This window comes from Gemmatimonadota bacterium, from assembly GCA_009838845.1.
Classification (GTDB): Bacteria; Latescibacterota; UBA2968; order UBA2968; family UBA2968; genus VXRD01.
The window spans coordinates 90,635-132,071 of sequence record VXRD01000022.1 but is presented as its reverse complement, the minus strand read 5'-3'; the positions used below and the strand labels follow the sequence as shown (position 1 = coordinate 132,071).

At 49.3% G+C, this 41,437-nt stretch carries 37 protein-coding genes and 1 pseudogene (1 of these 38 only partly in view); 12 read left to right on the top strand and 26 right to left on the bottom strand.

Annotated elements, in window-relative coordinates:
- The 7 genes from F4Y39_03560 to F4Y39_03530 form a co-directional block, all read right to left on the bottom strand.
- Positions 1-640, bottom strand: a 640-nt coding sequence (locus F4Y39_03560; protein ID MYC12780.1) for a response regulator, incomplete at its 3' end; no start/stop codon positions are given.
- 934 nt (positions 641-1,574) lie between these two features.
- Positions 1,575-2,204: a PorT family protein gene (locus tag F4Y39_03555; GenBank protein ID MYC12779.1), complete on the bottom strand. Its 630-nt coding sequence runs from the start codon at positions 2,202-2,204 to the stop codon at positions 1,575-1,577.
- Positions 2,205-2,483: 279 nt separating this feature from the next.
- Entirely contained in the window at positions 2,484-3,104 is a 621-nt protein-coding gene (locus tag F4Y39_03550; protein MYC12778.1) for a response regulator transcription factor, read from the bottom strand.
- Positions 3,101-4,246: a GAF domain-containing sensor histidine kinase gene (locus tag F4Y39_03545; protein MYC12777.1), complete on the bottom strand. Its 1,146-nt coding sequence runs from the start codon at positions 4,244-4,246 to the stop codon at positions 3,101-3,103. Before F4Y39_03545 ends, F4Y39_03550 begins: the two co-directional genes overlap by 4 nt.
- Before the next feature lie 159 nt (positions 4,247-4,405).
- Complete coding sequence (locus F4Y39_03540; GenBank protein MYC12776.1) at positions 4,406-5,674, bottom strand: mechanosensitive ion channel; 1,269 nt, start codon at positions 5,672-5,674, stop codon at positions 4,406-4,408.
- Between the two features lie 23 nt (positions 5,675-5,697).
- Positions 5,698-7,770: a M3 family metallopeptidase gene (locus F4Y39_03535; protein MYC12775.1), complete on the bottom strand. Its 2,073-nt coding sequence runs from the start codon at positions 7,768-7,770 to the stop codon at positions 5,698-5,700.
- Positions 7,771-7,808: 38 nt separating this feature from the next.
- Complete coding sequence (locus tag F4Y39_03530; protein ID MYC12774.1) at positions 7,809-8,447, bottom strand: HAD family phosphatase; 639 nt, start codon at positions 8,445-8,447, stop codon at positions 7,809-7,811.
- 79 nt (positions 8,448-8,526) lie between these two features.
- Here F4Y39_03530 and F4Y39_03525 point away from each other — a divergent pair, with 79 nt between their 5' ends.
- Together F4Y39_03525 and F4Y39_03520 are read left to right on the top strand one after the other, a co-directional pair.
- Positions 8,527-10,146 carry a DUF2357 domain-containing protein gene (locus F4Y39_03525; GenBank protein MYC12773.1) on the top strand — a complete coding sequence of 540 codons (1,620 nt, stop codon included), beginning with the start codon at positions 8,527-8,529 and terminating at the stop codon, positions 10,144-10,146.
- A gap of 103 nt (positions 10,147-10,249) precedes the next feature.
- Complete coding sequence (locus tag F4Y39_03520) at positions 10,250-10,516, top strand: hypothetical protein (GenBank protein ID MYC12772.1); 267 nt, start codon at positions 10,250-10,252, stop codon at positions 10,514-10,516.
- Positions 10,517-10,604: 88 nt separating this feature from the next.
- Here the strand turns inward: F4Y39_03520 and F4Y39_03515 are convergent, their stop codons facing one another.
- Together F4Y39_03515 and F4Y39_03510 are read right to left on the bottom strand one after the other, a co-directional pair.
- Positions 10,605-11,564 carry a class I mannose-6-phosphate isomerase gene (locus tag F4Y39_03515; protein MYC12771.1) on the bottom strand — a complete coding sequence of 320 codons (960 nt, stop codon included), beginning with the start codon at positions 11,562-11,564 and terminating at the stop codon, positions 10,605-10,607.
- Between the two features lie 137 nt (positions 11,565-11,701).
- Entirely contained in the window at positions 11,702-12,250 is a 549-nt protein-coding gene (locus F4Y39_03510) for a Uma2 family endonuclease (GenBank protein ID MYC12770.1), read from the bottom strand.
- A gap of 303 nt (positions 12,251-12,553) precedes the next feature.
- On the opposite strand from F4Y39_03510, the gene F4Y39_03505 reads away from it, so the two are divergent.
- Both F4Y39_03505 and F4Y39_03500 read left to right on the top strand, forming a co-directional pair.
- The gene (locus F4Y39_03505) at positions 12,554-12,781 is read left to right on the top strand and encodes a hypothetical protein (protein MYC12769.1); all 228 of its coding nucleotides are present in this window, start codon (positions 12,554-12,556) and stop codon (positions 12,779-12,781) included.
- A 114-nt stretch (positions 12,782-12,895) separates the two neighbouring features.
- Complete coding sequence (locus F4Y39_03500; GenBank protein ID MYC12768.1) at positions 12,896-13,201, top strand: hypothetical protein; 306 nt, start codon at positions 12,896-12,898, stop codon at positions 13,199-13,201.
- A gap of 233 nt (positions 13,202-13,434) precedes the next feature.
- Here F4Y39_03500 and F4Y39_03495 read toward each other — a convergent pair whose 3' ends face one another.
- Positions 13,435-14,442: a hypothetical protein gene (locus F4Y39_03495; protein MYC12767.1), complete on the bottom strand. Its 1,008-nt coding sequence runs from the start codon at positions 14,440-14,442 to the stop codon at positions 13,435-13,437.
- A 322-nt stretch (positions 14,443-14,764) separates the two neighbouring features.
- On the opposite strand from F4Y39_03495, the gene F4Y39_03490 reads away from it, so the two are divergent.
- Positions 14,765-15,172 (top strand): hypothetical protein, encoded by a 408-nt coding sequence (locus F4Y39_03490; GenBank protein ID MYC12766.1) that lies wholly within the window; start codon positions 14,765-14,767, stop codon positions 15,170-15,172.
- A gap of 86 nt (positions 15,173-15,258) precedes the next feature.
- Here the strand turns inward: F4Y39_03490 and F4Y39_03485 are convergent, their stop codons facing one another.
- The 6 genes and pseudogenes from F4Y39_03485 to F4Y39_03460 form a co-directional block, all read right to left on the bottom strand.
- On the bottom strand, positions 15,259-15,432 hold the full coding sequence (locus F4Y39_03485; protein ID MYC12765.1) for a type II toxin-antitoxin system HicB family antitoxin: 174 nt from the start codon (positions 15,430-15,432) through the stop codon (positions 15,259-15,261).
- Between the two features lie 43 nt (positions 15,433-15,475).
- Positions 15,476-15,622, bottom strand: a pseudogene (locus tag F4Y39_03480) (transcriptional regulator).
- A 199-nt stretch (positions 15,623-15,821) separates the two neighbouring features.
- Positions 15,822-16,115, bottom strand: coding sequence for a helix-turn-helix domain-containing protein (locus F4Y39_03475; GenBank protein ID MYC12764.1), 294 nt, complete (start codon positions 16,113-16,115; stop codon positions 15,822-15,824).
- Positions 16,108-16,446: an addiction module toxin RelE gene (locus F4Y39_03470; protein ID MYC12763.1), complete on the bottom strand. Its 339-nt coding sequence runs from the start codon at positions 16,444-16,446 to the stop codon at positions 16,108-16,110. The genes F4Y39_03475 and F4Y39_03470 overlap by 8 nt, the downstream gene beginning before the upstream one ends.
- Positions 16,447-16,466: 20 nt before the next feature.
- Positions 16,467-17,354, bottom strand: a complete 888-nt coding sequence (locus F4Y39_03465; GenBank protein MYC12762.1) for an ImmA/IrrE family metallo-endopeptidase — start codon at positions 17,352-17,354, stop codon at positions 16,467-16,469.
- A complete protein-coding gene (locus F4Y39_03460) occupies positions 17,351-17,722 on the bottom strand; it encodes a helix-turn-helix transcriptional regulator (GenBank protein MYC12761.1) in 372 nt (123 codons plus the stop codon). Before F4Y39_03460 ends, F4Y39_03465 begins: the two co-directional genes overlap by 4 nt.
- A gap of 149 nt (positions 17,723-17,871) precedes the next feature.
- On the opposite strand from F4Y39_03460, the gene F4Y39_03455 reads away from it, so the two are divergent.
- Genes F4Y39_03455 through F4Y39_03445 form a run of 3 tightly spaced genes read left to right on the top strand, consistent with a single transcriptional unit; the run spans position 17,872 to position 20,833 of the window.
- Entirely contained in the window at positions 17,872-18,846 is a 975-nt protein-coding gene (locus F4Y39_03455; GenBank protein MYC12760.1) for a patatin-like phospholipase family protein, read from the top strand.
- Between the two features lies 1 nt (position 18,847).
- Positions 18,848-20,080, top strand: coding sequence for a nucleotidyltransferase (locus F4Y39_03450; protein ID MYC12759.1), 1,233 nt, complete (start codon positions 18,848-18,850; stop codon positions 20,078-20,080).
- 6 nt (positions 20,081-20,086) lie between these two features.
- Entirely contained in the window at positions 20,087-20,833 is a 747-nt protein-coding gene (locus F4Y39_03445; GenBank protein MYC12758.1) for a hypothetical protein, read from the top strand.
- Positions 20,834-20,901: 68 nt separating this feature from the next.
- Here the strand turns inward: F4Y39_03445 and F4Y39_03440 are convergent, their stop codons facing one another.
- The 9 genes from F4Y39_03440 to F4Y39_03400 form a co-directional block, all read right to left on the bottom strand.
- Positions 20,902-22,635 carry a restriction endonuclease subunit S gene (locus F4Y39_03440; protein MYC12757.1) on the bottom strand — a complete coding sequence of 578 codons (1,734 nt, stop codon included), beginning with the start codon at positions 22,633-22,635 and terminating at the stop codon, positions 20,902-20,904.
- The gene (locus F4Y39_03435) at positions 22,632-24,134 is read right to left on the bottom strand and encodes an N-6 DNA methylase (protein MYC12756.1); all 1,503 of its coding nucleotides are present in this window, start codon (positions 24,132-24,134) and stop codon (positions 22,632-22,634) included. Before F4Y39_03435 ends, F4Y39_03440 begins: the two co-directional genes overlap by 4 nt.
- 68 nt (positions 24,135-24,202) lie before the next feature.
- Positions 24,203-26,533, bottom strand: a complete 2,331-nt coding sequence (locus tag F4Y39_03430; protein ID MYC12755.1) for a DEAD/DEAH box helicase — start codon at positions 26,531-26,533, stop codon at positions 24,203-24,205.
- A 69-nt stretch (positions 26,534-26,602) separates the two neighbouring features.
- Positions 26,603-27,217, bottom strand: coding sequence for a hypothetical protein (locus F4Y39_03425; GenBank protein MYC12754.1), 615 nt, complete (start codon positions 27,215-27,217; stop codon positions 26,603-26,605).
- Between the two features lie 24 nt (positions 27,218-27,241).
- On the bottom strand, positions 27,242-30,277 hold the full coding sequence (locus F4Y39_03420; GenBank protein MYC12753.1) for a TonB-dependent receptor: 3,036 nt from the start codon (positions 30,275-30,277) through the stop codon (positions 27,242-27,244).
- A 56-nt stretch (positions 30,278-30,333) separates the two neighbouring features.
- On the bottom strand, positions 30,334-31,041 hold the full coding sequence (locus F4Y39_03415) for a phytanoyl-CoA dioxygenase family protein (GenBank protein ID MYC12752.1): 708 nt from the start codon (positions 31,039-31,041) through the stop codon (positions 30,334-30,336).
- A 4-nt stretch (positions 31,042-31,045) separates the two neighbouring features.
- Positions 31,046-32,353 (bottom strand): alpha-L-fucosidase, encoded by a 1,308-nt coding sequence (locus F4Y39_03410; protein MYC12751.1) that lies wholly within the window; start codon positions 32,351-32,353, stop codon positions 31,046-31,048.
- A 12-nt stretch (positions 32,354-32,365) separates the two neighbouring features.
- Entirely contained in the window at positions 32,366-33,364 is a 999-nt protein-coding gene (locus F4Y39_03405; GenBank protein ID MYC12750.1) for a Gfo/Idh/MocA family oxidoreductase, read from the bottom strand.
- A 16-nt stretch (positions 33,365-33,380) separates the two neighbouring features.
- Complete coding sequence (locus tag F4Y39_03400) at positions 33,381-34,298, bottom strand: TIM barrel protein (protein ID MYC12749.1); 918 nt, start codon at positions 34,296-34,298, stop codon at positions 33,381-33,383.
- A gap of 115 nt (positions 34,299-34,413) precedes the next feature.
- On the opposite strand from F4Y39_03400, the gene msrA reads away from it, so the two are divergent.
- The 4 genes from msrA (at position 34,414) to F4Y39_03380 (ending at position 38,757) form a co-directional block, all read left to right on the top strand.
- Complete coding sequence (msrA, locus tag F4Y39_03395) at positions 34,414-34,950, top strand: peptide-methionine (S)-S-oxide reductase MsrA (GenBank protein ID MYC12748.1); 537 nt, start codon at positions 34,414-34,416, stop codon at positions 34,948-34,950.
- Positions 34,947-35,972 carry a Gfo/Idh/MocA family oxidoreductase gene (locus F4Y39_03390; protein ID MYC12747.1) on the top strand — a complete coding sequence of 342 codons (1,026 nt, stop codon included), beginning with the start codon at positions 34,947-34,949 and terminating at the stop codon, positions 35,970-35,972. The genes msrA and F4Y39_03390 overlap by 4 nt, the downstream gene beginning before the upstream one ends.
- 9 nt (positions 35,973-35,981) lie before the next feature.
- Positions 35,982-37,304 (top strand): insulinase family protein, encoded by a 1,323-nt coding sequence (locus F4Y39_03385; protein MYC12746.1) that lies wholly within the window; start codon positions 35,982-35,984, stop codon positions 37,302-37,304.
- Positions 37,305-37,431: 127 nt separating this feature from the next.
- Positions 37,432-38,757, top strand: a complete 1,326-nt coding sequence (locus F4Y39_03380) for an insulinase family protein (GenBank protein ID MYC12745.1) — start codon at positions 37,432-37,434, stop codon at positions 38,755-38,757.
- Positions 38,758-38,860: 103 nt separating this feature from the next.
- Here the strand turns inward: F4Y39_03380 and F4Y39_03375 are convergent, their stop codons facing one another.
- Positions 38,861-41,437 carry the 3' portion of an efflux RND transporter permease subunit gene (locus F4Y39_03375; GenBank protein ID MYC12744.1) on the bottom strand. The gene runs 600 nt beyond the window's last position, so only the last 2,577 of its 3,177 coding nucleotides appear in the window; its start codon lies beyond the right edge, outside the window — the gene reads right to left on this strand; its stop codon occupies positions 38,861-38,863.

Genomic DNA, 41,437 nt, shown 5'->3' with positions numbered 1-41,437 from the left:
ACGCTTCTTCAGCCTTTGTTAGGCGCACATTCCGCAGGCACATCCTGAATGATTCGCCAAAATATTTTTTGAACAATTCATATCCATAGGTCTTAGAAAACTTGAAATAGTACATGATGTCTTCAAATTTCAGGTCTGGATTGCTGTAATTATCTTCCAAAAATGATTCCAACCGGTCTTTCCATATATACTGTGATGGCATATATCTTTTTACTTTGGTCAAAAATCTATCTCGCGCTATGGGTTTATCAAGTACACTCACGGCACCGGCCTTGATCAGTTGCTCGCCCAATTCTGCGGATCCCAAACTCGTCATGATCAGTATAGCTGTCTGAATTTTCTCTGCCTGCACATGCGTCAGCAGTGTTATCCCATCCATATCCTCTACCTGTGCCTCAACCACAGCGAGGTCAATTTTCTCCTTGTGCAAAATTTCAAGGCTTTTGTGCCCATTTTCCGCAGTAAATATTTCATACGATTTGTCTCTCAGGAATCTTTCAAGTGCTGAGATTACGAGTGGCTCCTGATCTACAATCAGAATTTTCTGCTTGTCCATATATCCCCCGCATTGTTGAATTTGGCTATGAAAGAGACCGGGCATTGGGCAATACATCGCCTGCATCAGATCCTTTGCAAACACTCTGAGTTACATCAGGGCGTATTTCATATCGATTGCCGTCATTCCCTTGCTTAAAGCATGCAAGGGCAGGCTCTGCGGAGTCAGTAGTCCAGTTAGGTTCACCTGTGGATTACTTCGCAATGACGATAGCAAAATCGATATGCGCTTCTTGCCACGATGCACTGAGTTACATCGGATTCAATACACGCAGAAATACCGCTGATATACCGCATAGACCTGTCCCGTGTAGAGTCATCACGAGACAAGTCCATGTGGTACATGCCTGGAATATCTATGCGGAAAATCTGAAGGAAAACAGCGTGATTGGGAGGTACATCGAGAGAGGATACTGCACGATCGCTTTCAGAACTATCCAGAGAAGGGGAACAACTGCTGGTCTGGGAGGAAAGCGACCACGGGTAAAACGAGGATATCCGGCTCAGCAGACTGGTGAAGCCGAGCGCGAAGGGAAAGAATTTGAAAGAAAGTGCCATGACCAACCGTGTGAACAGTTTTGCAAATTGGATTTGTAAGGATTTGTTTTAATGACTTACAAACCTCGATCTATTTGCATAAATATTTGTTTGCCAACAGCTTAAAAAAGACCGTTCACATTATTGATCGTGGCAATTCCCTCCCGAAAGGATACGAAAAAAGCGACAACGCTGCTGATATGGTAGGAAAGGCGCGATAGGGTTTGTCTGCCAACTTTGCCATCTGCCTCTGTTCCGTTTCTCACGCTTTGTCCCGTATAAAGTTTCAAAAAAATTGACAATTCTATAAATCGTATTATAGAGACTTATGATTTTTGCAGGTCGGAAATTTATCAATAAAGTGTCCGATTTTGAAGTTAATATCTACGGTGAATTGTGGCGCGCCTGAGTGATTGATATTTACAAAAAGGCGATCCAAATCCATTGCATAATGGATCGCCTTTTTTAAATTTTGCCTGTCACTATTTTCCGATAGGAAAACCGACACCGATCTGGAGAGCAATGGCTCGGTTCTTAACATCCTCTCCTTCGGCAATCGATAGGATCCCCAAAGTGTACAGTAACTCGACTGAGAATGTCATTCCTTCGGACATCGCCATCTCAGTACCGATCCCTCCTGTAATACCAAGGTCCGTGGTCTTTGGTCCATCTCCATCATCACCGCAATCCTCACCTGCGGCTTCGCACTTGACATTGATCCCCATCGCCGGTCCGGCAAGCACATACACAGAAGCTGCGCTCTCGGGCGGCGTGAGGTTGACGACACCCAGGCCCGAAAGCTCGATGTAATCCAAACTTACATCTGCACTGATACTAAGACCCTCTAAATTTGCACTAAGACCGTAACCCTTCTGCACATAGTCGCCACCGAGTCGAAGGCTGAATTTGTCCTGTATTGGGATAGTCGCAGAAGCACCGAGTTTGATGCCGGTTCGCGCATCCACATCTGCGCCATCAAAGTTCCCACTTGCAGACGCCCGACTCATGCCACCCCGAATGCCGATTGTGGTCTGGCCGAAAATAGAGGTGGGGAAGTTCATAGCTACCAGAGCTATGATGCCTATAACGATAGATCTACGCAGGTGTTTCATAGCTGCAACTCCTTTGAAAAATGGTTGTGTTGAGAGCGATCTCAACAGGTGTATGTCCTGCACACGGTTTGAACTACCGCGTCCTTATAGACGATATATCGTTCTAAAAAATAGGCCCTATTCGCCCTTATATGTCAACCTCGTAAGTTTGTCCTGAAGTTCAAAATTTGTCCCAGTTTCCATTTTTTTGCGATATTGGGATAGAATCCCAAAAATAAAAGCCCTGCTTAAGCAAGCAGGGCTTGAAAAAATATAAATGGAATCCAACTCTTTTCAGTTCTATATCAATCCCCTCTGCATCGCAATTGCGGCGGCTTCTGTGCGGTTGCCCGCGCCGAGTTTGCCCAGGATTTCGCTGACGTGAAATTTTACCGTGCGTTCGGAAATGTTGAGTTGATCGGCGATTTCTTTGTTCAACAGTCCCGTTGCCAACAGGTGTAGCACTTCTTTTTGCCGTGCGGTCAATGCATCGGGATTGTTCACGCTGTCCAATAGTTTGGAAGCGATGAGGGGTTCGAGTAGGGATCCGCCTTCGTTCACCACGCGCACGGCGCGAAACACATCATCTCGGGGCGCGCCTTTGAGCAGATAGCCTTTTGCGCCAGCCCGCATTGCCGATACGATGCGCTCGTCCGTATCAAAGACTGTAAATACGATTACCCGCACGCTGCTTCCCTGTTCTCCCAGTTGCTGGAGTGTCTCAATACCATCTACACGCGGCATCTCCAAATCGAGCAATAGCACATCGGGGGTGCGTTCGGCGACCAGGTGCAATGCTTCTGCGCCATCGCCAGCTTCTCCTATGACCTCAAAATCGGGTTGGGTCTGTAGCATGGCAATCAGGCCATCGCGCACAACGGGATGATCGTCTGCAACGACAATGCGAATGGGTTTGCTCATATCTCGCGCTCCAGTGGGATGTGGATTTCCAAACGCGTGCCGCGGTCAGGCGTGCTTTCAATTGCAAATGAACCGCCCAGCAAATGCGCCCGCTCATTCAGGCCAATGAGACCGTATTGATCTTCCCGCACGTTTTCGGGATCAAATCCGCGACCGTCGTCTTCGACTACGAATTGGACGTATTGAGGCGTTGATGTCAGTTCGATGAGGACTTTTTTTGCCTCTGCATGCTGCGCGATGTTGTTCAACGCCTCTTGTGCCATGCGATACAAGCTCGCTTCTATTCTAATGGATAGGGGATGTTCGCCAATACTTTTTACGCGTACACTCGCTGCGCCACCGATATTTTGTCCCAGAGTTTTCAATGCTTCAATCAACGTGCGATTTTCAAGTGGGGCAGCGCGCAAATCCAGCACTGCCCGCCGCGCATCTTCCAAATTATCGCGCGCCAGAGCTATGGCATCGCGCACGGTTTCGGACAGGATTTTGCGATCTGTATTGCCGTCGAGCAAGGCATCCAGAGTTTCCAGACGCATTAAGATCGCCACCAGATTCTGACCCAGGGTGTCGTGTAATTCCCGCGCGAGTCTGAAACGCTCATCCACTGCGCCAATTTCAACACTTTTTTCGTATAGACGCGCGCGTTCAATTGCAATGCTCATCAAGTCGCCCACTGTATTGAGCAAGCGCAGGTCTTCTTCCGAGAGTTCACGCCATTCTGCACTGCCCACATTTAATACGCCCACTTTTTTTTCCTGCGCGTATAGCGGGATACTCGCGTGATACTGCAATCCATCTGTGCCTTCTACAAGTCCTTTCAGGCGGCTACAGGCCACGACATTTACATTTGCCGCACCCTTCAAGTCGCCTTTCTCATAGGTGTCCAGACAATAGCACCAGCCGCCCATTTTACCCGGATTGTCGCGCAGTACAGGGGGCAAGTTTTGCGCGGCAGCCAGATAGGGCTGGTGTGTGTCTTCGTGCATGAGCCAGATCCAACCCGTGCTCAAGCCGAGCAATGCAGCTACTTTTTCAAGTGCTGTTTCGAGGGCTTGATCGAGATTGACGGATTGGTTGAGCGCATGGGCAATCGCGTTGAGGATTGAGAGTTCGCGATTGCGTTGTTTGAGTTGGTCTGACATAAATCAAAAGCAACCACAGATGAACACGGATAAACACAGATAAAAGGTGCCTCTGTGCCCGTCATTGTAGCATAAAAAACAAAGGATTCAATGTTTGCGAATTGAGTTTTCAGTCTCTTCGGCTTGCTTTAGCTTGTGACACAACGCCCTCCCTTATTTTCAATTTTTTGCAGCGAGGTGCTTAAAATCATGTCCTGTTGGTGCCTGGAATACGCTGAGGTCAAACTCGGGCACTACGGATAGGATGTGGTCGAAAATATCCGCCTGAATCGCCTCGTAGTTCGCCCATACCGTATCGTTGCAGAAGACGTAAATTTCTATTGGTAAGCCATGTTCCTGCGGCGGCAGTTGTCGCACCAAAAATGTCATTTCCAGGTTGACTTTTGGATGATTTCTCAAATACGCGACGATGTATGCCCGAAATGTGCCCACGTTGGTCATGCGCCGCCCATTTACCAGACTCGACTCATCTATCTCTTGCGTCTGATTGAATTTTGCGAGTTCGTCTTTCTTGTGTTCGATATAGGCAGCGATGTATTTGATTTTTGAAAATCGCGCCAGCATCTCTTCGTCGCAAAATTTGATTGTTTGGATATTGATTAAAATTGATCGCTTGATTCGACGCCCACCCGATTCCTGCATGCCGCGCCAGTTCTTGAACGATTCACTGATCAATGAATAGGAAGGGATTGAGGTAATTGTTTTGTCCCAATTTTGCACCTTTACGGTGGTCAATGCCACTTCAATGACATCTCCATCTGCGCCGTATTTCGGCATCTCAATCCAATCTCCAACGGCGACCATTTTATTCGCGCTCAGTTGTACGCCCGCAACCAATCCCAGGATGGCATCTTTAAATACCAGCAAAAGCACGGCCATCAATGCACCCAATCCGCTCAGGAAATATACGGGATTTCGATCTAACAAAATTGACAAAATCAAAATGCCGCCTACAAAATACGCCAGTATTTTCAAGACCTGCACAAAACCCTTGCCGGGGATTTCGCGGGAGATCTCAAATGTCTGATAAACAGATAGCGCGGCATTGAGAAATGCCGCAACCACCCAGATGCTGATGATTACGACAAAAATTTGTACGGCATCCCGAACAATCGCTACGCAATAATCCCGGTCTGCTTCTGTCATTCCCGCAAATGGCAAGTCGGCCAAAAGGTAGATGACCACTGCGGGAGCCAGATGCGCCAACCGGTCCAGAACCCGATGCTCTACAAATGCATCGTCCCAGGGTGTTGTCGTTTTTTCAATCACGTACTTTAGCGTTCGCAGAGCTATGCGCTTTACGATAAAATCGGCAATCACACTGAGCACCAAAATGCACAGGCCCACCAATAGTGGTGCAGTCCAATTTTGAGCCATCTCTGGTTCGACACCCAGGCTGAGTAACCAGTTATAGAAGAACTCCAGCATAATGATTTCCTTCGTTTTTAACTTTACAACAGGTCATTGTGCCGCAGCAATGCCTCTGTGCTCGGTTCGCGCCCGCGAAATTCTCGGTACACATCCATGGGGTGTTTGCTGCCGCCCAGTGCGAGGATTGTATCGCGGAATTTGCACCCGGTTGCTTTTACGGCTTCTTCATCGTCCAGTCCGGCCTCTTCAAAAGCGCCGAATGCATCTGCGCTCAATACCTCTGACCATTTGTAGCTGTAATACCCGGCGGCATAGCCTCCGGCAAAAATATGGGAAAATGAGCACAAGAAGCGACTTTCTGGCAGGGGGGGCAATACGGACATTTCTTCGGTTACCCTGCGCTCTACATCAAAAGCCGTTTCTTCGCCATCTGGATCGTAGGTGGAATGCAGCAGTATGTCTGTTTTTCCAAAGGACAACTGGCGCATCATCAAAGACCCCGCCTGAAATGTGCGCGCGGCGACGATTTTCTCAAACAGGTCATCTGGCAAGGGTTCATCCGTTTCTACGTGTGCGGTCATTCCAATTAGTGTGGGTTTTTGATAACACCAGTTTTCCATGAACTGGCTGGCAATTTCCACGGCATCCCATTCCACACCGTGCAATCCCGCCACATCGGCATAATCAACGGTCGTCAACATGCCCTGCAATCCGTGTCCAAACTCGTGAAACAGGGTTTCCACTTCTGAAAAACTCATCAGCGATGGCGTGTCACCCACGGGCGGCGTGCCATTGCACACGAGATGTACTACGGGCAAGCGAAGTTCGCCGTTGAGCCATCGCCGTCCCAGACAGTCGTTCATCCACGCGCCACCACGCTTTTCTGCTGGACGAGAATAGGGGTCCAGATAAAACGACGCGATGCGCTCGTCATCGCGGAGCACTTTGAAGAATTGCACATCTTCATGCCATTTGTGCGCGTTTTCATCATCTGCCCGCGCGATCTCAATATCAAAAAGGCGTTCTGCCAATGCAAACATGCCATCGAGTACTTTGGGTAGCGGGAAATAAGGGCGCAACTGGTCGTCGGTATAATCGAATTTTTGCTCGCGCAACCGCTCTGACCAGAAGGACGTATCCCAGTGCATGACTGGCTCTTCCTGACCACTTGCCTTTGCCAGTGCTTCCAGCGCGCCAAAATCATTTTCGCTATGGGGCTGCGAAGCCGCTTGCAATTCGCCGATCATGCGCTCGACAGATGCTACATCGGGGGCCATTTTGACATTCAGGCTCCTGTCAGCATAGGTCTCAAAACCCAGGAGTGCAGATTGCTCTTTGCGCAATTTTAAGGTGCGTGCTATCAATTTGCTGTTGTCCCATTCGCCAGAGGATGCGCGCTGGATGTATGCTTTGTAAACTTGCTCGCGGTGGTCGCGCACGCGGTGGTGTTGCATAAAGGGATAAAAGCTCGGGAAATCCAGTGTAATGCGCCAGGGACCATTTTCCGGTGTGGCTTCGCTGCCTTCATTGGCCTGTGCATAAGATTGTGCGGCTACTTGTCGCAAACTGTTCGGCCAGTCTTCTGTATCTTTTTTATTTTCAATAATTAGTTCATAGGCTTTGGTCGCATCCAGTACATGATTGGAAAAATCTGTACTAATTTGCGACAATTCTTTGGCGATTTCATTAAAGCGTTCTTTTGCTGTGCCTTCTAATCCCACTCCGGCGTGTTCGGCTGCGCGAATTTTCAGATCGATACATCGCTTTTGAGCCTCATCTATCTTTGCCCATTCCTCGCCGTCTCGAATTGCCACCAGGCCTTCGTAAATGGGACGGCTTTGCTGCACGCGCAGACCAAATGCCACGACGTCTTGCAGGACTACCTCGTGTGCTTCGCGCAAGTCATCGGAATTTTTTACGCTGAGCAAATGGCCCACTGGTCCCCAGGCATAAGAAAAGGGCACGTCGAGTTCTTCGAGCGGGACGAGCAACCCATTCCACGATGGGGTCATGTTTTGCTCCAATGCCGCAATCTGTTTCTCTGCTTCTGATAGCATATGTTTTACGCCCGGTACAACGTGCTTTGGCTCAATTTCGTCGTACCTCGGCAATCCCTCTTTGACCAGCAGGGGATTGTTTTTTAATTCACTCATCACACACACCTCATTTTGTTAAGAGCTTAAAAATATATTCAACCTAACTTCTCTATCTCCTCTACGACATCTCGCACCGAGTTCAGTATTTTATACGCAGATGAAAAATCTCCGTATTTCGATAAGGCATTTGGCACGGCGAGTACGCGCAAACCAGCCGCTGCTGCCGCGACACATCCGCGTTCAGAATCTTCCACAACTACACAGTCATCGGGTTGTAGTCCGTGCAATCGCATGGCCTTCAAATACGCATCTGGATGTGGTTTTGCTTCTTCGTAATCTTCTCTTGCCAGCACAAAATCGAAGAATGGGAGTAAATCCGTCTTTGCGTGAACAATGTCAAAGTGATCTCTGCGAGAACCCGTTACAATGCCCATTTGTACGCGGCCATGGAATGTTTCGAGTGTTTCGACCACGCCATCCACGACCTGCACGCCTTCGGCTAATAATGCGCTGTACCGCGCATTGCGTTCCAAGCGCAACTGCTCTATCAATTCGGCATTTTGATCGGGCAGAAAATCGAATACGCTCAGCCCCTTTTGTAGCGATTGTTCGGCAAAATCCCTATGCGTTAGTTCAACGCCTTGTGTTGCCAATACTTCATATCCCGCCTGAAAGTACAGACCTTCGGTATCTACCAGCACACCATCATTATCCCATAAGATTGCACGAATCACAACTCCTCCTTATATTCACTACTGCAGGCGACCTCCGTAAAATGGTTGAAGACAAACCCTTTTGAAATCTACGCGAACAATGGACTCAGGTCAACACATCCGCGCTTCCTTTTCGAAAACATCCGATGGTCTTGTTGCGGAAAATGATTATGCCCGCATTTTGCTCTCTCCCGTGCAGGGGCAGGTGTTTTCCGATCATCTGGTAGAAGCCACCGAATGCAACTGCCTCATTCGTCCGCTCAATGAGAAAGATATTTCGGTCTATATCGACGATCAACCCGTCGAGACCCTTGGTTTTCTCCGCGACGGGCACGCGCTGTGGGGGCGGCTCGCTACGGGCGATCATCCGGGGCATATCCGTTTTTGTATTCGCTCAGATAATGTCGATCTGCTCTATGCCGAACTCGATGTGCGTCCCTCGTATCTCGACTACGAAACCGATTATCAAATCATGCGCGCCGATCTCGAGCGCATTAGCCGCGAACTCGTTTACCTTTTGCCCGATCAAACTCGTATCTCAACGCGTCTGACAGATGATAAGGGTAACAATTTAGACTTTCATCAAGTGCTGGATCGTCTTTTGAATCAACTCGTCCGCACTTTGCATGCGATACTCAAACGTCCGCATCGCCATCTCAAAACCGTTCAACGCATCCGCGCGGTTGATCGCGCACAGGGCCGCGACCCCGATGCGATTGTCGATATGATTCGCTCGCCACAATTCTGGACGCATAGCGAGACTGATCTCCCGCATTTGCCTATAGCGGACGATGTCGTCTGTACGCATTTGCGCGAGACCCATCGCCATTCCGATATTGATACATCGCTCAATCGCCATCTCGTTGCACGCTTAAAGCGTCTGTCACTGCGCGCGAGATCTATTGCACATACCGATCTGGGACATCGTTTGAAAATATACGTGGATCACTGCCTACGGTTGCTCCCTTTGCCACCTGCGCGACGCGATGACGCTTTGCCCGTTCATGTCGATGTGCGTTACCAGACGGCTTTTGCGCTTATCCGAGATCTCAACTGCGCGCTCGCGCCCTGTAAGGGTGGCCCATTTGATCTGTCCTTTCGCGATACACACGCGCTTTACGAATACTGGGTCTATTTTACGCTCGTTCATACGCTGTGTGATATCGGCTTTGTTCCGACCCGTGACGATAACCTTTTTCACCTGACCAATCGCGGTCTGAGCGTTTCTCCCGCGCAGGGCGAACCCTCTGCGATATATCTTCAGCGCGGCGAGTACCGCATCCGTTGTCTCTACAATATGACCTATACCACCTCGTCGGGACGTGCGCTCACCCATGATCTGAGGCCCGATATGATTATCGAGATCAACAACTCGAATGCATGTGCTGGAATGTCTAAATCCAGTAGGGAACGCGCTATTTATGCATTTGACGCCAAATATCGCCGCGAAGATTACAATGGGACGTGGATTCCCATGCGCGAAGATATTGATAAGATGCACGCTTATCGGGACGCTATTGGGCAGGTGATAGATACAGATTTTCAACGCATTCTCAAAAGTGCCGTTGTCCTGTTTCCCGCTCAGGTGGATTCCGCGTACCAGACCCACGCTTTTTATACCAGTCTGTCTTATGGAATCGGTGGCCTCCCGCTCTTGCCGGGGGATGCAAATACGTTATCTGCCCTGAAAGAATATATCAAAGAGCATATTCTTTCATAAAAACTGGACCGACCTTCGCCGATCCGGTTGTGCATTTTTTTTATTTCGCTATATTTGCAAATATCAGATGTGACTTGCCTCCAGTTTCTTTCCCAATTTTTATATGATGACAGATTCCCAACTTCTGCAAGAGTTTGAAGCCCTTGCCCATCGTCTGAATATTCCCTTATCCCGCGAAGACCTCATGGGAGGTACTGGTGGCCTGTGTGTCGTGCGCGGCGAACAGCGCCTGATTCTCGATTACCGCCTCGATGTGCCCACGCAGGTCGATATTCTCGCACACGCTTTTTCCAAACTTCCCCTCGATGATGTTTTCATCAAGCCTTCCCTCCGCGCACGCATTGACCTCTACGGCGAAGCACAGGTTTAAGAATCGACGAATCAACGAATCAACGAATAGACGAACCCCACCCTACTACCCAAAATCAGTGCAAATCCCGATTCGCTGATTCATTTTTCTACCCACAGGATGAGATTAAATATTCCACCTGTTCTTTTGGTGAGACGGTGACGGTGCGATTGGCCGGGATGAAGAAGGTATCGCCTGTTTGAGCGGTGAAGGTTTTGTTTAATTGGGCTTGACCGGCGAGGACGGTGAGTGCCGCGAATGTGGGATAGGCGTGCTGGACGATGCCAGCAGGGGCGAAGCGTTCGAGACGGAAGTATTCGGTGTCTTCTGCTCCGATGAGTGTGGCGTTTGCCTCGTGACGTGAGTTCCGCGGTTCTGGCGCGGGTGCGTCAAAGGCGATGACGTCGAGGGCGCGGTCAATGTGCAGTTCGCGCGGCTTGCCGTCGGTGCCGGGGCGATTGTAGTCGTAGATGCGAAAGGTGAGGTCGCTGGATTGTTGTACTTCGTAGATCATGACGTTCTGGCACAGGGCGTGTACTGTGCCGGGGGGTACGAAGATTACATCGCCTTCCTGTACATCGAAGAATTGCACGGTGTCCTGTACGCGGTTTTCGCGGATGGATAATTTCAAGCTGTGTTTATCTACGCCGTCTTTCAGGCCACAAGCCACGCGCCCCTGGTCTGATTTGAGTATGTACCACGCTTCTGTTTTGCCATACGTGCCCAGGTTTTCTGTACGGGCGTAAGTATCGTCGGGGTGTACCTGAATGGAGAGGTCGTCGCGTGCATCGAGGAGTTTGATGAGCAATGGGAATTCGGTGCCGTAACGCTGGATAACGCGCTGTCCGAGAAGGTCGGCACCGTAAATTGCGACGAGGTCTGCGAGGTTTTGTCCGGCAAGGGGACCGACTGAGACAATGCTTTCCATCCCTTTGTATGCCGAGACTTCCCACGATTCGCCAATGGGCACACTCGGGGGGAGTGCTTTGTTGTAGTGTGTCCCCAGGCTGCGCCCTCCCCAGACGGTTTCGCGGAGGTAGGGTTTTAGGGGTAAGAGGTCGGGTATCATTAAGATGAGAAGGGAAATTGGGAAGATGCGACAAAGGATTCAAGAGTGCGGGTAATATACATTTGGGGTAGAAAAAAGCGGCTATTTTGCAGTGGGATTGCAAAATAGCCGAACTTTTTAATGTTGTCAAGGCTGTCTTAAAATATGTCGTCGAGGCTCAAAGTGAATCCTTGCAATGTGGGTGAAGTCAATATTTCCCCTTCGCCGTAGGTATCGACAACCTCGAATTCGCGCTCGCCGAGGCGCAGGATTGTTATGGTTTTTTCGGTGAGATCGACCATCCAGTACTCGGTTATGCCGTGCTTGGCATACAGGCTGCGCTTGAAGGTCTTATCGCGTGCGGCTGTGGAAGGAGATAGGATTTCGACAACGAGGTCTGGTGCGCCTTGAATATTTGCGGGAGTGATGATAGCAGCGCGCTCATTGGAGACGAAGATCAAGTCGGGTTGCACCACATCCATGTTCGACAGCACCACGTCGAAGGGCGCGTGATAGACCCGCCCCATGCGATTCTCAACCGCGAACTGAGTCAATTTCCATCCGAGCATGGCGGACACGTTTTGATGACTTTCTCCCGGTGCAGGGGGCATAACCAACTCTCCGTCCAAAAGTTCGTAACGCTTGTCGTCCGGCGTGTTCAGATAATCTTCGTAGGTAAATTTGATGGTGGGATTTGGAATAGCCATGGTTATAGTCCCCTCTGATGGTGCGTTGCTTACATGGCCTGCCTCGTGTTCAATCACTTCTGTTTGATACTCGCAAAATGGCTCATATTTTTGGCTCAAGCGATTGATTACATCCATCTAAGAAATAGCCGATTTTTAACTTTTGTCAAGGTATTTGATTTCAATGAGCACTTAAAATAGTTCGTTGAGGTTCAAAGCGAATCCTTGCAATGTGGATATCGGAGCAATACATTACAACCGACAGAAAATTACATTCGTGCGGTTTTGACGCATGACGAGTCCGATAAAGGGAAAGAGTAGATTATGGTATCGGAAATACGAACTGCTCAGGATGTATGGCCCGTGCTAACTCCTGTTGTGTTCGTTCCTCATGATGAGAGCGAATATCAACGGCTTGTGGCTATACTGGATGATTTGATTGATGTGATAGGCGAGAATGAAGATCACCCCCTCGCCTCAATGATGGAAGTTATTGGTGTGCTGATTGAGAGATATGAGGAAGAGCACATTCCCGAATTGACCGCGGTGTAGATGCGAGTTATTTGACAAAATAATCCGTCTGCTTATGCTTTCAAAAGTCCCAAATGCTGTCTGTCTCTGAACCCTGGATAAACTACTGCTATTGAAAATATTTTAGGAAATAAGATGCCGAAGCTCAATTACACCGCAAAAGGATTTTCCCCCGATTTAGGGGAGTGCCTCAATGGCTCTCATTCGATAGACGTTACGTGGGCCGAGTTGATCTGGGCTGGTATTACTGTAGGACGTAAAAGTTGGGAGGATGTAATTCGACATGGTTATCACTCGTTTTTAGAGATAATCTACCGGACCGCTATACTCAAGGCTAATTTAGGTTTATCCCCTCAAGGAGAATTCATCAAAACGGACGCTTATAAGAGCCTTGATCCCTCTGAAAACGGACGTAAGCCCCTTCTTTTTTTCTGTATGTAACCAAAAAATAAAGGGTTACGATTTGCTATAAGATAACATCGTAACCCCTGAAATGCAAGCGTTTTTACTGCGCATTTGGGCATTATTTTAATCAGTCGAATCTCTTTCATCTTCTGGCTTAGGCATCGGAGGCCGGGGCGGATCAGGCACAAGAAAGGGTGCTGGCCGAAGTGTGGATTTGAGTTCGTTTCGTGGTGATGGCATTTCATTTAACGGGGTAGGATGTTGGGCATTCATGTTTTACTCCTCACAGTTTTAGATGGCTTTTTGGGTGTCTTGGCGGTTTTTTTGGCTTTTTTGGTATTTGAAATTTTGTTATTGTTTTGTGGTTCTTCTTTCTTTGTAAATTGTCCCACTAAATTTATTCCACCATTTAGGTATGGAATTAGCTCTGTAAAAATTTCGCTTAACTTTGGCGATGCCATCTTTACTTTTAAGTTGAGTCCATCAGCTTCTCGGTAATCAATAGCAAACTCGTGTTCAGCGTATCTTTGTACCAAAAACCGTGCGATAGCCCTTGCATTGTCGAAAGAGTGTTTCTGGCCTAATATTAGTAAACGAATAGCGTAATCTTCTGCTACACGTAAAACTCGCGCCATTTGTGTATAATGAACAGCATCAACGTTTTCAAGCAAAGGCCGGACAAAATTAGCTGAATATTCGAGTGCATGAGGCAGGACAAACTCTGTTTTTTTTCTGGTCGCTTCTAACAGTTGGTTCAATGTGTCGATACAGATTGAGAGTGCATTATTATTTAATTGTTCGAGAGCGTGAACCTCATCAAGTGCCGAAATAATACCTTCTCTGTCAACGTCAGGTAATTGGGCGTCTAATGGCCCCAATTCGGCATCTTTACCCATATAAATATATTCAGATCCAAGCGACAAAAGTGTAGATGCACTTTTTGCGTAACGCGGTATAATTGCAATAAAACCTGCACGCCGATTGAAAAGACGAGAAATCCTATATGCTACACGAGAATATCCGCCAGGTGAATCTATCAACAGTAATGCTGGGTTTTTAGAAGATATTTGGCTGCTTTTGTTTAAGAATTGGTCAAATAAATCGTCAGAAAGCCAGTCTAAATTATTGGCATCCTTATCTAAAATGTCTGACTGCAAAATCAACCACAAGGGAGAACCGTCGAATAAATCTTGTAGTTGAGATAACAGAGAAGCAACTGGCTCGTCTATTGCCTTTTCTTCACCAGGATATATGTCAGCAATGTACACAGAGCTAATTCCTCCAGAGAAAGAAACACATTTAGTCCTACGTTTTCAAGAAACGCAGGGCAATTTCTGTGTCAGGAGGGAAAGGAAAGAGCAACATCTTACCCTCTCTGTTTCTCAAAAATCAAGAAAATGTCCTCACTTCATCTTCTTGCATTGGGCTTTTTTGTCGGGATATGCGATTAATCTAAATGATGAAATCCATCTGATCAAGCACTTTTTTTAGACAAAAGTACAAGTTTCTGAGTACACGTCTAAAGTACAGACGACTCAGTACAGATGAAAGTTTCGGATTATTCGGTACATCTCATAGTCACTATCCTCCATAAGCCCCATGTTCACTTCAATACATAATACCCACCTGGAAGGTTCAGGCGAGATTGATTCAACAGACACCGATTTTGAAATTTCAAGCGGAAAAGATCAATTTCTGGAATCCTATTATCAACCTTTTGTTTCCCTTATGAAAAACAGTACGGCAACAATCCGAGAAACAGATGATGTGAGGGTGAGAGAGAGAAATTTTGTTAATCTTGAGGAAGTAGATTTGGCCGTGGGATTAGATTCTCAGGTGCAAGAGATTCTAACATCAGATTCTCGAGCGAAAAATGTCTTGAAAATTGTAGATTATCTCTGTTCCCAAGACGCTGAAGAGTTCGTCCAAGCTCACTCAGGCAACAACGATACCACATTTATAGGAAGGGATGGGATTTTTGTTCGCCCCGGGCCATCGTGGATATAGAAGAGATTGGCAATTGACCTTGGCGATGATGCTGTGTTGAACGCAGGATGCGAATGAGTATAATGTCGGGCATTTATGATACATTGTTAGGAATCTATCCTCTGCGTTGTTTCTGCCATCATTAGATCATAAGCGTCTTTGATGTTTATTTTTAATTCTTCCAGGTTTGCACCCTGACTGAATACACCGGAAACCTCACGTAGTTTCCCAACATACCAACTATCGTCTATCCAAAAATCCAATGTGAAACTTCTAATCATAATCGCCTCTTTTTGTTTGTCGGGGTCTCCTGGAGTTACCCAGTCTCGAGCGATTAATTACATCCATTGCATGGGCTATAAAAGCGGGGTCATCACCAGCTTCTTCAAGGCACGCTTCCAGGTACAACTGCACATCTTCTTCAGTTTTGAGGTACTCGGCTGAATCCCAGTGAGTCGTATTGATAGTCATAATAGCTATAGGGCTTTGGAACAGTAATTCTATTGGATTGAATCGTCTTTCCCCTCCCACGTTTTCCCCTTTTCTGCCTCCCACGTTACGCCGATCGGTTCAATGATGTCGCCGAGGATGCGAATTTTGTCCCGGTCCCTGCCAAACATGCTTGGTTTCGCCTCGTGATAGGTAACGAGACGCGATGCTGGTCGGTCGTTCAACGCACTTTCTCCAACGCCTGCAAAACCGCTTGAGGTTCGTGGGCTACCAAATGTAGCAACATCCGTGCAGGTCCCTGAGGGGTGCGCTCACCGCGCTCCCAGCGACGTAGCGTACTGAGGCTAACGCCAAACGTAGTTGCAAAGGCCGTTTGCGTCATCCCGACTTGCTCCCGTATGGATTTTACATCAGGGGTGCGTGGGAAATGCACAACCGCCTCACTTTCCTTGCCTGCCGCATGCTCAATTGCTTCTGTTAATCCTTGTTTGATGCTTTCAAAAACGCTACTCATGGGGCCTCTCCGTTTCGATTAAGGTTTGGACTAATTCTCGCAATGCACGACGCTCAGAGGAGGTGAGATCGTCTTTCACTCCTTTGCTATACAATGTCAAGAGATAGATCGGTATCTGTTCATTATGGTAGTAGTAGATAACCCGTACACCACCGCGCTTACCCGTTCCCGTGCGTGACCAACGAAGCTTTCTGATTCCTCCTGTACCGCGCATGATAATCCCAGCTTGGGGGTACTCTGCCAGATAATTGATTAGCTCTTGACCATCGTTCTCCGATAGCAGCCGTTTTGCCTGACGCATGTATTCAGGTAATTCCACTACAGTATGCATGGATATAGCCTAACGGTTGCTTAACGCCGAAACCGAGGTGTCCAACTCTCCTCCAATGCCTCGTCAGAGACCTCGTCTATATAGTCATTATCAATTAGATCATGACAAGTCAGAACAGTTAGTACTCGACCATAGCTTCCGAGTCCGATTACTTCCTCCCCTGCTGCAACTGACCTGCGGCCACCAAACCAAGCCGTGATATCGATCTCACCTTCGGCATAAGCCTCGCGCTGCTCTTCTTCCGATTTGTTCCAAGTAGACTCTGTAATGGTGTCTGAGGGGACCAGCGTATTCTTATGTAACCAATCTATTCCCTCTAATGACTTCATAGTCCCGGACATAAAACAATAATCGACGATTCCATTGCTACTGACAATGATGGCCACAGCCTCGTCTGTCATTCCAACATAGCGGATAGCTGCGGCCGTGAGAGAGGCATTCGTTTCCTCCTGAACAGCTTGGATGCCGCCAAGACCGCTGGGAGACCTGTGAATAATCCTGCGAACGGGTGTAATCGGCATCAAGAGACCGGCGGCGAAGTGGTCAGCTTCGCGTTCGTAATAATTATTGGAGACGAAATCTGCCCGTGAACGATGCACATTATCATCGAATGGAATTTGGTCTAGATGACCGTCAATAAAGTAGTGACCGAGTTCGTGGGCGATACTGAATCGCTGAAATCCTATGTTCGGAATTTGAGTAGAATATAGGATCCCAAATGTGTCACCATGGCGCAGGAGCATGCCCGATACTCCCTCCTCGTCTGCCTCCATCTCCCGAATTAATATTCCGCGGGTCTGGGACAGAGCCTCAAGGTCAACAGGCAACTCCAAAAGGTTTTCGTCCTGGAGTAACCGTTCAGCTCTTCGCACCAGCGACTTCTGACGATGGCTGGATACTTTCCTCATTGATGATCGCCCTCGCGTTGCCTCCGGTCTTGTTCAGCGAGAAAACGGAGAAAGTCCTCGGCGGTTCGGCGGTTCTGGTCTGTGAGATTCGCAACGTGCCGATAGATCGGATCGGCCGACGCGGTGGTGTTTGGATCATCCGCTCGACCAACGAGATAATCGGTCGTCACGTTTAGCGCGTTGGCTATCTTGTGCAGATTATCAAACGAGGGCTTTCTATTACCACTCTCGAAATGAGCAATGGAACTTGGCGGCAGACCGATTGCTCTAGCGAGATCAACCTGGGTCATTTGACGGAGATTCTCACGCGCCGATCGTAGGCGATCCTTGAAGACCTCAGATGGTTTAGCTAATTTTTTTCTTTCCATGTTGTCGATTTCGGAAATAAAGAGTTGACGGAAATATTTAAATCCTGTATTTTCTATAATACATACAAAGATAACACAACAAAGGCTTTAACCGCAAGTGGTTAATCGGCTAACATTATGATGCGATAGTAGAGGAGGAAACGGAATTTATGAGTACACCATTCTATATTTTATCTTTCGATGGCGGTGGATTCCGAGGAATTTTTGCAGCCCATATTCTAAAAAGAATGGAAGAGGAGTGGCAGATTGATTGGCAAAAACAATTTGGAATACTGGCAGGCGCCAGCACAGGTGCAATTCTGGCCGCTGGCTTAGCCTGTAATCTGACCGCAGCGCAGCTAACCAAGTTTTACGAGACCCATGGCAGAGCGATCTTCACCTCTCGTCTTCGATCACGTTTCGATCCATTTAAATTATTTACCAGTCGCTATTCGAGTCGGAAGCTCAAGGAACTCCTTGAGAAAGAACTGGGTGATACGCTCTTGGGGCAAGTTGAGATTCCCCTCATCCTGCCTACTGTTGACATTGGAAACGGATGTGTACATGTCCTTAAATCCAAGTATAACAATACATTTACGAGAGATTGTAAGGTACGCGTGTCGGATGCTGTTTTGGCATCCTGCTCTGCACCGACCTACTTCGATCCTGTAGTAATTGACGACAAATACCGACTTGTTGATGGGGGCCTCTGGGCCAACAATCCTTCTCTGGTGGCAGCTATTGACGCTAACTATCGACTTAAAATTCCACTCGAAGATATTAGAGTGCTCTCCATCGGCACCGGCAAAAGCAAAGTGTTCTATCCCCGGAGCGAAGACAAATTCAGAGACTGTTTACTTCGTAGCTGGCAAGGCTGGGGCTTTGTGACCCGCTGGAAACGAAGTAAGTTCATTGATCTGATCCTCAATCTCCAGTCAGAAAACGCCCACAACATGCTCTGTCTTTTGTTTGGTGAGAGTCCGCTTGATTCGAAGCAAGTTCTTCGTTTGAATTTTGAATCAGATCAGCCGTTGCCCTTGGACTCGGTGAGCAAGCGAGACGACTGGATTTCAGTTGCTGACCATACCTTCACCCACCACTCACCCAAAATTGCCCAATTCTTATCAATTAAAGGAGCAAATTGACATGAACAATCTATCTCGTCACCAGCAATTGAGTCAAATTTTTGAAGATCTCGCCAATGAGATCGCGGTACCGCCGTCTCGGTACCAGGAGGCCAAAGATCGCTATGACGCTGTCGGAGCATGGTTAGACGCGGATGGCTCTGAATTAGCCCCTTACAAACCCATCATTTACCCACAGGGATCATTTGCATTAGGCACCGCAGTACGACCTATCGGTAGTGATGAGTACGACGTAGATGCCGTGTGCCAACTACAACTCTCCGCCGTCCAGGTGACCCAGAAGCAGCTAAAGAATCTCGTGGGGGACCGTCTCAAGCATCCGCAGAGTCGTTACAAGGACATGATCGACCCCAAAGAAGGTGGGCGCCGCTGTTGGACGATTCATTACGCGGAAAGCACCAAGTTTCATCTCGATGTGCTCCCAGCCATCCCAGACGATTATCGCTGGCTTCTTGAATTAGGGGTTCCGCCGGAATGGGCAGAGAGTGCCATCTGCATAACTGATAGTAAGACTTGGGATGTTGACCCAAATTGGCCTCGGAGCAATCCAAAAGGCTATGTAGCGTGGTTCAAGAGTCGAATGGAGACGCGCCTCTACGAAGCCAAGTACGCCCATGTAAAGGCACTACGCAGAGACCTCGACGAGGCTAAGTACGCTCACAAAATGGAAATACGCGCAGCGGTAGAGGAAATTGAAGATTTCGAAGTACGAACTCCTCTTCAGGAACTCATCCAAATTCTCAAGCGTCACCGCGATATGCGCTACAATGGTGACGACGACAAACCCATCTCAATCATCATTACCACACTCGCGGCACAGGCTTATAATAACGAGGCCAGCATAGGGGAAGCGATACTGAATGTCGTTCCATGTATGCGTAGTCACATTGAGTATCGCAATGGTGTCTTTTGGGTGCCCAACCCGGTAAATCCACAGGAGAACTTCGCCGACAAGTGGGCTGAAAAGCCTCGGAAAGCCCAACTATTCTTCCAATGGCTGAATAATCTTGAACAGGAGTACCGGGAGCTTCTCACTGATGCAGGCTTCGAAAAAGTTGGAGGTTATTTGGTCGAAGCATTTGGTCAGCGAGATGGCAGGGCTACAATGGCGAAATTCGCATCACGGGCATCTCAGGGAGCTGCAGCGGTCGTGCTCACGCCGAGCAAATCCCAGCAGCCAACGAAACCGAGAATTGAGGTACCATCGATTCCAAGCAGACCTTGGGGAGTTTGATTTTATATGCAAGAGGAAACGGTACAACTGGTAATGAAACAAATGGTGGAGATCCAGGCTCAACATCCGAGTCTGGAACTCGTACTAACTTCGGGCAAATTGAAGATTTGCGGCATGATCGGATTCTGTATGTGCCACAACTCTCGCACTGTTGAAGATACATATCAGATTGCGCTTCACATACCGGACGACTATCCAGAGTCACCGCCAACCGCGTTTGAGACCGGAAATAAGATCGATAAGAGTTTTGAACATCTCATGTCGGATGGGAGCCTTTGTTTAGGAGCTCCACTTGAGATTCGCAAGAACTTCTTACCACACAAGAGTCTCCTTCGTTTCATCAACGACCAACTTATCAGTTATCTGTTTTTTTATAGTTACAAGCGCGACTATGGTGAGATACCGTTCGGTGAGCTTGCTCACGGATGGATGGGAATAAGGCAATACTACCAAGACCTGTTCAATGTAGATGACCATTTAGCCGTGCTCGGTCTTCTGAAGGTGTTGGCCGACGATAGCTACCGAGGACATCATCCTTGTCCATGCGGTAGAGGACCTATCCTGCGTCGATGTCATGGCCAGCAGTTGCGCGAACTATCTTCCGTTCAGTCGTGCGAACAGTTCTCATGGGATGTAGTGCAGATCTTTGGAAGTCTTTCCGAAAATGACCGTAAAACAGTCTTTGTCAGAAATCTTTTGCCGAAGAGAGTATTACCGTATATTCAAATCCTAACTGCCTGGAGCAAAGAGTAACTACCAATATGATTACGGGGCAAAGGATATTGTGTAGGAATTGATCGATATATTGAGGTCCAAGCACGTCACTTACTTACAATTGACGCTCCAAAAGAGATGTCCGACGCTTGATGCAGCATTTTTTCGTCTTGAGTATTTATATAATTGACAGCAGCAGATATAAAGGTCGCGTTATGTTTCTCGCTGACGCTAAGGTGTTGCTCTAGCTGGTCAATCAGCCCCATTAGTTCATTGACCTTCGCGACGATACGGTGCTGTTCGGCGAGAGGCGGAATTGGCACGCGAGCACCTGAGATACGCTTCAGGGCCAGTTTTGGTTGGGCCATCTGCTTTATCTTTTCTTGAAACTGTTCTTGCACATCACCCGAGCGGAGAACCAATAGAAGAAACTTCTTGTCCACTTCACGGAATACGATCTTTGCCGCATTCTCCGTCAGATTCTGACCGTGAAAATGTCTCGGAACCTCGCCGACATCTCCAATAGTTCCAGCGATCGTGATGTATAGGTCCTCTCTATCAATAGTGTACTTGGCAATTCGATCTCGCACATCATCCGAGATGTATTGGAGATTTTCAGTCGAAATTGATCCGTCTTTCATATCTGTAACGCGGATGTAGATGTTGCCGGTATTCTCAGTGGAAAAAGACGCACCAGCCGGTAATCGTTTTCCGCCAAGTACTAGAGCGAAATCATAGAGGTGTGTCCAAACCCAGTGGGTTGGAGAACTGACTTCCCCCGCCGATTCCGACAATTCAGGCTCGCTATTCCTGCGAATCTTGCGCTCAATTATCTCCCGGCTCTTTGATGTCTTAGCGCGTCTCAGCAAATTCGCCGCCGGTTCCTCACCCGGATCCTGCGGGACCAATCGCCCCCGCACTGCAAGCTGAAGTACGGCTTCGCGTAGTGGCGTCAAATCATCAGGTGTAGTGAACAAGTCTTCTACCTGCTCGGCAATGCGTGTCCATGCAGCCTCGACTTCTGCGGGCGTAGCGGCATTGCATAGCGCGGCGAGAGCTGAGTTCCGGGCTGCGGTGCGGACGGCCTCTCGGCTACATCGGGAATTCTCCAGCCGGTCAATCAACCCCATCAATTCATTGATCTTGGCTACGATGCGGTGTTGTTCAGCGAGAGGTGGAAGTGGAACAACCAACTGTTCCATTTTCTCCTTTGTCAAGTGGACCATTGAAATACCATGGCCTGCATTCTTGATGTCCTGAGTCTTCTGGAGAAGAACATTGTATAGATACTGCTTCCTCAGATCGATTTCACTAAAAAGCGACAGTTTCCAGATATGATAGTGATAAATTACTTTAGGCCCACGCCAAATAAACGGCCCAAATGATGCGGACCACGCATAGATTAAATCGCCTTCTTCGCAATATTTGTCTTTATCGAGATCAAGGTCCGAGTAATACCATTGATTTGATGTGAAAAGGTTGCCAACACGCAGGACAGGCGTTCCTTCCAGAAGAAGTTCACTTTTTTTATAGGCTCGTCCGTTGAGTACTTGGGTAAGATCCGAAAGATGTGCTGAGGCCCAGCCACTTGGTAAATGATAATTCAGCCTTGTTAACGCAGGGTCCACAACCTTTCGTACCTTAACTCGGCCCTTTCTTGATGTTCGCGCTTTGGCCGCCGCAATCCGTTTTAACAATTTCGACGCCGGTTCGTCATTCGGATCTTGCGGCACAAGCTTCCCTTGCACGGCAAGCTGAAGTACCAACTCTCGCAATTGATCAATACCCCCCGGGGCTTCTGTAATCGTATCAAAAACCTCAATGAACTCCTTCGTCGTCATGCTGTTCTCTCCAATGCCTCGGCCAACGCCTGCTTTAGTTGATCTCTTACTTTGGTCGCCGCTACTCGTTCCTTTTCGTACAATGCCAGCAGTTCATCAGGATCACCGTGACTGCTTTCAACTGTGTTGGGGTTGGCGATGTCGAGGTTAAAGTCACGCTCGCGTATCTCGTCAATGCCGACTTTCCATGCGAACTCGTTTTCAACCCGATTGTCCCACCACGCCTTTTCAGGCTCAAACTCTTCAATCCGCATTGGTTTGGTCTTGGAGTAGGATTTGTAGCCTTCCGGGTAGGGATGCTCGTAGTACCAAACCTCAGTGGTCGGTCTCCCTTTTTCGAAAAACAGCAGGTTGGTTTTGATGCTGGTGTACGGTGCGAATACTCCGTTGGGCAGACGCACGATGGTGTGCAGCTCGCATTCGGTGAGCAGGCGTTTTTTCAAGCGGGTCTTCACGCCCTCACCGAATAGAGTACCGTCCGGCAGGACCACTGCGGCCCGGCCACCAGGCTTGAGCAACTCCACGATCAATATCAGGAACAGGTCTGCGGTCTCACGGGTGCGGAACTGGGCTGGAAAGTTGCCCTCAATGCCGTCCTCCTCCATGCCGCCAAATGGCGGATTGGTAAGCACGACATCGACCCGGTCACTCATGCCGATATCGTGTAGTGGCCGGGACAGAGAGTTTTTGTGCTGAATGCCAGTTGGTACGTCAATGCCATGCACAATCATGTTGGTGGTACAAAGCAAATGCGGTAAGGGCTTCTTCTCTATGCCCTGAATACTTTCTTGTAGTTGCATTTCTTGTTCGGGTGTCTTTACATCTTGTCGGCGAATGTGCTCAATGGCACACGACAAAAAACCACCAGTTCCACAGGCCGGGTCTAAAATGGATTCGCCGAGGCGGGGATTGATCATATCCACCGCGAATTGGGTCACTGCCCTCGGCGTGTAATATTCACCAGCGTTCCCGGCTCCTTGGAGGTCTTTGAGGAGTTGCTCGTAGATATTTCCGAATAAGTGCCGATTCGTGGCGTCGTTGAAGTCGATGTCGGATTGGATTTTGTTGATGACCTGTCGCAGCAGGGTGCCGGATTTCATGTACTGATAAGCATCCTCAAAAACGCCGCGCACCAGGCGGCGGCGAAGCACCCGCGTATCCTTTGCGAGCGATCCGACCTCCATGCCCTTGAGCGCGGGAAATAGCGTATCGTTGACAAAGGTGAGCAGTTTATCGCCAGTGTCACCTTCCGGATCAGCGGCCCAGGCACTCCAGCGCAAGTCCGCAGCAGTGCGGGTCTCGCCTTCCTCCACCCAGGTTACGTCGATCAAAGGAGACCTGAAATGGTCTTCGAGCATCTCTAATTCCTGCTCTCGATCATCCCATATTTTGAGAAATAACAGCCAGACAAGTTGACCAATGCGCTGAGCGTCGCCATCGACGCCCACATCCTTACGCATGATGTCTTGGATGGATTTGATAGTGGTGGATAGGGCCATAGTTCAGGCTCTCCTTTGTTCAGTTTGGTGGATAGTATAGTATTACGCATTGATCAAGCGTCTGTGCCTTATGCCACTTGGTCGTAGAGGGCTTCGGCAAGTGCCTGCACAGCGGCAATGTATTCGTCTTTACCTCCGAAATGCCGGACTAATTCTACTGGGGTGCCGAGGTCGGATAGAGGTTGTACACGCAGGATGCCGAGGTCTTCAACCGCAGTTAGCCCCTCGTCCGTGTACTTGTCAATTAGGGCGTTAAGGACAGCGCGGGCTTGTGTGCCGTAGCGAGTGAAGACGTCTCGCTCCTTGACCTTATTAGCTCGCTGGCGTCGGGTAAGCATAGGCTGATCGTACACTATGTGGCATATCAAGTCGAAAGCGTCGAATTCTCTGCCGACCTGCGCCCGTAACTCTTCAAATAGGACGCCATGATTGCCCAACTCTTCAATAATAGCCGCCTTCCGATCAGCCTCGTTCCATTGCTGGAGAAAATCGTCGAAGGTAGCATATTCCTGCTGAACGGTCTTTCGTGTGTAGTCGGTCAAGGACTCGGTGATGAGCTTGCCGTTCCGGTCCATGTAATGGACGCGCTCGGCTAAGACTTGCACTTCAACGTCGCTGACTACGTATCGAGTCGCACCTTCTATCGGTAGAGCTTCATTGTCTCCATTTTTCTCGTTATCATCTGACAGAATGGGATAGTCCCTGTGAGGCCCGTAGATGACCATTGGGGTTCCATCGAAATCTGGATCGGCAAACTGCTCAGTCGCCTTTCTGAAATCCATAATAGTGAACCAGAGCTTGCCCATATCTTCGTGGATACGGGTTCCTCGTCCAATGATCTGCTTGAACTCAATCAACGACTCTATGCGCTGGTCTATCACAATGAGTTTGCAGGTCCTGACATCCACGCCTGTTGTCAACAGCTTTGAGGTAGTGGCAATGACCGGATAGCGATGTTCGGGATGGATGAAGTCATCAAGCGCGAGCCGTCCCTCGTCGCTATCGCCGGTAATGCGGACTACAAATTTCGAAGTATTACCGGCCTCCTCTGGCAGATGTTTAGCGACCTCGTTGACCAGTGCTGAACGCATTCTTTCGGCATGGTCAATATTTTCACAAAAGACAATAGTTTTGCCGTAAGGGTCAGTGGCTAACATATACTCAACGATCTTTTCAGCGACGCGCCGAGTGCGTTCATTCAGGATCAGTACCCGGTCCATATCGAGCTGGTTGTAGATCCGGTCTTCAATCTCTTGTCCGAGGTCGTCGGTCATGCCCGCTGATGGTCGCCAGCCCTGTAAGTCCCTATCGAGGTCAATACGCATGACCTTAAACGGTGCGAGAAAGCCGTCTTCAATGCCTTGCTTAAGGCTGTAGCTGTAAATGGGTTCCCCAAAGTAAGTAAGCGTACTGACCTTCGTAGTCTCCTTTGGTGTTGCCGTAAGACCGAGCTGGATGGCAGGTTCAAAGTAATCGAGGATTTCCCGCCACGCGCTGTCCTCCCGGGCACTGCCCCGGTGACACTCATCAATGACCACAAGGTCAAAAAAACCTCGACTGAACTGACGATAGACGTTTTTCTCCTCCTCGCTACCACTGACGGCCTGGTAGAGTGCGACATAGACCTCATAGCTTGGGTCCATATTGCGATTTCCGACCTTGGTCATTACTGGGCCAAAGGGTTTGAAGTCGTTGGTGACGGCTTGATACGCGAGAATGTTCCGGTCCACAAGAAATAGTACCCGCTTGACCTTCTCTGCTTTCCACAGTCTCCATATAATTTGAAATACAGTGAATGTCTTGCCCGTACCAGTAGCCATGACCAACAGCACTCGACGCTGCCCTTGTGCGATGGCTTCAACTGCCCGCTGAATAGCGACGCGCTGATAGTAGCGAAGATTTTTACCTTCAAAGTCTTCGTGGTAGGGCTGGCGAGCGAGCTTATCGGATTCTTCGTCCAGTCCCTTCCATATTCGATATTGCCGCCACAAATCATCTGGGGATGGAAACTCATCCAGACTAAGTTGCTTTTCTATGGGGGAGGACTGGCCGGTACGGTCGTGGAACAGGAAGGCGTCGCCGTTCGATGAAAACACAAACGGCACATCAAGGGCTTCGGCATAACCGAGTGCCTGCTGCATCCCGATTCCAACCGAATTGCGATTATTTTTAGCCTCAACTACGGCCAGCGGAAGATTTGATTGGTAGAACAGCACATAGTCAGCCTTATTTTTTGTTTTTTCGTCACGCGAGGCCAGATTGCCCTGGAGGCGAACCTGACCAGCGGTGAATATATATTCACGGCGGATTTGAGTGTACTGATCCCAACCGGCTCTGCTGATCGCTGGGGTAATGAAGAGGTCGCATATTTCTGTTTCGTTCAGGATCTTTTTATTCATTGTGAATCTTCTTTTAGTGTTGAAGCCTTTTTAAGCGAGCAAAAAATGTAGCGCACGAGTTTCATGTTGTCATATGTTTTTCCGTCCATCACCGTACGCTTCCAGAACGGCGTTGCGGATTTGGTCATACCCCAGTGCCACGGCCCCCAGCTCTTTTAGACGCGAGAGCGAGACGGTCTTCTGGTTTCCAAGAGAGGTATCAAGCGTGCTCGTTGGTAGAATATAAAACTCCCACTGCGTCAGTTCAAGGGGATTGACGGTTCGACCATCCTTAGGAGTGAGAAGGCAAAAGACATACACATCGGCGTTGCGAACTCGCGTTTCTCCGTACTGGTTTGTTTCTGGATCCCAGGGACGTTTCTTTGCGATATTGAATGAGATTGCAGATGGTTTTTTCTGAGGCCATGACTGAAGGTAAGCGGCTGATTTGACTTCGATTTTAACTCCCTTCGGAGTCTTTATATCGACGGAATCCCACTCAACTCTGACCGGCGCACATGCCCCGGTGGCTTGACTTACGATGTATTCTGCGACCATGCCACGCAGGATATTGTTCAAGACATCGGAAGCCATCCAGATCCAGAAGTCCAGTACAGAAAAGGAGGCTGGCTCGCCCTTGTGAGTAAAGAAGGTATCAGGTCGAAGTGGCTCCGGCTTGCGTTGCACTGACTGAAACTCACTCATTTTCCATCTCCTTTCTCACAGCAATCAAAAAACATAGCGCATGCCGATTTGCACTTCGCGTGGGTCGCCGAGGCCCGATTGAACGGTGCCGTCAAAGTTGAAGAGCAGGCCCGCGGTGGAGGGATCGCGGAAGTTGTCTGTGTTGAGCAGGTTGAAGATTTCGACGATGGCTTCCAGATGGCTGTTGCCCAATGGGATGGGGCGGGACAGGCGCGTGTCCCAGGAGAAAAACGCATTGTCTTTGCGAAGGGTGTTGCGCTGGATAATGCTGCCGTCGGCGCATATACGATCAGAGATAGCACCCCAGGGATTGGTCGTGGGCTTGCCCGTGCAGGATGCGGAGGTGGGTTGTGCTGAATAGTAGCTTATGCGATTGTTGAGGAATATATCGCCGGGCAATCTGGTCAGGGTCCACAGATTGAAGCGGTGGCGCTGGTCGCGGTCTGAATAGCCCCATTCTCGGTCTAATTGCGTTGCATCGACGTAGCGGAAGGTGAAGGGATCGCGCTCGTTGTCGTCGTCGGATTTGTCCCAGGACAGGGTATAGTTCATCTGGAATTGGAATTTGTCTTGCACCATCTGGCGCAGCCCAAAGCTGAGGCCGTGGTAGCGCGATTTGGCCGTGCTTTCGACGACGGTTAAGTCGCCGATGCCGTTGCTGCCATTGGGACCCAAACCCGTTGACCAGGGAGAACCGAAGACCGCGTCGTTGCGGTTGACAAAGCGCGTGAGATTGTCGGTGTGGGAGTATGTATAGCCGAAGGTACCGACTACCCCCTTTGCAGGCAATTCGCGTTCGAGGCCGACATGTGTGCTGATGGTGCGGGGGTTTTTAAAATTTTTGTCGAAGACAAAGATATTGGGGCGGAAGGGATCGCCTGTGGGGGAGGGCAATAACTCGCCATAGGGTGGAGGCGGACCCAAAATGGGCGTCAGGGCGCTGGAGCGGAAGATGGATTGCCCGCGCGAGCCATTGGTCGAGCGGGTGCCCGCCAGGTTCAAGCCGGGGATGCGGGCGTAATAGATCCCCGCGCTGCCCCGCAACAGGGTCTTGTTGTCGCCGTGTACATCGTAAGCTATGCCCAACCGCGGCTGGAACATATCCCAGGTAGAGGGGATTTTGCCGTTGGAGGGGAATGTATATGTGCCCGTCTGATTGGTGACAGTTTTGCCAATGAAATCTGCGAAAAAGACCTCGTCCGGATCGGTGATTACATCGGGCTGGATCTGCGCTTCCCAGCGCAAGCCGTAATTGAGTGTGAGTTTGTTCGAGGGTTGCCAACTGTCCTGTACAAACAGAGCCAGTTCGTGCTGGGGGATCTTCTGTGTGCCTGCTTCTTCCACGCTCAGGCCGCCGACGCCGGACTGCTGCAAGTAGATGAGGACAGGCCCGGTAATTTCCGTTCCGTCGGGACAGGTCCCGGTGGTGCTAGTGCTGCCGTCGGAGCATTCGACATAGGTATTGCCCTGCTGGACGAAGTTGAGAAAGCCATCTACGGAATTGAAGATGTAGCGTCCATTGGCAAAACCGATAAAGGTTTGTACGGATTCGACGCGGTTCCATTCGATCCCGGCTTTGATCAGGTGATTGTCCTTGCTTATGGAGATATTGTCGAGCAACTGGATGCGAGAGTCGTAGTATTCGATGGGGATGAAGAAAGGCATGCCAAAGCGATAGCCGTGTACAAAGTCCATGCCCGTATCGGGAAAGGGCCGCCCGGTATTGGGATTGTGAGGTCCACCGTAGGGACGGGGACGGTCTTCGCGGGCGATTTGGAAGCGGAATTCGTTGATCGTGCTGGTGGATAGAAGTGATACCAGACTGCCGTTAAAGGCGTGTGACCAGTCCCTTTCTATGGCATTGGCGCTGCGCGCCCAGGAGTCAACATCAAAGGTGCCGTTTTCCTGTTCGGACCAGGTGTAATTGTATTTGAAGGTGGCGGAGTGTTCCTCCGACAGGTGGTAATCGACTTTGAGGAGAAAAGCGCGGGCATCGTTGGTGCGGTCAATGGCGCCGTAGTCGTCGGATAGGTTGAATTCGGAGGCCATGAAGTGGCGCAGGCGGGCATCCCCGCGCCCGATATTGTTCTGTCTGGTATCTCTGAAAATCTGCTGGTCATACGCGGCAAAGAAAAATGCTCTGTCCTTTTTTAGAGGGCCACCCAGGGTGAAGCCGAATTGCCCCTGTTTGAAATTGGGCGTGCGTTCCATCCCGTTGTGCCTAACTGTGCTGGACAGGGCGTCGTGTTTGCCAAAAAAATGCACGGAGCCGTGGAATTGGTTGGTGCCCGATTTGGTGATGACATTGACAAAGCCGCCGCTGGAACGTCCAAATTCGGCATTGGCTCCCTGGGGTATGACTACCATTTCCGCTACTGCATTTAAATTAAAGGTGAAGGCGGGGCGCTGTCCGCCGCGCTGTTCGCCGAAGAAGGGGTTGTTGAAATCCGCACCATCTACCGAGATGTTGTTGTGTATGCCGCGCTGACCGGCAATGGTCAATTCATCGCCGTCAGGGCCTTGCACAATGCTCACTCCTGGAGTCAACAGCGTGAGGTTGAGGAAGTTGCGCCCGTTGTTGGGCAGGTCCTGCACGGCTGCTTCGGGCAGGCGCGTGGCTGTTTCGCTCTGGGTGATGTCAACGGCGGGTCTCTTTGCTTCGATGAGGACTTCGTCCATTTGCAATGCCATTTTGAAGACGAGTTCCACTGTCTCGCCAACCCGCACCTGCACCCCTGTTTGACGCACTTCTGCTTGTCCTTCCGCCTGTACTGTGATGTCGTAAAAACCCAGGGGTAACAGGGTCGCGGTGAATATCCCCAGATCGGATGATGTGAGGGTGCGCCGGTAATTGGTGCTGGTTTCTTTGAGGGCGATGGTGGCATTGCCAATGGGGTTGCCGAACTGATCCCAGACAAAGCCGCGGATAACGCCGGTGGTTGCCTGAGATTGCGCCCATGTGGGTGCGTGCAATAGGGTAGCGCACAAGAAAAGGAAGGGTAAGACGCGGATGGGGGGGAGAAGCGAGAAAACCTTTAGTTTTGGGATTTTATATTTCATACAAGGTGAAAGTCGAGCGGGAACAACAGATCCCAAACGCCTGTTCTACCATCTCCTTATACGGATCTCAGAATTTTATACTGATCGCCATTGCCACGGGGCACAGTGGCCTCTTGATACGAGACAATAAATGCCCGCCGTATATGGTCTGTCTGGTTGCCTTTGGAATGATGCCACAAACAGGCGTGGAATAAAAGGATATCCCCGGCTTTTACAGGACAGGGGATCGCATCATCGAACATAAGATCGGCTGGTCCCATACACTTTGGGCATTGTCCGCCAAATGGTCCATGCGTGACCACGCCGCCCTTATGGCTTTGTGGCACGACCCACAAACACCCATTTGTCTCATCCGCGTCCTGTAGCGGTATCCAGGTGGACATGCGCGTTTTGCTCAGGGCGCGTGTATTGTAATACGCGTCGTCCTGGTGCCAGTGGCAGATGTCGTTGGAATGCGGCACTTTTGCCGTCAACTTGGCCGAATAAATCGAAATGCCGGGTTTTACAATGTCTTCGATCAGTGTCAATACCCGCTCATCCTGGGCAAATTGGCGGGTCACTTCTGATCGCAATCCCAACTGCATGATCCATCCCTTGTTGCGCCCCGTTTTTTTTTGTGTTTCCTGAAGTCGATCGATCTCGCGGTCGATTTCCGCGAGTTCCTCCAGCGGAAATATATCTGGCACAATCACATAGCCCTGTTCGCGATAGATCGCCACCTCGTCGGCACTGAGTTTGCGGAGGTCTGTTTCAATCATTGTCATTTTTTCACTCCTTCAAAAACAACTCGACTACGGGTACTGTCACATTGGGTTTTTGCACGGGCAATTCCAGTGTCAGGGTTTCTCTTTCAATACTGCTGTCTCCCGTGTGTCCAGCGCGGGGCTGGTGAAATCGCACTTCTGAAGCATCGTTTAATAACTGGGCGTATTCTACCTTGCCAGCAAATCCATCGAGATGCAGATAGCGGAACGGATAGGTGAACAGGTGTACGTACAGCCGATTGGTGTCGGGATTGTAGGTCAAGCGGCAATCCTCCGGCGTCTGAAATTCCTCTGGCGCGGCAGTACAGCCATAAATGGATCGGCTGTGCCATTTCATCCATTCGCCCATTCCGTTCAGGCAATCCAATGCTCGATCGTCAAATACCCCGCGTCCGGTCGGTCCAACATTGAGCAATAAATTGCCCCCGCGGCTTACCACGCCGACCAGCATTTGCACCAGTTGCTCGATGCTCTTCCAACTTGTTTCATCGCGGTGATAGCCCCACGACCCCGAAAATGTTTGACAGGTCTCCCACAATACGCGTTCGCCCTGATAGGTGACCCACTCGCGCGGCATAAATTGTTCGGGTGTGCGATAATCCCATCCGCCTTCCACATCGTCCAGGTCCAGCCGGTCGTTAATCACAATACCCGGCTGCAACTCGCGCGTCATTTTCATCAGTTCGATGCTGTTCCAATCATCTCGTCCCTTGCCGTCAAAACCCTCGGGCCTGCCCCTTGCGCCGGCTGGATAACTAAAATCGTAAAAGAGCATATTCACTTTGCCGTATTCGGTGAGCAACTCGCGGACTTGACCGTGCAAATACGCGGCGTATTGGGCTTGATCGCGAGGTTCGTTCAACTTGTCCTTATCGGGGTGGTTCCGCATACTGTGGACGGCGTCAATTCTGAAATGCGGATGGTGCCAGTCGATCAGGGAATGGTAAAAGCCGACCTTCATACCCCGCGACCGAAATGCTTCTACCATGGGTTTTAACAAGTCCCTGCGTGCGGGTGTATTGGTCGCTTTGTACTCCGTCAGTTTGGAGTCCCACAGCGCGAAGCCTTCGTGGTGTTTGGTGGTGACACAGAAATATTTCATGCCCGCGTTGGCCGCCGCATCTGCCCACGCTTCGGGATCGTACAAATCCGGATCGAAGTATTTCAAGTATCGATCGTATTGCGCGTCGGGTATTTCTTCTCGCTGCTTTACCCACTCGTGTCGCGCGGGCAATGCGTACAATCCCCAGTGGATGAACAATCCAAAACGGTCGTGTGTAAACCAGCTTGTGTCACCCTGTAGATCTGCCATGGGTTCTCCTTTTTATAGTTCTGATAGTAGCACTTCGCGTCCTTCCATCGCACTCGTGACGGCTCCGAAGACCATGGACATGGATTTTAGATTGTCTTCGGCATTGCATTCGGGTTGGCGGTCCTCTTGAAGGGCGCGAACAAATTCGTTGAGCACGGGATTTGGTCCGTCGCTTTCGTCGAGTTCGATTTGCTCGCGGATTTGTGGATTCTGTTTGTGCTTGAGTGTGTAAAAGAGGTCAAAGCCCTCCCACGTGAGCGTGCCTTTTGGCCCTTCGTAGCGCCATTCGCCGTTGTGTCCCGCAGGTACATGTCCCATTGTGCAGCCAATACCGCGATGTGTGGCGACAATGCCGTTTTCAAATTTGAAGACGATAATCTGGCAGGCGTCGCCCTGATGCCAGCCCCAGGGCAAATTCCAGGTGATGGCGTGTGCGCTGACGGGGTCGGCATTGAGGGTATAGCGCATCATGTCAAAGTGGTGGATGCCCATGTCGGTGAGGAACATATAGGGTTCCGTCACATAGTGGCTGCCCGGGTTGTCTGCCCAATCGACATAGAGCGATACGTCGAGTTGCGCCACGTCGCCAATATGTCTGGCTTCGAGCAAGCGCCTTGTGGTTCGGGGCAGTTCATTAAAGCGGTAGTTCTGTGTGATCATGTGTTTGACACCCGCTTTTTTGCCCGCTTCAACGATACGCTTAGCGGCTTCGAAGTTATCGCTCAGGGGTTTTTCGCCCAATAGATTGAGGCCCGCATCAAAGGCTTTCAGCGCGATGGTTTCGTGAACAGCGGGTGGGGTGACATCGACGACAAAGTCGGCTTCTACTGAGGCGGCATCGCTGAGGTCGTCGTAGATGAGATTCTCGGGTACACCGCGTTCTTCTATGGCGCGTTTTTTGTTTTCTGCTGAGGGTTCAACATAGGCGACCAATTCGACTTCGGGATGTGTTTCACACGCGGCCTGCCAGTGACGCGCACGACCTCCGAGGCCGACGAGAATTGCTTTCATGGGATAGACTCCTTACCTAAAAATCATCCGATTCGACATAAGCCTGGATCAGACGGTCTTCGCCTTCTTTGCCGGGCAGGCTGATGCCGTGTTCCATGCCGACGATGCTGGTGCAGCCTTTTTCGTGTAGATGCTTGAAGATACTTTTGTAGTTGATTTCACCAGTGGTGGGTTCTTTGCGACCGGGGTTATCGCCTACTTGAAAAACACCGATTTCAGACCAGCAGCGGTCGATATTGGGAATGAGATTGCCTTCGGTGATTTGCTGGTGGTAGATGTCAAAGAGGATTTTGCAACACGGGTGGTTGACGGCCTGGCAGACCAGATATGCCTGTGGCGAGCCAGCCAGATAAACGCGGGGGTGGTTCGTCAGGCGATTGAGCGGTTCCAATACCATTACCAGACCCGATTCTTCGAGAATGTCGCAGCATCGTTTGAGCAGTTCGATTACATTGGCTGTTTGATAATCCCACGCGAGTTTTAAGTCGTAAAGGCCGGGTACGACTGTACACCATTTTGCATTTACGCGTTTGGCAACTTCAATGGCGGCTTTGATATCTTTTAGTACAGCCTGTTTTGCATCTTCATCGTCGCCAGCAAATGTGACATCTGAAAAAGATCCCGTGGCGACAAAAACACCCATTTCGAGGTTTAATCGGGTCATTTCTGCGGCGATTTTTTCTTGCATTCCTATGTCGCGTTTGGGCATGCCATTGTCTTCCCAGGCTGTAAAGCCCTGATCTGCGGCGTATTTGAGTTGGTCGAGATAGTCATCGCCCGCGCTGTTTGAGAAATGGCCGTGGTGCGGGGCGTATCTGAGGTTGAATTCCCGTTGGGGCATGTAACTCTCCTTTAAGGTTGAAAAAAATAATGGTCTAAAACAAGGGTTTAATTTGACAGGATCGCGCGCGTGTGTCAAATAGAAAATCGCCATCTGCTGTGTGGTGAGATTCTGATTTCACCTTGACAAAAGACGTGGGGGGGAATATGATGCATGCAAAATGCAGCGTGTAAATAGCCACATAAGGAGTATTACTATGTCCAGTACAATGGAGACCGCGACGCTTGGGGGCGGGTGTTTCTGGTGCGTGGAGGCGATTTATCAGGATGTGATTGGCGTGCATAAAGTCGTGTCGGGATACGCAGGGGGAACGGTGGAGAATCCGACATACGAGGAGGTGTGTTCGGGTACCACAGGACACGCCGAGGTGGTGCAGATTGCGTTTGATCCGACTGTGATTTCGTTTGAGGAGATTCTGTTCATTTTCTGGCGTACTCATGACCCAACGACATTGAACCGCCAGGGGAATGACGTGGGTACGCAGTATCGATCGGTGATCTATTATCACGATGAAGAGCAGAAGAAAATTGCCGAGCAGTCAATGGCAGAGACAGAGGCATCGGATTTATGGGCTGATCCGATTGTGACGGAGATTGCGCCACTTCCAATATTTTATGAGGGGGAAGCGTATCATCAGAATTATTTTGTCGAGAATCCATATCAACCGTATTGCATCTTTGTTATCAATCCCAAAGTGCAAAAGTTTCGCAAGTCGTTTCGCAATAAACTGAGGGGTGAGAAATGAGTGTCGCACCTGTTCGCGTTGGGTTTATAGGCTGTGGGAAACAGGCGAGTGCATCGTGGTATCCCAATTTTGCAACCATACCGGAATTGGATCTGTACGCTTGCTGTGATTTGGAAGTGGAACTGGCAGAGCGCAATGCGCGATTTTTTGGAGCGAGAAGATGGTACACGGATTTGTCTGATATGATAGAGAAGGAAGACCTGGATGCCGTGATGGTCGTGGGGCCGCCGGATATGCATTTTGAATGTGGGAAGCAGGTGCTGGCAGCGGGGTTGCCGTTGATGATGGAGAAGCCTCCGGCGCGTTTAACAGCCCAGGCTCAGGAGTTGGCTGATATGGCTGAAGGACGAGGGCTTATTACGCAGATTGGTCACAATATGCGACACGCGCCCGGGGTGCAGAAATTTCGGGAATTGATGGCGACGCCCGAGTTTGGAAAGTTGCTTTTTTTGGAGAGCCGATATTTTATGCCAGGTCCGATGTGGCCGGATGATTCAGACTATCGCGCGGGCTGGCAGTATATGATTTTTCAGTCAACGCACGCGGTAGATCTCGCGCGTTTTTTGGGCGGGGAGATCGAGCGGGTTTACGCGGATTTGTCGGTTGGTGAGGGAGGACGATTTGCAATTGCCTGTACCGCGCATTTTGATAGCGGTGCAACCGGAATGATTACGCTGACGGGTTGTACCCCAAATTGGACGTGTAAGATTGAAGCGGCGGGCGATGCACAGGCGCATTTGCGTTTGGTGAATTTGCACACGTTGGATTTTGAACCCCATTCGCCCGAAGGGGGATACCAACCCTCGCCCGGTATTCCATCCCAATCTTATTCGCCCGCAGTGCGGGACAATGCGGAAAAACGAGGTGGATACTGGGGGCAAATGCAGGCTTTTGCGCGGGCTGTACAAAAAGGGGAGTCAGGTTCACCAACCCTGCGAGATGCGTGTCAGGCGATGGTGGTATGCGAGGCGATTTGCGATAGTATCGAGCGAAAAGCTCCAGTGGATGTCGAACTTTCGTGAGGTTTAAACATGAAGAAAATTTATGCGTTCATATTCTTACTGGTATGTGTCTTGCCGACGAGTACCTGTCCCGCCTATGAGCTTATTGGGACAGAGGTGTTGTCCAAAGAACTCACTGCACAGCATTATACCATCAATTCCAATCTCGACGCCGTGATTGTCGTGGATCGGACAATCCCGACCTTTGAATACCATACCTACTACAGTGCTGGATCGGCAGATGAAGAGGAGGGGAAGCAAGGACGAATACACTTCTTAGAGCATCTCATGTCAGGCACTGGAAGCCAGGACGAAATCATTAGCAAGAATGGAGGACAAAAAAGTGCTGCTACTTCTTATCATTCTACGCGCTTTATGCTGAGATTTCCAAAAGACAAATTTGATCTCGCTGTTGAGATAGATACGGAAAGATATTACAGCACAGTGATTAATGAAGAAGTCGTTGAAATGGAAAAGAAAATTGTACTGACAGAACGAAGCCGCAGACTGGCAAGTTTAACATCGAGGTTTGTTTATTCTTTTTCCAGCTTAATCTATGGAAAGAAGAACTTTATTAGCCTGGGTACTGAGGATTTTATTAAACAACTCGAACCCGTTGGTTTGAAAGCGTATCATGAGAATTTTCTACGCCGCCAAAAGAGATTGATTGTCATAATCGGCGATGTGGATTTTGATTATGTTCTGACCAAACTGGACGAAGCTTATGGCAATGAGCAAACACCGAACAAATTGTCATCTCCTCAACTTTCTAAGCCCAAAGTGTTGGGAAAAAAGTTTACGGTTACTTCAAGAGGTCTCAGTGTTGCCAAATTCAGGAAAAGCTGGTACCTGCCCAGTTTAGGTCATCGCGACTATGCGGGATTGCTCATTCTTGCTCGCATTTTAAATAAAAGCTCAAATTCATTGCGGTCTTATATAGTTGATTCTGGACTTGCAAAGGTTTTCAGTATGGGACTCAACCATTATAAAGGATTCAGTCTGATGACTTGCGCGGCAGATCTGCCCCATTCTACGTCCTCAGATGCTGTTCATGCTATTATTCGTATCGAGTTGGAGAAGATAAAATCCATCTCTGAAGATGAACTCAATGCAGCCCGCAATGAACAATTGCACAGCATGTATTCCGCATTTTACAACCGTTCGAGCATGGCTAATTCATTCGGTCAGGCATTCGCCCATACTAACGATCCCCTGCTGTATCCGAGATTGATCGGGGATATAGAATCTGTTAGCACTGAAGATATTCGGCGCATCATAGACCTGTACATGGCAGATGACAATTCCATAACCCTGTCCTTGAGATTAAGACAGGATACAAAAACTTCAAAATAGGATCTAAACCAATCTCCAAACAAGTTGGTATTGGAGATTGCTATTCCCATTTGGACTGTTGCTACAGTTCTGTTTGCGTCGATATGGATTATCAGAAAGTTGCACCAGAAATTTTCCCGAAAGGCCAATGAATATGTTTCTAAAAGTGACGCTTAGTTTTGCCCTGTGTTACGTGGTTGGTGTCCTGTCTGCTTTTGCCGAAATTCCCAACCACCATATTTTTTATCGCAATGACATACGCGCTCCGCTGACAAAAATTGATATTGTCTTCCTCGGAGCCGGGAGAAATCAGGACCAGCCTTCTCAAATTGGGCTTGCAAGAACAGTCTGGAGAATGATTTGGGATGCTGCAAAAAGACGAGGGTACATGGATCGGTTATCTGCATCAGGGGCCAGGTTCAATACCAGTACCAGTACATACTACCAGACCATATCCATTTCTGCCCTGTCCAGGAACTGCGGTGAGTCTATAAAAATAGTCGCGGATTTGATACAGAATTTAGAATTTTCCGATCTCGATTTGAAAGAGGTGAAAAAACAACTGACGACTATCTACCAGAATGATGTGCGAAGGAATGCCTCTATGATGAGAAAAACATTTGCTCTTTCACAAACAATGGGTATAAAAAAACAAAGGTCCTTAAAAACGCTTAAGAATCTCTCGCTTGAGGATATCAGACAATATTATGATCAGCTTCTGAAAACAGATGTCGTGTTTTTTAAGGTGATCTCAGACCTCGATTCCACTGAGGTCGCGAAGTTGCTTCGTCCAATTACAGAAGGAAGGAAGACTGGCGGATTTGTGCATTCATTGGCGGGTTTAGCAACCGATACTAAAATAGGCCCTACTGCTTTTGTGTTTAATTCAAGTATAAAGAGTGTTTTCTCTCACTGGTTGATCCCCATTGGAAATCTTGGTGAAGAAACCTATGTCCCTGCACTCATATCGAGTGCGCTTAGAGGTGATATTCATGGTCTAATTCCCAAATATTTTAGAGAAGAATTGGGATTGACCTATAGTCCTTCTTGTAGGGTGAGGGCATCGGAAGAGGTTATATATTTTGAAATTTACGCCGATCCTCAACTCCAAAATAGCGAAGAACTGATACAGAAAATGTCAGACTTTATCCGAGAGTTGCCCGACAATCCGCGCTTTTGGGAAGCACTCAAAGAGCGGCGTGAAATTCTCAAGGTGTCAGATGTCCACAACCAGACACCACAGAGGAGCCTGAACCGTGAGGTATATAGAGCCATTTACAACACGCCAAGACGCGAAGGCGGTTATGATTCGGTTACTGATGAGGATGTGCGTTCCTTTCTCGAAAAATTTTTTGTCTCGGATAACATGATCATGGTCTTTCGCGGACCAAAGGATAATATTAAAGATATTCTGAATACACACTGGCCGGAAGCTGAGGTGCATGAGCAGAGTTTGCGGAGTGTGATTGAGTGAAACTACCAGGATCGGGATGGGATGCGTGGAAGGGGCGGCGTAGATACAGCACTGGCTTACAACTACCAGTGAGGCTCGACAATGTAGCGAAGTATATATAAAATTAATCCGCCATGTCCGCCGCCTGTGTGTCGCTAATTTTTAGTGCGTTGAAGGCACTATTTGTCAATCTTTTGAGGGCTGAGCGAAGGTCATCCAAAAATGTGTAAAACAAGGGGACGAGCAGCAGGGTAAGCAGGGTCGAAGAGAGCAGGCCGCCGATCATGGTGAATCCCATAGGTGCATAGGGCTGGCCCAGAACTTTACTGCTTCCCAGAGCCATCGGCAAAAGGCCGCAGACGGTTGTAAATGTCGTCATCATAATGGGGCGGAAACGATTTGCGCCCGCCTCCATAATCGCAGCGGTTCGATGCATGCCTTCTGCGCGCAGGCGATTTACCATATCGACCAGTACAATCGCGTTGTTGACGACCACACCGATGAGCACAATTATACCTACCATGGCCAACCCTGCCATAGGTGTTTGGGTCGCAAATAGCGTCCAATAAACGCCCAGAAAGGCAAAAGGGATGGAAAACAAAACAGAAAATGGCAGTATAAAAGATTCGAACAAAACGCCCATCAACAGGAAGACACAGGTCACGGCCATAATCGCGGCGAAATACATGGTATAATCTTCTTCCCGCAGCTTGGAATATCTTTCCCCTTTGTCCCAGGTATAACCGCGCGGCATTTCAAATCCTTCCATTGCGCGGTCAATTTCTCCATACAGTTCTTTGATATCTTCTTTGGTCGTAAAAGCCCGCACCCGCAACCGCGTTTTGCCATCTTCTCGCCTGATGGTGCCGCGTCCTTGATCTACGCGCAGGGTGGCAAAGTCCAGCAATGAAACCTGTGCGCCCGTTTCAGCCGGAAAAGTCAAACGCTTCAGGCGTTGCAGTGTTTGCTGGTTCAATTTTTCCAAATACAGCCGCACCCTGATTTCGTGGTTGTCAGACTGGAGATAGGGCAATTGTACGCCCTGGAGCGCGAAACCAATGCTGCGTCCCACGTCTCGAGCTACGAGTCCAAATTTTTGTGCGCGTTCCCGGTCGATAATGACCTGTACTTCATCATTGGCGCGTTCCAGGTCTGAATCTACGCTTATGACCGAGGGGATTTCTTTTAGCCGTCGGTCAACCTCTTGCACCAGATTCGCGAGTACATCGACATTATCCCCATAGAGAGCCAGTGAAACGGCAGAATCACCGCCTTCACCACCGCTCCTGCCTTGCCCCTGTACAGCCACTTTGACACCTACAAATTGGGGGGCGTGTTTTTTCAGGTCTTCGATCACGGCGTTGCGGGGTAAGTGCTGTTGTATGGGAATACCGATCAATGCGCGTACGGATTTATAGGTTGTCTGCCACCAGGCTTCATTGGTCTTTTTCAGAAAGACGTGAATAGAGCCATACGTAGATCTGAACCACACGCGCATGGTCTCTATGCCGTATTTCTCGCGGCGGGCATCTAAAAAACCCTCGACTTCTGCGATTGTGTCGCTGGCATCTCGAATGCCAAAATCCTTTGGAAAACTAAACTCGATGCGAAAATCATTGAGCATGCTGCCGTCTGAATCGCCGCGCTTGAGTTCGTTCATTGGATAGCTGATGCTTCCGAGCAGGGCGAGAGCGATCAAAAATGCATCGCGCCGATGGGTGAGTGTCCAGTTCAGCATGCGCGCGTAATAATGGCGCATGCGCTGAATGATCGATGGGTCGGCTTTGATCTGGGAACCTCCAAAACGCAATGATGCCTGTGGAATAAAAATGAGTGCCACAAATAGCGATCCCACAAGCGCGACCACAACCGGTACACCAATGCGCGCGAGGAAAAAGGTCAGTTCTACACTGCCGCTCATCAGCATTAGCGGCAAAAACACGACAACGGTTGTCAGCGTTGCCATGGTGATTGCCAACCCGACTTCGCCGGCACCTGCGATGGCCGCTTCTTTGGCGGGTAGTCCTTTGCCGCGCATGCGATAGATATTTTCCAGGATCACAATGGCATTATCGACCACCATCCCCACGCCTACCATCAGGCCCATCATGGTCAGCACATTGAGCGACCAGCCGAGAAAATAAAGTGCTGTAATCGTAATCATCACACACAGGGGAATAGATAGGGTGATAATCGCTGTCATGCGCAATGTTTTCAAAAAGAATAGCAGAACCATCGCGGCAAATAACCCGCCCCAAAGTCCTGTGGTTTCCAAATTGCGAATTGAATCGCTGATGTATTCGCCCTGATTAAAAAATACATTAAAAGCGATCTTTTTTTCCATCGACGGATCGCTTTCAATCTCCTGAAAAGCCGCCACCACGCGCTCGCATACTTCTACAATATTGGCGCCCGATTCTTGATAAATCGCTATTGATACGGCTTCTCGTCCATCAATGCGCTGATACCATGACCGTCCGGGGATGTCGTAAACTATGTCTGATACATCTCCAAGGCGCACTTCGCTCCGGGGGGTGCGAATGAGAATATTTTTGATTTCATCTACACTTTGATATTTGGCGAGTGAGCGCACAAAAAATCGCTTGCCGCCTTCGCGCACATGCCCGACCGAAAGCGCGAAGTTGTCCGATCGCAGCGATTGCACCATCGTTCCCAAATCCACTCCCCGGGCCATCAATCG

What these genes read in the sequence shown, in the direction of transcription:
- F4Y39_03515 (MYC12771.1), bottom strand. Translation starts at nt 11,564, where the DNA reads ATGATACCCGACCTCTTACCCCTAAAACCCTACCTCCGCGAAACCGTC.
- F4Y39_03535 (MYC12775.1), bottom strand. Translation starts at nt 7,770, where the DNA reads ATGAGTGAATTAAAAAACAATCCCCTGCTGGTCAAAGAGGGATTGCCG.
- F4Y39_03405 (MYC12750.1), bottom strand. Translation starts at nt 33,364, where the DNA reads ATGAAAGCAATTCTCGTCGGCCTCGGAGGTCGTGCGCGTCACTGGCAG.
- F4Y39_03485 (MYC12765.1), bottom strand. Translation starts at nt 15,432, where the DNA reads ATGATTAGAAGTTTCACATTGGATTTTTGGATAGACGATAGTTGGTAT.
- F4Y39_03410 (MYC12751.1), bottom strand. Translation starts at nt 32,353, where the DNA reads ATGGCAGATCTACAGGGTGACACAAGCTGGTTTACACACGACCGTTTT.
- F4Y39_03500 (MYC12768.1), top strand. Translation starts at nt 12,896, where the DNA reads ATGCCGAAGCTCAATTACACCGCAAAAGGATTTTCCCCCGATTTAGGG.
- F4Y39_03450 (MYC12759.1), top strand. Translation starts at nt 18,848, where the DNA reads ATGAACAATCTATCTCGTCACCAGCAATTGAGTCAAATTTTTGAAGAT.
- msrA (MYC12748.1), top strand. Translation starts at nt 34,414, where the DNA reads ATGGAGACCGCGACGCTTGGGGGCGGGTGTTTCTGGTGCGTGGAGGCG.
- F4Y39_03455 (MYC12760.1), top strand. Translation starts at nt 17,872, where the DNA reads ATGAGTACACCATTCTATATTTTATCTTTCGATGGCGGTGGATTCCGA.
- F4Y39_03425 (MYC12754.1), bottom strand. Translation starts at nt 27,217, where the DNA reads ATGAGTGAGTTTCAGTCAGTGCAACGCAAGCCGGAGCCACTTCGACCT.
- F4Y39_03545 (MYC12777.1), bottom strand. Translation starts at nt 4,246, where the DNA reads ATGTCAGACCAACTCAAACAACGCAATCGCGAACTCTCAATCCTCAAC.
- F4Y39_03465 (MYC12762.1), bottom strand. Translation starts at nt 17,354, where the DNA reads ATGAGGAAAGTATCCAGCCATCGTCAGAAGTCGCTGGTGCGAAGAGCT.
- F4Y39_03380 (MYC12745.1), top strand. Translation starts at nt 37,432, where the DNA reads ATGAATATGTTTCTAAAAGTGACGCTTAGTTTTGCCCTGTGTTACGTG.
- F4Y39_03440 (MYC12757.1), bottom strand. Translation starts at nt 22,635, where the DNA reads ATGACGACGAAGGAGTTCATTGAGGTTTTTGATACGATTACAGAAGCC.
- F4Y39_03475 (MYC12764.1), bottom strand. Translation starts at nt 16,115, where the DNA reads ATGAGTAGCGTTTTTGAAAGCATCAAACAAGGATTAACAGAAGCAATT.
- F4Y39_03505 (MYC12769.1), top strand. Translation starts at nt 12,554, where the DNA reads ATGGTATCGGAAATACGAACTGCTCAGGATGTATGGCCCGTGCTAACT.
- F4Y39_03420 (MYC12753.1), bottom strand. Translation starts at nt 30,277, where the DNA reads ATGAAATATAAAATCCCAAAACTAAAGGTTTTCTCGCTTCTCCCCCCC.
- F4Y39_03490 (MYC12766.1), top strand. Translation starts at nt 14,765, where the DNA reads ATGTTCACTTCAATACATAATACCCACCTGGAAGGTTCAGGCGAGATT.
- F4Y39_03435 (MYC12756.1), bottom strand. Translation starts at nt 24,134, where the DNA reads ATGGCCCTATCCACCACTATCAAATCCATCCAAGACATCATGCGTAAG.
- F4Y39_03510 (MYC12770.1), bottom strand. Translation starts at nt 12,250, where the DNA reads ATGGCTATTCCAAATCCCACCATCAAATTTACCTACGAAGATTATCTG.
- F4Y39_03385 (MYC12746.1), top strand. Translation starts at nt 35,982, where the DNA reads ATGAAGAAAATTTATGCGTTCATATTCTTACTGGTATGTGTCTTGCCG.
- F4Y39_03430 (MYC12755.1), bottom strand. Translation starts at nt 26,533, where the DNA reads ATGAATAAAAAGATCCTGAACGAAACAGAAATATGCGACCTCTTCATT.
- F4Y39_03555 (MYC12779.1), bottom strand. Translation starts at nt 2,204, where the DNA reads ATGAAACACCTGCGTAGATCTATCGTTATAGGCATCATAGCTCTGGTA.
- F4Y39_03460 (MYC12761.1), bottom strand. Translation starts at nt 17,722, where the DNA reads ATGGAAAGAAAAAAATTAGCTAAACCATCTGAGGTCTTCAAGGATCGC.
- F4Y39_03550 (MYC12778.1), bottom strand. Translation starts at nt 3,104, where the DNA reads ATGAGCAAACCCATTCGCATTGTCGTTGCAGACGATCATCCCGTTGTG.
- F4Y39_03400 (MYC12749.1), bottom strand. Translation starts at nt 34,298, where the DNA reads ATGGCGATTTTCTATTTGACACACGCGCGCGATCCTGTCAAATTAAAC.
- F4Y39_03525 (MYC12773.1), top strand. Translation starts at nt 8,527, where the DNA reads ATGGACTCAGGTCAACACATCCGCGCTTCCTTTTCGAAAACATCCGAT.
- F4Y39_03520 (MYC12772.1), top strand. Translation starts at nt 10,250, where the DNA reads ATGATGACAGATTCCCAACTTCTGCAAGAGTTTGAAGCCCTTGCCCAT.
- F4Y39_03415 (MYC12752.1), bottom strand. Translation starts at nt 31,041, where the DNA reads ATGACAATGATTGAAACAGACCTCCGCAAACTCAGTGCCGACGAGGTG.
- F4Y39_03390 (MYC12747.1), top strand. Translation starts at nt 34,947, where the DNA reads ATGAGTGTCGCACCTGTTCGCGTTGGGTTTATAGGCTGTGGGAAACAG.
- F4Y39_03445 (MYC12758.1), top strand. Translation starts at nt 20,087, where the DNA reads ATGCAAGAGGAAACGGTACAACTGGTAATGAAACAAATGGTGGAGATC.
- F4Y39_03470 (MYC12763.1), bottom strand. Translation starts at nt 16,446, where the DNA reads ATGCATACTGTAGTGGAATTACCTGAATACATGCGTCAGGCAAAACGG.
- F4Y39_03540 (MYC12776.1), bottom strand. Translation starts at nt 5,674, where the DNA reads ATGCTGGAGTTCTTCTATAACTGGTTACTCAGCCTGGGTGTCGAACCA.